This is a genomic window from Thiocapsa roseopersicina (genome assembly GCF_900106925.1).
Classification (GTDB): domain Bacteria; phylum Pseudomonadota; class Gammaproteobacteria; order Chromatiales; family Chromatiaceae; genus Thiocapsa; species Thiocapsa roseopersicina.
Window position 1 is genome coordinate 280,233 of sequence record NZ_FNNZ01000003.1, and the last position, 57,671, is coordinate 337,903.

Here is a 57,671-nt window from a genome sequence, read left to right on the forward strand (position 1 = left end):
CGAGTGCCGCCGTATTTGCCGAGCTTGCGGGTTGGATGACCGGTGCATTTGCCGCGGCCTTGGTCGCACAGTTGCTGTTCGGGCTCTTTATTGCTCGCTGGTGGCAGGCGCTGCTCTACAACCCCGGCGGATTCGGCGAGGAATTTCGGGAGCTGCGGTTGGGCCGAGCGTTCGGGGTCCTCGTTCTGCTGCTGTTGGCGCTTCTTCCCTTCAGCGACGGCGCGAGCCTGACGGCGAATCTGTTGTTGGTGCCGGGCGTCCTGCTCCTGTTTCAGGGGCTCGCGGTGGCCCATCAGGTGCGTGCGCTCAAGCAGGCACGTCAGGCGTGGTTGGTCGGGCTCTATGTCGCGGTGATCTTCTTCATGCCGCAGACCCTGCTCCTGATCGCCTGTATCGGTTTGGTGGATATCTGGGCCGACATCCGGTCCCGGGTTGCTCCGGGGGCATCGCCGCCGGGCCCCGGCCCGAGCGGGCCGGCGGTCTGATCCGCCCGGTTGGACCGAGACCCTTTAGCCGAAAAGACCTTTGTAAGGAATGGATCAGGTTCGGGCTCATGCGCCGCCCGCTCCGGGAGATTACCCGAGGATCAAGGGTACATGACCCTGATCTCGACGAACTTTTGAGAGGAATACACACGTGGAAGTCATCCTGCTGAAGAATGTCGGTCGCCTCGGTGCGCTCGGCGACAAGGTTAGTGTCCGTTCGGGCTACGGCCGGAATTATTTGATCCCGTCCGGGTTTGCGGTGTCGGCCACCGACGCCAACCTCGAAGCCTTCGAGGCTCGGCGTGCCGAGCTCGAGCAGGTCGCAGAGGAGCAGTTGGCCGAGGCCCGCGCCCGCCGCGATCGTCTCGAAGGGATGAGCGTTACGATCGCCCGCCGTGCCGGCGAGCAGGGACGGCTGTTCGGCTCGGTCGGCACCGGCGACATCGCCGATGCGGTAACCGCCGCCGGGTTCGCGCTGACCAAGCAGGAGATCAAGCTCTCGGGCGGCCCTTTCCGCGCCGCCGGCGAGTACGAGGTCACCCTGCACCTGCACCCCGAGGTCGATGCCGTCATCAAGGTCGACGTCGTTCCCGAGGACTGATACGCCCGTATCCTCATGAGTCCGGCGGCGCATGTCCGCCGGATTCACGGCTAGCCTCGCTCGGACCCACCGGGCACGTCACGCGACTCGACTCTAAGGTCTGGCGCGACACACGCCTCTGCGTGAGTCATTCGGGCCGGGGGTGATCTATGTTCGACTCGGATTCCCAAGGCCCTCCGGGCGCGGACTTCGACGAGCTCCGCATCCCGCCGCACAACATCCATGCCGAGCAATCCCTGCTCGGTGGTCTCATGCTGGACAACAGCACCTGGGACCGCATCGCCGACATGGTCACCGAGCGTGACCTCTATCGACGCGAGCACCGCCTCATCTTTCGCGCCATCGCCAAGCTGGCCGCGGAGGATCAACCCTTCGATCTGGTGACACTCGCCGAGACCCTGGAACGCACGGAGCAGCTTGAGGGCGCGGGCGGCCTTCCGTATCTCGGGACCATCGCCAACGAGACCCCGAGCGCGGCCAACATCAAGGCCTACGCCAAGATCGTCCGCCAGACCTCGGTGCTGCGCCAGATGATCGCCGCCGGCACCGACATCGCCGACAGCGGCTACAACCCCATGGGTCGCGATGCCTCCGAGCTGCTCGATGCGGCCGAGCGACGTGTCTTCGAGATCGCCGAGCAGGAGGCGCGCGGCGGTGGCGGCTTCCAGCCGATCAAGACCCTGCTCGGGCGCGCAGTCGAGCGCATCGACGCACTCTATCAGCGCGACGAGCCCATCACCGGTCTTGCGACCGGCTTCACCGACTTCGACATGATGACCTCGGGGCTGCAACCCGCGGATCTCATCATCGTGGCGGGGCGCCCGTCGATGGGAAAAACGAGCTTCGCCATGAACATGGCCGAGCATGTGGCCATCCAATCCAAGCGCCCGGTGGCGGTCTTCAGCATGGAGATGCCCGGCGACTCGCTGGCCATGCGGATGATGTCCTCGCTCGGACGCATCGACCAGCACCGCGTTCGCACCGGACGGCTGGAGGACGACGAGTGGCCTCGCCTGACCTCGGCGGTCAACATCCTCGCCGGCGCATCCATGTTCATCGACGACACGCCCGCCCTCTCGCCGACCGAGGTCCGGGCGCGTGCACGACGTCTCAAACGCGACCAGGACGACCTGGGTTTGATCGTGCTGGACTACATCCAGCTCATGCAGGCCCCGGGCGTCGGCGAGAATCGGGCGACCGAGATCTCCGCGATCTCCCGCTCGCTCAAGGCACTCGCAAAGGAGCTTAACGTCCCGGTCATCGCACTTTCGCAGCTCAATCGCAGTCTCGAGCAGCGGCCGAACAAGCGGCCCGTGATGTCGGATCTGCGCGAATCGGGCGCAATCGAGCAGGATGCAGACCTCATCGTCTTCATCTATCGCGACGAGGTGTATCACGAGGACACGAAGGACAAGGGTGTCGCGGAGATCATCATCGCCAAGCAGCGCAACGGGCCCATCGGGACGACCCGGCTGACCTTTCTCGGCAAATACACCAAGTTCGAGAACTATATCGGCAACTATTACGGCGAGGGCGGCGACTGAGCGCCGGCGCGGGAACCAAGAAGCGTGGTCGAATGCTCTACACGTTGTCGTTGTCGTAATCGGATTCCCGACGACCACGAACACGACAACGACAACGAAAATTCTGCGACGGTACTCAAGTCTTCGCCCCGCAGCCCTCACCCGATCAGGCCATCATCCCGAGCCATGCCCAGTACACCGCCAGGTTCAACAGCGTAAGCGGTGCCCCCACGGCAAAGAAGATCCAGAATCCCAGGTGTGCGCCGCGACGCTCGGCCGCTTGAACGATGATGATGTTGCTGGCGGCGCCGATCAGGGTGAGGTTGCCGGCGATGGTGGAGCCGGCGGCGAGTGCCATCAGCAGGTCCGGTCGCTCGGGCGGCAGCAGGGGCAGGGCGAGCGAGACGAGCGGGACGTTGGAGACCAGCTGACTGCCCAGCACCCCGGCGCCGAAGACTTCCCCGAGTCCGATTGGATCCGCCGGGATCCAGGATTGCAGAAGCCCGGTGTCCCAGACGCTGCGCATCAGGATGAACATGGCAGCGAAGAAGACGAGGGTATGCCAGTCGATCCCGCGCAGCAGGGCGACCCGGTGCGGGCTGAACAGAAGCAGCGGCGCGGCGGCGACCAGAGCGATCACGACCAGCGGAAAGGCGAGTTGCGGTGCGACGAAGGACAGGGCGATCCGCACCGCCACCATGAGCACCAGCAGTCCCAGCGAGAGGCTCGCCAGACGGGCCAGTTGCGGATTGTCGATGATCGCCGGCAGGTGCACCAGGGTCTCGCCGTGGATGTGGCGCCAAAAGGCCAGGCGCAAGACGGTGTAGGCGATCAGCAGGTTCAGCAGTGTCGGCGGCCCCAGGGCATGCATGAAGTCGACGAAGGGGTTTTGAATGCCCCCGTGAAGCGCGATCAGCAGGTTTTGCGGATTGCCGATCGGGCTCATGACCGAGCCGATGGTAACCCCGAAAGCGAGCGCAAGCAGCAGAAGAGCCGGCGGTAGGCGGTGATCGCGCGCCAAGGCGAGCGCGATCGGGGTGCCGATCACGGCTAGCGTATCGTTCATCAGGAAGGCCGAGCCGATCGCAGCGGCGAAGATCACGGCGATCAACAAGGTGTCGGCACCAGTGATGCGGCCGAGCAGACGCGCGCTCATCGCCCCCAGCCAACCGCTCTCCACCAGGGCGTGGCCCAGCACGAAGACCCCGAAGAGAAAGCCGATGACCTCCCAGTCGATCGCTTGCCAGGCGGTCTGCGGCGCAATAGCGCCGGTGAGGAGGACGAGCAGCGCCCCGAGCCCCATGATCTGCCAGATTGCGAGCGGGATACGCGCGAGGTTGCGCGCGGCGATCAGTGCAAGCACGCCGCCGAGTGTCCAGAGTGGCAGATGATCCAAGGCGCGCCCTTCTTAAACCGCGCCAAGCGCGGTATGCGGTTTTTTTGGATGGGATTGACCCGGCCGACTTGACGGCCGCTGGAGCTGGTGCGGTTTAAGATATTAAAAAATATATAATTTTAAACCGCGTCGCCGCTAAGGGCCGTGGATGCGCCAAACGTCGAGCTCACTCGAAAGTGAGCATCTCGCTCTGGACGCGGTTTAACGGCAAAGCCGCAGCCTCATCGCCCGCGCATGACATTGTCCAAGGCCACTCGGGCGCGGTTGCTCGGCACCGCAAATCCGATCCCGACATTTCCCCCGCTCGGGCCGATCAGTGCGGTGTTGATGCCGACGACCTCGCCGGCGAGGTTGATCAAAGGTCCGCCCGAGTTGCCCGGATTGATCGAGGCGTCGGTCTGAATCAGCTCGCCGAGCCGGTTGCCGGCGATCCCGCTGCGCCCGACCGCGCTCACGATGCCGGAGGTGACGGTCTGGCCCAAGCCGAACGGATTGCCGATGGCGATGACGAAGTCGCCGACCTCCAGTCGGTTGGAGTCGCCGAGCTTGAGCGGCCGCACGTCCACCGGCGGAATCTCGAGGATGGCGACGTCCGATGCGGCATCCGAATCCAGCCGCCGCGCGCGAAAGGTGCGCCTGTCCTTGAGCGTGACCCGGATCTCGGTCGCGTTGCGCAGCAGATGGTCGTTCGTCATCACATAGCCGCGCGCGGCATCGACGATGATCCCGGAGCCGACGCTCGAGCGTTGCTCGATCTCCGCCTCCTCGGGCGCGGGCAGACCGAAGCGATCGAGGAAGGCGCGGAATTCCGGGTCGCGCAGGAAGGGATGATCCTCCATCGGCACCTCGGACTTGACCGAGATGTTCACCACCGCAGGCGTCACTCGGCGCATCAGGGGGGCGAGCGACGGAAAACCGGACGCGGTGCCGAGGGCCGGGGCGCCTGCGATCGCGGCCGGCAGTTCCGCCTCGTGGTCTGCATCAGGCGAGACCGCGCAACCCGTCGCGAGCAGCGCGATGAAAGCCGAGGCCACGATCGAACCCGTTCGGCGCCGTGGCGCAGTCGCAGCTGTCGAACAATCCACGGTGTGCTCCCGAGGGTCGAAGGGATGGCGTGGGCAGGGCGAAGGCTCAGCGCGCCAAGCTGCTGGCTACGCGCTGTCTGATGGCGCCGTCGACCGGCTCGTTGACCATCAGGGCGAAGGGTTTCCAGCTCCCCCCGCGGCGGACATAGCCGGCGTAGGTGCTGACGCCGCGCAAGGTGCCGGTTTTGGCACGTACGGCGGGGTTCCCGTCCTGTTGGGGCATCAGATCCCGATAGGGCTCGAAGGCGTCGAGCAGCTCCACGAGCTGGCGGGCGCTGAGCCGGTTGGCGCGCGAGAGACCGGCGCCGTCGTCGATCGTGAAATCGCGCCACGCGAAGCGCTCGCGCGCGAAGTCGGTCATGGCGCGCTTCGCGCCGGTCATGGTGACCTGCCCGGTGCCTTTCGGATCGGCCAGCCGCAGGAAGAGCGCGTTGGCGATAAAGTTGTTGGAGTACTCGAGCATCGGCGAGACCATCTCGGCGAGGGTGCGGCTGTTGGCGTGGCGGTAGATACGCTTGGCGGCGCGCGGCATCGGTCCGATGCGTTGCTGCTCGCCGACCTGGACGCCGGCGCCTTCGAGCTTGGCGGCGAGCAGCTCGCCGAAATAGCGCAGTGCCTTGTCGCGCTCGCGCAGATTCACGCGCTGCTTGCCGGCGGCCCCGGCCATGCCGAAGCGCTGCGCCGAGTCGGTCAGCGGGGTCTGCGGCTCGGCACTCTTGATGCTGTCGCCGGTGCGCACCAGACTGACCGTGTTGAAGTTGGCCGCCAAGGCAGTGACGGGCGCGTCGTAGGGGTTGTCGGTCGAGGAGCGTCCGGCGATCTCGACATCCGGGCTGAAGAAGCTGTCGTCCAGACCGATGCCCGTGATCCGGCGTGGGCCTTTGGCCGCGAGCGCGCTCACGACCTTGTCGAGCTCCTCGGAGACCAGATAGGGATCGGCATAGCCTTTGACCCAGAGCCAGCCTGCGTCGTCGGTATAGAAGTCGGTCTCGAAGCGATGGTTGCGTCCCCAGGTCTCGAGCGCGGCGAATGCAGTCAGCACCTTCATGGTCGAGGCCGGGATGCGCGGCGTATCGGCGCGGGTCGCGATCAGGTCGCGGCCGTTCTCCTGGAGCAGCAGGCTCGCCTGCGGAAGGGCCTGGACCTGGGCCACCGGATCCGCACTCGCGGCCGGTGCGATCAGGGCGGCGGCGAGCGTGAGCACGAGCCCATGCGTGAGCAGGGCAACGGTCTTCGACGGGGGGCGAGCACGGCGCTGTGACGGTATCGAAAGGGCGATCATTCCGGATCCAGGATGTGTGAGCGGGACGAGAGACATCGAGGCGCAAGAATAGCCGACAATGTCCGTCTATGCGCGTCGCTTTCCGGTCCCCGCATCCGACCGAGCCTCTGTCCGAGTCTGCGTGGTGGCGAGCTTGGCGGCATGTCGCGGCTGCAGATCGATCAGCTCGGGATGAAGGTATCCGACCAGCTCGCTCGGGGTCGGCGCTTCGAGCCAGGGCAAGACGCCCAGGCAGGGCGCATCGATCAGGGCCGCGAGGGTGGCGAGGTTGGCGTCGCGAGACAGCATCGTCGGGTCGACCTGATTGGCGATCCAGCCAGCCAGGACGCCGCCCGTGCCCTGGATGCTCTCGACCGTCAGCAGTGCGTGGTTGATGCAACCAAGCTTCAGGCCGACCACCAGGATGACAGGCAGCCCGAGCGCCTTGGGGATGTCGCTGACGAAGAGGTTCGGCCCCAAGGGCACGCGCCAGCCGCCGACGCCTTCGACGATGACTTGATCCGCCTCCCCGGCGAGCGTTCGATAAGCCTGCTCGATGGTCGGAAGGCGGATCTCGACGCCGGCCTCGCCGGCGGCGATGTGCGGTGCGATCGGGGGTGCGAAGGCGTACGGATTGACCAGACCGTAAGGCGCCTTGGAGCTGCCCTGCGCGCGCAATCGCAAGGCATCGTCGTTGCGCAACCCGTCGGGGCCACGCGCGCAACCCGAGGCCACTGGCTTCATCCCGAGCACGCTCGGCCCGGTCGCCTGCACCGCAGCCATCAGCCCGAGACTGATCTCGGTCTTGCCGCAGCCGGTATCCGTTCCTGTCACGAAGAGTCCGTGCATAGCGATGCGATCCTCCCGTAAACCGCGCCCGGCGCGGTATGCGATATTTCTGGATGGGATCGGCCTCGGCAGACGTGACGACCGCCGGAACCGGCGCTGTTTAAGCGATTAAAAAATATCTTATTTTAAACCGCGTCTACGTTAAGGGCCGTGGATGCACCAAACGTCGAGCTCACTCGAAAGTCAGCATCTCGCTCTGGACGCGGTTTAGGTGGGGTCAGCCCCCGGCCTCGACGGCGCGATCCGGGGCAAGGTCACACGATTGCGGCGTCCGATGGCGCTCACGGGGACGGCGATGCCGCCCTGCGCGGGTTTCTGCTCCGGCACCCAGGCGTGGCCGTAGACGACCTCGTAGCTGGCCGGTAGCCGGCCGTCGCTGCGGTGGATCTCGTAGGCCGCATCCAAGGCCGCGAGCCGGGCACGACCGGTGAGACCACGCGGGCGATCGGCGGTTGCGTTCCCCGCACCCAGGATCTTGAGATCCTGCATCAGCTCGCGCACGGCGGGGTAGGTCAGGGTCATCCGCTCGGTGTCCATCACCGGATCGACAAAGCGGGCGCGCACCAGGGCGTCGCCGATGTCGTGCATGTCGAGGAAGGGGCTCACATGCGAGGCGCCGTCGACCCGTGCCCAGGCTTGGCGCAGCTCCTTCAGGGTATCGGGCCCGAAGGTGGTGAACATCAGGAGTCCGCCCGGACGCAGGACACGCAAACACTCGGCGAAGGCCCGGTCCAGGTCGTTGCACCACTGAAAGGCGGCGTTCGAGACGATGAGGTCGACCGCGCCGTCGACAAGCGGGAGCGATTCGGCATCCGCGCAGATGCAGAGCGGGCGCCTGAGCCAGCGACCGCGTCGGCGCGCCTGCAACAGCATGCCGTGTGCGAAGTCCAGTGCGATCACCCGCGCCTTGCGGTAACGGCGGTGCAGCGCATCGACGGCATAGCCTGTACCGGCCCCGAGATCGAGCACCCGCTCCGGCTCCAGGCGCACGTAATCGAGGCGTTCCAGCAGACGGTCGGCGATCTCGCGCTGGAGCACGGCCACGCTGTCATAGCGCTCGGCGGCCTGCTCGAAATTGCGCCGGGCGCGGCCTTTGTCGATCCCCTGGTCGATCCCCTTATCGATCGGGGTCATGGTGCGGGCCGACCCTTGTTCGGTTCTGCTGCCGGACCCTCGATCCCGGTCAGGAAGGCTCGAACGATCTCGCGGGTACGATCGGGGTGCGAAAGATGCGGCGCGTGTGCGGCACCCTGGACGATGGCCGTAACCGCACCCGGCATCAGGATCTCGACGCGCTCGGCCACGGCCGGCGGCACCAAGGCGTCGTGGGTGCCGAAGATCCACAGCGTCGGACAGCGGATGTCCGGGAGCCGGCCGCGCATGTCTTCGGCGCGCAGGATGTCCAGGCCGATCGAGAGCGCATCCGAGTCCGGCTGCGGCCGCTCGGCGATGCGCCGACGCAGGTCCCGCAGGGTCTCGCGCGCGTCGTCGCTGCCGCGTACCTGGAGCGCGAGGAAGCGCGAAAGTGTCTCGGCGGGATCCGCAAGCAGGCCGGCATGGAACTGGTCGAGCGTCTCGGGCAGCATTGCCGGCATCCAGTCCGCCGCGCGCACGAAACGCGGCGTGCCGGTCATGAGGATCAAGCCTTCGACCCGCTTGGGCGCGCGTACCGCGGCCGCCACGGCGACCAGTGCGCCGAGCGACCAGCCGAGCCAGATCGCGCGCTCCGGTGCGGCCTCCAGGCAGGCGTCGGCCCAGGCCCATAGATCATCGAGATGCGGCGAGAAGGGGCGGTCGCCGTGACCGGGCAGATCGATGGGGCAGGGGACGACGCCGGGCGGGAGATCACCGGCGAGACCGTCCCAGACGGCACTGTTCATCCCCCAGCCGTGGAGCAGAACCAGGTGGCGGTCGATGTCTTTTGCGTCGGGCATTCTGTGTCGGGTCTTCAGTGGTTGACGCGCGGGTTGGATTGGGCCCGCGTGGTGCGGCCTTTGATCTTAACCCAATGCGTCGACGGGGGCTGCAGCCCGATGCCGGCGGGCCAACGAGAGCCTGAACGTCGGATGACGCTGCGCTGATCCGACCTACGGCTTCCGGTCTCCGGTTTCATCGCTCGGCGCTGCGGGTTGCAGGGCGGCGAGTGCGTCGAGCAGGTAATCGACCATGCTCTCGGTATGAGCGGCCGACAGGCAGACCCGCAGCCGTGCACTGCCCTCCGGGACGGTGGGCGGGCGGATGGCACCGACGAGGATCCCGCGGGCTTCCAGCTCCGCTGCCCAAGCCAACGCTTGATGACTGCTCCCGGCGATCAGCGGCTGGATGGGTGTCGGCGATTCGGACAACGGCAGACCGAGCTGGTTCGCACCCGTCCGGAACCGGGCGATCAGGGCTTGCAGGTGCTCGCGTCGCCAGTCCTCGCGACGGGCGAGTGCGAGGCTCGTGCGCGTCGCCTCGGCCAGGGCCGGGGGTGTCGCCGTGGTGTAGATGTAGCTGCGCGCACGCTGGATCAGGGTCTCGATCAGGGCATCCGAGCCGGCCACGAAGGCCCCGAAGGTGCCGAATGCCTTGCCGAGGGTACCCATCAGGATCGGCACCTGATCGGCGTCGAGCCCGAAATGATCGAGCGTCCCGCGCCCCTCGCGGCCGAGCACCCCGAGCCCGTGGGCATCGTCGACCAGGAGCCAGGCGTCCGCGCGGCGCGCGATCAGGACGAGCGCGGGCAAGGGGGCGAGGTCGCCGTCCATGCTGAAGACGCCGTCGCTGGCGATCATCCGCGTGTCTCGGTCGCCGATCAGGCGGTCGAGCTCGGCCGTATCGGCATGCGGATAACGGCGCAGGGCCGCGCGCGCGAGGAGGGCGCCGTCGAGCAGCGAGGCGTGGTTGAGCCGGTCCTGCCAGACGGTGTCGCCCCGGCCGCTCAGGGCCGAGATGATCCCTAGGTTCGCCATGTAGCCGGTCGAGAAGAGGAGCGCACGGGGTCGCCCGGTGAAGTCGGCCAGCTCCTCTTCCAAGGCATGATGGGCGGCGCTGTGTCCGTTGACCAGATGGGCGGCACCGCTGCCGACGCCCCAACGCTCCGCCCCTCGCTGCAACGCGGCGATGACCTCGGGGTGATTGGCGAGCCCCAGGTAGTCGTTGCTGCAGAAGCTCAGCATCGGGCGGCCGTCCACGATGGCCTCCGGTTGCTGCGGGCGGTCCTGCACGCGACGGCGTCGATAGAGCCCCGCCGCCCGCTGCTGTTCGAGCGCTTCGTCGAGCACCTGGTCGAGGTCGGTGGTCATGGCTTACGCATCGGCTGCGTTCCAGCTGGGGCGATCAACCCGGGTCTTGCGCCTGAAGCGCCGCGCCGTTGGTTCCCCGTCCGTCCGGCCCGAGCAGGCGGACGTAGACGCCGGCAATGGTCTCGGGCAAGGGGTTGTTCAGCGCGTTCTCGCCTGGATAAAGACGGGCGCGCAAGGCGGTCCGGACCACGCCGGGGTCGATGCTGTTGACCCGAATCTTCCCGTTCTCGCGCATCTCCGCGGAAAGGACTTGCATGAGCCCTTCGATGCCGAACTTGGCCGCGGCGTATGCGCCCCAGTAGGCCAGCCCCTGACGACCGACGCGGTCCGAGGTAAAGAGCACGGAGGCGTCTTCGGAGGCCCGCAGCAGCGGCATGCAGACCTGGGTGAGAAGAAACGGCGTGGTGAGATTGATGCGAATCACGCGATCCCATTCGCTCGCGTCGTAGTCGTCGATGCGGCTCAGGAAGGGCGCGTAGGAGGCGCAATGGGCGAGTCCATCGAGACGACCGAAGGCATCCCCGAGGACATTGGCGGCGGCGAGGAAATCGTCCTCCGTCGCGGTCTCCGGGTTCAGCGGCAGGATCGCTGGCTCCGGCCCGCCGTCGGCCTCGATTTGGTCGTAGACGTCGGTGAGGTCAGACTCGTTGGATTGCGACAGGACGACGCTCGCCCCGGCGGCCGCGCAGGCGAGCGCGACGGCGCGTCCGATCCCCTCGGCGGCGCCGGTCACCAGAATCACACGCCCGTCCAGTCGATCGGCGTCGGATTGTCCTTGGTCCATTGCTTGAAATGCCTCTTGCTCGGTTGTCATGATTCGAAATTATCGCCGCGATCGCGCGCAGCGGCATTGAGGATTAAACCGCGCCCGGCGCGGTATGCGACGTTTTTGGATGGGATCGGCCCCGGCAGACTTGATCGCCGCTGGATTCGGCGCGGTTTAAGATATTGAAATACATATTATTCTAAACTGCATTCCCGCTGGTGGCCGTTGACAAACCAAACGTCGAGCTCACTCGAAAGTGAGCATCTCGCTCTGGACGCGGTTTAAACCAGTCATTCGCGTCGACTTTCGCGCCAGGCGTTCCAGAGCTTGCGGATCGGGGTCAGGGCGATCCGCTGATCGGCGACATCAAAACCGCTGGCCGCGATTTCGGCGAGAAGGCGATCCGCGAGGCGGACGCGGATGCGGATCACGGCGGGCAAGCGGGGAAGATCATGGCTCATCCCGTCGCGATGGCGCTCCAGATCTCCGGCAAGATCGGCCAGCAGCGGCGCCAGATGCTTGCGGATCTCGGTCGGCGTCTGGGCGGTGTGACTCATCCCGTGTCGACTCAGTCGATCCTCGGGCAGGAAGCCGCACCGTTCATGACGCAGCAGGCGACCGCTGTCCCGCACGAGCTCGACCAGGCCGCAATAGCTCCCGGCGGATCGGACAGCGGCCAGTCCGGCTGGCGTGGTCTCGCCGTGGGCACGGGCGATCAGTTCGCAGAGCGCGCCGAGATCCAGGTCGGCCAGGGCCGCAAGGGCGGCGACGTCCCGCACACGCCGATCCGCCAGGATCGCTTCCGTCCCCAGGACGATGTCGACGAAGGGTTGTCGCGGCAGCTTGGCCCGCGCGATCAGCGGACCGAGCGACAGCCCGATCGGATGCCGACCCGTGCCCGCAAAGATGCGCTCGAACTCGTCGTTCCACCATGCGAGCTTGCGTGCGGCCACCCCGCGGTCCGAAACCTCATCGACGACCGATCGCACCAGATGACGCCAGCCGAGCAGTGCGGCCAGATCATCGCGCAACCCGAGCGGTGCAAAGCGCACGCTGTAATACGCGGACGAGCCGGGCGGGGTTGCGGGATTCGGGAAGGCCCACTCTGTCGCTGCGGGCGCGCCCTGCATCAATCGGAATCGCGCACGCAGGTCACGAGATAGTTGACGTCGAGATCATCCGGATCGAGGTGATAGGTCCGGGTCAGCGGGTTGTAGGTCATGCCCGTCATGTCGGTCGTGCGCAGATTGGTCGGTCGGATCCAGGAGTGCAGCTCCGAGGGGCGGATGAAGCGCGCGTAGTCGTGGGTGCCCTTGGGCAGGAGACCCATCAGATACTCGGCGCCCAGAATGGCGAAGAGATAGGACTTGGGATTGCGGTTCAGGGTCGAGAAGACCACCGTCCCGCCCGGACGCACCAGACGCGCGCAGGCATCGACGATCGAGGCGGGGCTCGGCACGTGCTCGAGCATCTCCATGCAGGTGACCAGATCGAAGCTGTTCGGCTGCTCCGCTGCGAGCACCTCGACCGGCACGAGCCGATAGCTGACCTCCACACCACTCTCGAGGGTGTGGAGCTCGGCGACACGCAGCGGCATGGCTCCCATATCGATCCCGGTCACCTGCGCACCGCGCAGCGCCATCGATTCGGACAGGATGCCGCCGCCGCAGCCCACATCCAGAACGCGCTTGCCGGCCAACCCGCCAGCCGCGCGCTCGATGTAGTCCAGGCGCAGCGGATTGATCTCGTGCAGTGCCTTGAACTCGCTGTGCGGATCCCACCAGCGAGAGGCCAGCTCCTCGAACTTGCTGATCTCGGCGTGATCGACGTTGTGGATGGTTTCGGTCATCGTCTGCGGCCCCGGCGGTGTGCTGTCGACATGTCAATGATGGCCATGTCGGTCTGATCGGGCCGCAATTCTACACCGCGAAGCCCCCGCGACGGATCAGCGTCGGCCGCTCTCGGGCAAAAAGCCGGGTGCGAGGATCTGCTCGAGCGCGTAAGGACAGGTGCCGGGAAAGGCTGTTTCGGGCAGACCCGATTCACGCGCGGCATCCCGGACAGCTTTGGGATAGATCATCGCCAGCGCCGTGTCCAATGACGGACGTATGCCGGGCATGGTTCGGTCCAGCGGAAGCGGCGGCCGTGATCCCTGCCGGGGCCGGTCGGATTTGCCGCCGCCGCTTGCCGAATCTATAGTCATGCCATCTCGGCCGGTACAGGTTTCACCTTGTTCTCGATCGGCAACGCCGACACCCCCGGGAGAGTCGACTGCAAGTCGACTCTCCCGGGGCGATTTCTGCTCCGAGCGAGACCGATTCCGTTCAAACCCGTCCCTCCGCGGGATTGCCAATCCTCACGACATCCCTGACCTCCTCGGATCTGCGCGACCCAGATAGCGACGCGGGACCGAAAAATCGATATACTGTGCGGCTTTGCGCCGCCGGGGGAATGAACGATGTTCGAGAAAAGCATGCAGATCAGCGACTATGATCCTGAGCTCTGGGGTGCCATCCAGAACGAGGAGCGCCGTCAGGAGGAGCACGTCGAGCTCATCGCCTCCGAGAACTACGCGAGCCCGCGTGTCTTGGCGGCTCAGGGCAGCGTGCTGACCAACAAGTATGCCGAGGGTTATCCGGGCAAGCGCTACTACGGCGGCTGCGAGTATGTCGACGTGGCCGAGCAGTTGGCGATCGATCGCGCCAAGCAGCTGTTCGGCGCCGACTATGCCAACGTCCAGCCGCATTCCGGCTCGCAGGCCAACGCGGCGGTCTTCATGGCGCTGTGTGAGCCCGGCGACACGGTACTCGGTATGAGCCTGGCGCACGGCGGTCACCTCACCCACGGCGCTAAGCCGAACTTCTCGGGCAAGATCTACAACGCGGTTCAGTACGGACTGGATCCGGCGACCGGCGAGATCGACTACGCCGAGGTCGAGCGCTTGGCCAACGCGCATCGTCCGAAGATGATCATCGCCGGCTTCTCGGCCTACTCGCGGATTGTCGACTGGGCGCGCTTCCGGACCATCGCCGATGCCGTCGGCGCTTATTTGATGGTCGATATGGCGCATGTCGCCGGTCTGGTTGCGGGCGGCGTCTACCCGAGCCCGGTGCAGATCGCCGACGTCACCACGACGACCACCCACAAGACACTGCGCGGTCCGCGCGGCGGCTTGATCCTGGCCAAGGCCAACCCCGAGCTTGAAAAGAAGTTCAACTCGCTGGTCTTCCCGGGCACCCAGGGCGGTCCCCTGATGCATGTGATCGCCGCCAAGGCGGTGGCCTTCAAAGAGGCGTTGGAGCCGAGCTTCAAGGCCTACCAGCAGCAGGTCGTTCTGAACGCGCAGACGATGGCCGAGGTCTTTCTCTCGCGCGGTTTCGATGTGGTCTCGGGCGGGACGAACGATCATCTCTTCTTGGTCAGCTTTATCGAGCAGGGTTTGACCGGCAAGGAGGTCGACGCCTGGTTGGGCGCGGCCAACATCACCGTCAACAAGAATGCGGTGCCCAACGATCCGCAGTCGCCTTTCGTTACCAGCGGAATCCGTGTCGGCACGCCCGCGATCACCACGCGTGGTTTCGGGACCGACGAGGCGCGCGATCTGGCCGGCTGGATGTGCGATCTGATCGATGCGCGCGGCGATCAGGCGACCATCGATGCGGTCAAGACCAAGGTGCTGGCCCTCTGCAAACGCTTTCCCGTTTACGAGCGTTGAATGCGCTGCCCCTTCTGCGGCGCCCAGGATACCAAGGTGGTGGACTCGCGTCTTTCCGGTGAGGGCGACCAGGTGCGCAGGCGGCGCAAGTGCGTCGTCTGTCACGAACGCTTCACGACCTTCGAGACGGCGGAGCTGAATCTGCCGCGTGTCGTGAAGCGCGACGGCAGCCGTGCGCCCTTCGACGGACGCAAGCTGCGCTCCGGGATGATGCGGGCGCTGGAGAAGCGGCCGGTGAGCACCGACGAGATCGACAGCGCCATGTGGCGGATCCAGCGCAAGCTGATGTCGAGCGGCGAGAGCGAGGTCCCGGCCCTGCGCATCGGCGAGCTGGTGATGGAGGAGCTGCGTCAGCTCGATCAGGTCGCCTACGTGCGCTTCGCCTCCGTCTATCGCAAGTTCGAGGACGTTGCCGCCTTCCGCGAAGAGATCGAGCGGCTCGAGCAGCAGCCGACGCCCGAGGTCAAGCGTCAGCAGTTGGATCTGCTCCAGGAGCTGGAGCCCAAGCCTTGACGACCGGGTCGGATGACGCGCCGAGGAGCGGGCCGGCTCCGGGTGCCGACCATGCGTTCATGGCGCGTGCCGTTCAGCTCGCCGAGCTGGGTCGCTTTACGACCGACCCCAATCCGCGCGTCGGCTGCCTGATCGTCCGTGACGGTGTTGTCGTCGGCGAGGGTTGGCACCGGCGCGCCGGGGAGCCGCATGCCGAGCGCCACGCCCTGATCGAGGCGGGCGAGCGTGCCCGCGGCGCCACCGCCTATGTGACGCTGGAGCCCTGCTGTCACCAAGGCCGCACGCCGCCCTGCACCGACGGTCTGCTGGAGGCCGATGTCGCACGGGTGGTCTGCGCCATGGTGGACCCGAATCCGCTGGTCGCCGGGCGGGGATTGCGACTGCTCGCCGAGGCCGGTGTTGCCGTCGAGACCGGCCTGCTCGAGGCCGAGGCGCGAGCGCTCAATCCGGGCTTCATCAAACGGATGGAGCAGGGTCGTCCTTATGTGCGCTGCAAGCTTGCGGCGAGCCTGGACGGGCGCACCGCGATGGCGAGCGGCGAGAGTCAATGGATCACCGGCGAGGCGGCACGCCGCGACGTGCAGCGCCTGCGCGCCGGCAGCTCGGCGATCCTCACCGGGATCGGGACCCTGCTGGCGGATGATCCGAGCCTGAATGTTCGGCTCGGTGCGGAGGAACTGCCTGGGATGCGACCGGGCGAGGGGATTCGCCAGCCGCTGCGGGTTGTCCTCGACAGCCGCTGGCGCACGCCGCCGACCGCCCGCATCCTGACGTTGCCGGGGACGACCCTGATCGTCGGTGCGGTCGACGACCCCCGGCGGATGGCCGAGCTGAAGGGCGCAGGTGCCGAGGTCTATCTCTGCCCCGGTGACTCGGGGCGGGTCGACCTCGGTGCTCTCATGAGCGAGCTGGCCCGGCGCGAGATCAACGAGGTGCTCCTGGAGACCGGGCCGACCCTCGCCGGGGCGGCCATCTCCGAAGGGCTGGTCGACGAGATCCTGATCTACCTGGCGCCGCATCTGATGGGCGACGCGGGACGCGGCCTGTTCAGCCTGCCCGGAATCGATCGGATGCGCGATCGTATCCCGCTCGCGATCGTCGATGTTCGCGCCGTCGGCCGAGATCTGCGCGTCACAGCTCGCCCGGAGCCGACCGGTACTGCTCGTGGGTCCTAGGTCGGATTAGGCGCGCTGGTACGGCGTTCGATGGCGCGATCGACGTCGATGCGCGCCGTGATCCGACAGCAACGCGGGCGGATCGCTGCGATGGAGTCCGTCGGGTTACGCTGCGCTAACCCGACCTACACTTGGCCATTGAAACCATGTTCACCGGAATCATCCAATCCATCGGCCGGATCGAGCGGCTCGAGCCGCGCGGCGGCGACGTGCGCCTCTCGATCGATGCCGGGAAGCTTGATCTTGCGCGCGCGGCGCTCGGCGACAGCATCGCGGTCAACGGAATCTGTCTGACCGCTGTCGAGTTGACGGGGCGCGGTTTTGCCGCGGATGTCTCGCGCGAGACCCTCTCGCTCACGACGCTCGGAACACTTGCGCCCGGCAGCCCGGTCAATCTGGAGCCGGCACTCACCTTGGCGACCCCGCTCGGCGGACACCTGGTCAGCGGTCATGTCGACGGCGTCGGGCAGATTATCGAGCAGCGCGAGGATGCGCGGTCTTGGCGACTGCGCATCCAGGCCCCGGCCGAGCTGGCACGTTATATCGCGCCGAAGGGCTCCATCTGTGTCGACGGCACCAGCCTGACGGTCAACCAGGTGGACGGCGCGATCTTCGAGTTGAACATCGTGCCCCATACCCTTGAGGAGACCATCATCGGTGGCTATCGCAGCGGCACGCGGGTCAATCTCGAGGTGGACCTGATCGCTCGGTACCTCGAGCGTCTGCTGTTGGGCGATGCCGCGGCCGAGAACGGACCGGGGAAGTCGGGATTGACCATGGCGTTTCTCGCGCAGCATGGCTTCGCGAAATCCGCCGATTGACCATCGCCGTAGGATGGGTAGAGCCAAGCGAAACCCACCCTTCAAACCTCGGCATCTCGGGTCAGCTACGCGATAGCGCCGGAGTTGGAGTTACGGGTTTCGACGCCTTTTGTTCGTGGTGTTGGAGCGGGGGATGGGTTTCGCTGCACTCTACCCATCCTACGTTTAAGGTTAAACTAACCGGCTTTTCGCTCGGACGACATTTTAGTCATGGGTAATTCAGGCCTCCACAGTACCGAAGAGATCATCGAGGAGCTCCGTCAGGGACGGATGGTCGTGATCATGGACGACGAGGATCGCGAGAACGAGGGCGATCTGCTCATGGCCGCCGATCGCGTGACCCCGGAGGCCGTGAACTTCATGGCCAAGTATGGGCGCGGCCTCATTTGCCTGACCCTCAGCAAGGAGCACTGCGAGCGTCTGCGCCTGCCTATGATGGTCAGCGACAATCAGGCCGCCCATTCCACCGCCTTCACCGTTTCCATCGAGGCGGCCCGCGGCGTGACGACCGGCATCTCGGCAGCCGATCGGGCCACGACCATCCAGGCCGCGGTCGCGCCGGACGCGCAGCCGAAGGATCTGGTCCAGCCCGGCCATATCTTCCCGCTCATGGCGCAACCCGGCGGGGTTCTGGTGCGGGCCGGTCATACCGAGGCCGGATGCGACTTGGCGCGTCTCGCCGGTTATAGCCCTGCCGCCGTGATCGTCGAGATCCTGAACGAGGACGGCTCGATGGCGCGCCGGCCGGATCTCGAAGCTTTCGCCGAGACACACGGGCTGAAGATCGGCACCATCGCGGATCTCATCCACTATCGGGTTCGGCACGAGAAGGCGGTCCTGCGCGAGTGCGAGTGCGAGCTGCGTACGGATCACGGGACCTTCCGCCTGGTGGCCTACAGGGATAGTATCGATAACGAGATCCACCTGGCCTTGACCCTCGGCGAGATCAGCCCGGAACGCCCGACCCTGGTCCGGGTGCATCTGCAAAATACCCTGTGCGACCTCTTCGGCACGCGTCACAACGCCTGCGGCTGGCCGCTGCAGGACGTGATGCGGCAGGTCGCGGCCGAAGGCGAGGGCGTGATCGTGGTACTGCGCAACCGCGACAGCGCTGCCGACCTGCTGGCGCGTCTGAAGGACTTTCAGCTCCACGACGAGGACGACGTGGTCCCTGCCCGCCGCCAGGATCGCAATGCCCTGCGGACCTACGGGATCGGCGCCCAGATCCTCTCGGATATCGGCGTGCGCAAGATGCGCGTCATGAGTGCGCCCAAGGCGATGCACGCCATCTCGGGCTTCGATCTGGAGGTCGTCGAGTACACCGGCGGGAGGCCGGCGAGCGGTCCAGCGACCTGAGCCTTGGCGGACGCCGAGACGGAGAGGGCGAACCGCAAAGGCGCAAAGGACGCAAAGGATGACGAAGTGGCGATGCACGATTCGCCGACACCTCGTCGATAAGAATAGCTTCCGAGAATTCGGTTTGAACCCCTTCGCGCCCTTCGCGCCCATTGCGCCTTTGCGGTTTGAATCGAAACGAGCCAACCCATGAGTATCAAGACGATCGAGGGCGCCATGCGCGCCGACAATGCGCGCTTCTGCCTGGTGGTGTCGCGCTGGAACAGTTTCGTGGTCGAGGCGCTCGAGAAAGGCGCCATCGACACACTCAAGCGCCACGGTGCGACGGATGACGCGCTGACGATCGTGCGTGTGCCCGGCGCCTTCGAGATGCCGGTGGCCATCGAGCGGATCGCAGCCAAGGGCAGTTTCGACGCCATCCTGGCGCTGGGTGCCGTGATCCGCGGCGGCACGCCGCATTTTGAATACGTCGCCGGGGAGTGCGTCAAAGGCATGGCCCAGGTCAGCCTCAAGTACGCTATCCCGGTCGCCTTCGGCGTGCTGACCGTGGACACCATCGAGCAGGCGATTGAGCGTGCCGGCACCAAGGCCGGCAACAAGGGCGCAGAGGCGGCCATGTCCGCCATCGAGATGGTCGACCTCTTGCGGCAGCTCGATTGATGACGATCAGTCCCCGCAGTCAGTCACGCCGCTATGCCGCCTTGGCGCTCTATCAATGGCGGCTGACCGGCGAAGACCCGATGGAGATCAAACGCCATCTCCTCGATGACCCCGAGTGGCTCGATGCCGTCGCCGGCTCGCTGAATGGGTCCGAGGACGACGACGCCCCGCCCGATGCCAAGGAGCGGTTCAACTTCAACATGGAGCTGTTGGATCAACTGCTCACGGGTGTTCCGATCCATGTCGCGGAGATCGATTCCGAGCTTGACCGGGTCCTCGACCGACCCATCAGTCAGGTCGATCCGGTGGAGCTCGCGATCCTGCGTCTGGGCGCCTTCGAGATCCTCTTCTCGGACTCCATTCCGGATCGCGTCGCCATCAACGAGGCGGTCGAGCTGACCAAGCTGCTCGGCGCCCATGAGGGGCACAAGTACGTCAACGGCGTGCTCGACAAGGTCGCGCGCGCGCATGCGGCGGCGTCGGGACGGCCGGTCTAGGCTCGCGGCACTGCAGGATGGATGAAGGATCGCGATCCGAGTTCGATCTGATCGGCCGCTTCTTCGCCGATCTCGGTGCGCCGCGCGCCGACGTCCTGCTCGGCGTCGGCGACGATTGCGCCTTGCTCGAGGTCCCTGCCTGCCTGAGCCTGGCGGTCAGCATCGACACCCTGGTCGCCGGGATCCACTTCTTCCACGGTTGCGATGCCGAGGCCCTCGGACACAAGTCCCTGGCCGTCGGACTCAGCGATCTGGCCGCGATGGGCGCTGCGCCCGCCTGGGCGACGCTGGCCTTGACCCTACCCGAGCGCGACGACGACTGGCTCGCGGCATTCGCGCGTGGCTTCGGCGACCTGGCCCGAACCTACGGGGTGCGTTTGGTCGGCGGCGATACCACACGCGGCCCACTGAGCGTGACCGTGCAGGTCCATGGTCTGGTGCGCTCCGGTGCGGCGGTGCAGCGCGACGGCGCCCGCCCCGGCGACCTCGTCTGGGTGAGCGGGACGCTGGGCGATGCCGGGCTCGCGCTCCGGCTCATACGCGAGGGTGGTCCGGTCGATCCGGCATTGCGGGCGCGACTGGAACGCCCGGATCCGCGCGTCGCGCTCGGATCCGCGTTGCGCGGGATCGCCACCGCCATGATCGATCTCTCGGACGGTCTGGCCGGGGACCTTGGTCACATCCTCGCGGCGTCCGGTGTCGGGGCCGAGATCGACCTTACGGCCTTGCCATTGTCTCCCGCCGTGGTAAGCCGGATCGCATCCGAGGGCGATTGGTCGCTGCCGCTGTCGAGCGGAGACGATTACGAGCTGTGTTTCTGCGCGCCGCCCGAGCATGCAGCGCTGATTGCATCGATGGCGGCGGGTCTGGGCTGTGCGCTGAGCGCCGTCGGCTGTATCAGCGCGGAGCCCGGGTTGATCCTGACGGGGCCGGACGGCGCCCCGACAAGCCTTTCGAGTGCCGGTTATGACCACTTCTCGAACAACGCCTGACGGCATGCCCCAAAGCAGCTTCAAGTCCGGCTTCAATCCGCGACGCATCCATCACTGGATTGCCTTCGGTTTCGGCTCGGGATTGGCGCCGCGCGCGCCCGGAACAGTCGGCACGCTCGCGGCGATTCCGCTCTATCTGCTCTTGAGTCCTTTGGCCTGGCCGTCCTATGTCGGCCTGCTTGTCCTCTTCACGCTTGTCGGGATCTGGGCCTGCGACCGCACGGCACGTGATCTGGACTCCAAAGACCCCTCCGCGATCGTCTGGGACGAGTGGGTCGGCTTTCTCCTGACCATGATCGCCGCACCGGCCGGATGGCTCTGGATCCTCGCCGGTTTTGCCCTTTTCAGGCTCTTCGATATCTGGAAACCCTGGCCCGTGCGCGTGGCGGACCGGAAGGTGCCCGGCGGCCTCGGCATCATGCTCGACGACTTGGTCGCCGGGGCGATGGCCGCCATCCTCATGGCCCTAGCCGCCATGTGGATGCCGTTTTGAGACCTTTGGTTCGAATTCCTCGATTCCTAAACCGCGGCAACGCCGACGGCGCAGGTTTCAACCGATGGCCAGCTCAGCCGAGAAGCTCGCAAAGAACCTCGGCCGCGGTTTAGCCGGCCTCCTCGATCTTTACGCACAGCACGTCGCAGGTCGGGTTGCGCAGAACGGAGCGCGCCGTGGAGCCGAAAAGCCCCAAGAACCCGTGCCGTCCACGGCTTCCGATGACGACGAGGTCGACAGCCAGCTCGCCGGCAACCTCGTCGATCGTGCGACCGGTCGGACCGACACGCACCAAGCGATCGGCGATCGGCACATCCAAGCGTTCACCCAAGACATCGAGCTCGCGCCGAGCGATCGCCAGCAGCTCCTCTTCCAGATCCAGGTTCTCCGGGACGGCGACGTCGCCCGCATAACCGACCGGCATATATTCCATCGTCGGCGGGACGTGCTCGACGACATGCAGCAGAAATAGCCGCGCACCCAGCAATGATTTGAGTCGCTGTGCGCGTGCGACAACCGGCTCGCTTTCCTTCTCGAAATCCACCGCGAGCAACAGGCGTTGATAGTCGTGGTTGTCCATCGCAAACCTCGCTGGCTGTATCTGAACCTAAACCGCGTCGTGGAGTGACATGAATCGGCGCCGCTCTGTGGCCGGTTCGGCGCGCATAGGGGCGCGTCGGAGCCGACGCGGTTTAGGTGATTGAAGGTCCTCTTCAAGTGTAATCGGCTTTCGAGATGTCACCAGCCCGTCGCCGTTGAGTCTGGTTCTCGATCACGCGTGTCTGCGAGCGAGCGGCGTGCCTGGCATCGGTCCTGCCACCTGCGGATACGCACGCCAAACCACTGGATCAAGCAAAAACCTGAACCGCGTCAGCTCCAGCGCTGGTTTGTTTCCGCGACCTTGCTCACGCACGAGCCGTCTCGGATCGCACCGGACGCGGTTTAGCCGTCTTTCTTCAGGAGATCGGCCAACCCTTCGAAGGGGTTGTGTGTCGTCTGCTTTCCGGCGACGCCCGGCTTGGAGACACGGCCGCCGGCCAGAGAGGCTAAGTGCTCCTCGTACTTCTGGTGCTCGTTGTCGTGGCAGTAGACGCAGAGCAGCTCCCAGTTGCTGCCGTCGGGCGGGTTGTTGTCGTGGTTCATGTCCTTGTGATGGACGGTGAGCTCGCGCAGGTTCTCGCGGGTGAAGGTGCGCGCACACCGCCCGCAGACCCAGTCGTAGAGTTTCAGGGCCTGCTCGCGATAGCCGGCGGCGCGCTCGTCGCTGGCCTTGCGGGCGTCGGCGACCACGCGATCGAGCTTGGTGCTGTTGATGGGTTTGCCGGTCTTGGCGTGACGCGGACCGCTGCTCGAGGTCATCGAGGTGTCCTCTTGTGGATTGACGATGCCGGCAATCTTAGCCGGTCTTGCCGTCTCCAACACGATCCCGATCAGAAAACCGGCCGCGTGGGCGCTGTGCACCGGCGACCAGGCGGTGTCGCTGAAAACGGCCTCGCCCGTCAGACACTCCAGCAGGATCTTGGCTGCAACGGCGAGTGCGAAGAGGATCGCGAGCGGGTCGCGCGACTCGGCCCTCCAGGTCGCGGCCAATCCAGCCCCGACGATCAGATTGACGATGCCCGAGAGACCGCAATAGGCGGCGAGTCCGGGCTCCAGCAGCATGACCGCTCCGACGATGCTCGGCATGCCAAGCAACAGCAGCGCTGTCATCCGGCCTCGCAGCACCGGCTCGTAAAGCCAACCGACCAGCAGGAGTCCGGCGACATCCAAGAGGAGATGGGCCGGGTCGCTGTGTGCGAGATGGGCCGAGAAGGCGCGCCAGGACTCGGCCCGGAGCGGGATGGATCGGTCCAGGATGAGGGTTTCCGGGACCGGTCCGAGGATCAGATAGACGCCGACCGCCACGAGGGCGAATGCGAGTGTCCAGGGCATCTTGGACGTCATGACGGTGGCTCCGAGATGAGACTCCGTAGGTCGGGTTAGGCGAGCATCAGATGAGTTTTCAAACCCGCTCGGAGCCTTAAGCGCGCCGTAACCCGACGTTCCGCCTGGGAATGTCGGATTACGCTGCGCTAATCCGACCTACGCGCCGACGCGTCGGCCCGCCGACCGGTCCGAGCGCGGATCACGAGTATCGCGCCTAAGCCGAGGAGCATGAGCGCAACCTCCCACGGGGAGAGTGCGCCGGCACCGCCGCCCGATCCGTCCCCTGATCCGCCGCCTGCATGGGTCGCACGATTGCCCGTGAACATGGGCTCGGCTTGGTCGACGCGCGGGCTCGTCGGGGCCTGTTGAGTGCGTTGCTCGCGTGCGGCACGCTCGAGATCGCTGCGGGTTGCGTTCAGGCGCTCGATGCCGAGCTGCTCGAAGACCTCTTCGCGCAGAACGACCATGCTGGTGCGATCGGTGACCAGTCCGTAGGCGACGCCCAGGTCGCGGACGGCGTCTTCCATGTCGGCATCCGGGCCGAAGTTCTCGATCTCATGCTCCATCTCGCGGATGCGGTCGTAGGCCCAGAGGCGCTCCAGCTCCGGGTTGTCGCTCGACTGGGCCGGGAAGGCGAAGCGCCCGCGGTATTGGGTCTCGGCGCCGGAGAGGCGACCGCTCAGGGTCAGCGTGGCCTCGCCGTCGCCCCAGTAGTGGCCGAGGAACATCAGCTGCTGGCCGCGATAGAGCGATCCGGGCCGGGCCGGGGTGAGATCCGTCGTCCGCACCCCGTCGATCTCGAGCTGGATGCCGTGCAGGGCGGCATGGGTCAGCTTGCTCGATGCGGCGAGGATCTCGCCCACGATGTCGTCGGCGTTGGAAACCGAGCGGGCGAAGCCGTCGGACGCCTGCGTGAGTGCCTCCAGGAGCGGGCGGTTGGCGCTGTTGCCCATGATGAAGGTGAAGAGCCGCACATCCATCTTCTCGATCAGCCGGAGAAACTTGCGCTGCTCGGTCTCGCCGACGTTCGCGACACCGTCGGTCACCAGGATGATGCCGCTGGTGCGGTCCGCATCGACCCGATCCAGGCCGAGCTGGAGACCGGAGTAGAGGTCGGTACCGCCGTTCGGCTGCTCGGCGGCGACCCGGTCGGTCCATTCGAGCACGCTTGCGGCCGTTGCGGGGACATAGCCGCCGGTCAACTCGCGTGCGCTGTTGTTGAAGGTGACGATGCGAAAGCGGTCGTCCGGCCGGAGCTTGCCGAGCGCATGTCGGATTCCTTCGGCCAGCGTGCCGTACTTGCCCTGCATCGAGCCCGAGAGATCGAGCACGAAGACCCAGTCCGCGCCTTGGCTGATCGGCTGAAGGTCATCGCCGGGGGTGAGGGTCAGCAGGAAGGTGCCGCGACCGGCGGGGTCCGGTTTGTAGGTCACGAGATCGAGGCTGCCGGGCAGATCCTGTGCGAGGCGCCAGTAGACGACCAGATCCTTGTCCAGGCGATAGGGCTGCGTGGCGGCGCCGGGCGCACCGGGCTCGGTCGACGCGGTCGGCTCGCCGGGATCGCCGTCGGCGGCGACGGCATCCAGGACGCCGTTGCTCAGGTGCAGATCCCAGCGCTGCGCGTCGAGCTTGTCGATCCGTGCATCGCTCGCGTTCGGTATCCGCACCGCCTCGACCGGATAGCCCGAGCGCAGGCGCAGATCGAAGCGGAAGCGATCCTGCACCTCGGTGCTCGCCGTCCAAAAGGCGAGCTTCGCCTCGTCCACGCCGCCTTCTTCCAGCGGATAGACATAGCGCCCGATCCCGTGATCGATGCCGATCGGTTGCAGATAGACGAAGCGGACGCGCGTATCCTGCCCGGCCCGCACCGGTGCGACGCGGATGTCGAAGGTCCGATAGGCGTCCTTGACGGCAATCCCGGCGTCGCGTCCGGCGGCACGCTCGCTCTGGTAGACCTCTTCGGCGCGCTCCTTCGGAAGCACCTCTCCGGTCAAGGGCTTGCCGTCGATCCAGACCGTGACCTCGGCCACCGTACCTTGCTCGGGCACCGGGAAGGAGTAGGTCGCCTCGAGGTCTTGGGCGTGCGGGTTGTGGAAGACCTGCTCGACGGTTGTGACGGCATAGCCGTCCTGAACCAGGACATCGACCTGGTGATCGCGGATCGAGAGGGCGGGCAGTGAGCCGTCGCTCGGGGTCAAGAGTCCCGCGGCCTGACTGACCGACGTCGTGAGTAAGAGGACGGTGAGCGTCCGGCCGATGGCCCCAAACAGGCGAGATGCGTCGTACATGAGAGACCTCCAAAATATGAACGATGTTCAATTAAGACGCATCGAAAAGGCCGGGTCGGCCGGCCTATTTGAACGTCGTTTATTTATATAGTCGAAAAATAAGCGATGTTCAAATAATATTTTCGGGTGGTTCGGTTGCGGCTAGCTATCAGCCTCCGGCCTCCGCCTCTCCGCATCGGTGCCGGTCACCGCTTGAGAGAGGTAGAGATAGGGCTTGAGCGCCTTGTCCACCGTGCGGTTGGTGATCTTGGTCATGGCCTGACCTAACGGCTTGGAGTCGTTCGTCTTGGTCTGGTCTGCCCCGATGTTGCGGTCGACCAGGAGCAGGATGCGTTTCTTGGCACCGGATCGCCACAGCCGTCAGATGATCTGAAAGGCGGTGTAGGTCTTGCCGGTGCCGGTGGCCACGACCAGCAGGATGCGGTCCGCGGCTCTTTTCGACGCCTCAGGCGCTGCGCAGCCGGGTCACCTTCACCAGCGCCACGGCGGTAAGCGGGAGAATGAAGCCGATCGCCAGTGCGGCGATCATCAAATCGCCCAACTGGCTGTAATCCGCCGGCACGCTCACCATGCCGCTGATGGGATCCTTGACCTCGCGGGTCACGAGGAAGATCTCGTTGAGATACTTGGTCCCCAACTGACCGGCCGAGAGCGCCAGATTGCTGAAGGAGGCCATGACGGCGAAGAAGGTGGCCTTGAGGTTATCCGGGGCCGAGTTGGCGATCCAGGCGAGCATGGGCACCATGGCGACTTGGCCCAGCGGCGACTCCAGAGCCGTGTCCACGATGGCGATGAAGCGGGCATCGACGATGCCGCCGGTGACGGCGGCCGTCCAGTGGTGCAGCCCGAAATACATGCCGACGATGGGCAGGTAGAAGAGGCTGGTGAGCAGGGTCAGGAAGACCACGACATGTGCGATGGAGTGCTCGGCCATGAAGCGTCGGAAGATGAACAGCCCCGCCAGTGCGAGTGTGCTGCCGATGAGCGAGAGCACGGACAGGAACTGCTGGTCGAAGGCGAGCTCGTCGATCATCCACCAGGTCTGACCCGCGCCCGGTCCGGGCATGGCGCGAAAGACGAAGATGATGATGGCCGTACCCAAGAGATAGAGCCGCGCCTCGGCGTCCAGCACGCGCAACAGGCGCGACATGAGGAATAGGACGATCGCCATGGAGCCGACGAAGATGATCTCCTGGTTGTAGGGCACATCCGTGAGTCCCATCCCCAGCGTGAAGACCACGAAGGCCAGGCTGCCCCCGAGGATCCACCAATTCGGCTTGGTGATCTGGGCCGGTCGTTCCAGGCGCGCTCTGGCGTCGGTCTCCTCCAAGCCTTTGGCGACGAGCCGACGCAGGTCGCGGTGTTTAATGAAGCTCGCCAGGGCGACGCCGAGTACCGAGATCACCGGAATCGCCAAGGCCATCTCGTAGATCAGGATATAGGTCGCGACCTTCTCGGCCTCCGACATGGCCTCGACGCCCGCAAAGAGGTAGATGTTGGCCAGCGACACGAGCACCCCGCCGCCGATGATGGCGATCCGCCCCAGTGTTTGCATCGTGGTGTGCATCAGCTTGAGCCGCGCACGATCGATCGGCTGGCCGTCGGCGTCGACCCGCGGGACCGCCTCCACCGTCATGGCATCCGCCACCACGTCCTGAATCACGTAGCCCGTCGGTGCGAGCAGCGCGCCGAGGACATACCAAGCTTCCACCGGCATCACGGCGGCCATCGCCTCGCGTTCCGCCAGCAGGCCGAGCATGATGAGCAGGCTGCCGGTGAGCATGGACGCGCCGAGGTAGACCAGGCCCGCCTTATAGCGCCAGATCAGATCCACCAGATGCCCCAGGGGCATCTTGAGCACCCAGGGAATCCCCGCCCAGAATGCCAGTGCCGCCAAGAAGGAGGCGGGCAACCCGAGATAGTCCTTGACGAAGAAGGTGCCGACGATGGCGGTCAGGCCCTGGATGCCGTAGGCCACGTAGATCATCAAGGGGGGCAGATACGAGAGCCGCATCTCGCGCCCCATCTCGAGGATGTTGCGGTCGAGCCAATGACCCAGAGCGGCCATTGGTCCGGCGATAAAGCTGCTTTGGCCCTCTTGGGGCGTTGGGCCTCTGTGATTAGCGCTCAAGCTGGCATTCTCTTGGTCGGCACAGGCTCGCAGAGTACGCGATCGTGATTCCGTCTGCGAGCGGGAGCGAATCCAACGGGGTTGGCATGCCGCTGGTTTCTGTTCGCCTACCGACGCCGGCGCCGATGCAGGCTGTCCATACGGTGTATCCGCTTCGGCGGCGGGCGTCTCGGCAAACGCGCGAAATCTCCTATACTCGGAGCGCCGGCGCTCGTCGGTCATCTCGTGGTTCAGGTCGCCCCTGTGGCTCCCGTCTTCGCGTGCTGAGAGGAAAAGCCATGTCCCGAAAATCACGGGAGATACGCCTTGGACTCGTGCTGTACGGCGGGGTGTCGCTGGCGATCTATATCAATGGTGTCACGCGCGAATTCCATCGCGCGGTTCGGGGCGAGGGGATCTATCGCGTCATCAAGGCCCTGGTTGACTCGGATATCACGGTCGACGTCATCAGCGGAACATCCGCCGGCGGAATCAACGGTATTCTGCTCGCCCATTCTCTGGTCAACGCAGAGGATTTTGCATTGACCGCGTCACTTTGGCGCGAGCACGGCGATATCGGCGATCTCATCCACGATCCGAAGCGCTGCGCGCAGGCCAACTCGATCCTCGACGGAGAAGGCTATTTCCAGCCGAAGCTGCGCGACGCCTTCCGGCTACTCGGCTCGGGTCCGGGCGCCACGAGCGGGCCGCTCGACGATCCCTCGCCGACACCCGAGCTCGATCTCTTCATCACCGGCACCGACGTTCACGGAGACGTCTACACCTGGTTCGACGAGCTTGGACACTCCGTCGATGTGAAGGATCATCAGGTGGTGTTTCGACTCAAACACCGGGCGCCGCAAGCCGCCGTCGGCGGTACCCCGCGTTATACCGATTTCACCACCGACGCGGACACCGATCTGGCGCTGGCAAAGCTTGCGCGCGTCACCTCCTGCTTCCCCGCCGCGTTTCCGCCGGTGAAGGTCGCGAAGGCGCCGGTTCCGGACAGCACGCAAGCGGGGCAGGAAGAGCGCGCGGACGCCAAGCTGCGGACCTGGGGCCAACTTGCGGGAGACCGCGACTACTTTTTCTTGGACGGCGGTGTCCTCGACAACAAACCCTTCTCCTCCACGACCCGCCAAATCTTCTTCCGCCACGCCGACCGCCCGGTCCAACGCTGGCTCTTTTATGTCGAGCCGGACCCGGAGTCGTTCGTCCCGCCGTCCGAGCGCATGTTGACCGCCCCCGGCGTGGCCAGTGCTGCGATGGTGTCTTTGCTCGCGATTCCAAGCTACGAGAGCATCGGCGGCGACCTCAGGGAGATCGCCGAGCGGAACGCCGAGATCGAGCGTTTCGACATCCTGTGCAGCGGACTCGATGCGGCAGAGACGCCGACCCCCTTGGTCCAGGCCCTCGGCGCCCTCGAGGCGCGCGATCGGGAGAGCGCTTCGGCCGGGCAAGAGGCACGGCCCTCGAGTACCCGGGAGCGCACAGGTCGGCTCGACGGGAACCTCTACGTGCGCGCGCGCCTGCTGGCGCTCGCGCAACGTGCAATTCTCGGTGTCCTGCGACGCAACGGTCGCGACCGTTTGATCACCTCTGCCGCGGAACGCTCTGCTGCCGCGCATTTGGTGCGGGGATTCTTCGAGCACCGGGACGCCGATGCATTGGATACGCTGCACGACTTCGATGTTTATTTCCGCCTGCGCCGTTTGTTCAACCTGCTCTATCTGCCGATCTGGGACGATGCCTTGAAGGCGGCTCCCGCGTCGGACGGTCCCGACCCCGTCCGCGATCTGCACCACGCGGTGTCGAGTCAGGTCGATCTCCTTCAGGTCGTGCTCTCGGTGATGGAGCGCACGGTGGACGCCGCCGAGCTGCGATTTGCCCCGGACGGCGCGCGAGCACCCGAAGAGGTCTGGACCCTGCTGGAGGCGGTGCTCTTCTGTCTCCTCTACCCGGTGCTCGACACGCCCCTCGTGGGTGGAACTCAGGCCCCGCAGATTGCACCGACCCTGCCGTCGGTGCCTGATTCGGCGTTCCTCACGACGCTGCTGCAAACCCTGCGGGCACGTTCGGAGGTGTTGGTCCGGATTACCGGCGAGGTGCCCCGCAGTACCGACGGTGCAGCGCAGCGTCGCGAGCTGTTCCTGCGTGTCTTTACGGCCGCCCTGCCGCCCGAGCGGCGGCCGATGACCTTGCTGCGGGCGCAAGACCGCTCGGTGTGGGATCTGCTTTCGGAGGAGACTGCCGGTGCGGCTGGTCTGACGCGGACCCTGGCGGAGTCCTACACCCGCTTCGGGAGCCTCGACGAGGTGATGTTCCCGCTGCAGAAGGACCCTTTCGTCTTCGAGCGCGATGTGATCCGAGTCGTTCGCCTCAGTCCCAAGGACGCCGTGCTGGGTCTATCGCAGGTCAATGATTATCGCGATAAGGTCGCCGGAGACGTCCTCGGTCATTTCGGCGCCTTCTTCAAACGTTCCTGGCGCTCCAACGACATCCTTTGGGGCCGGCTCGACGGCCTGTCCCAGCTCGCGGAGACCTTGCTGGAGCCGGAGCGGGTACGTGCCGTCTTGGTCGCGCGTGGTGATCGACCGACGCTCTCCGAGCTGGTGGGCGTCGATCTCGCGGGGCTGTTCCCCGGCGCCGATGCGCAACGGCTCGCGCGTCTCGAGAGCGACTTCGCGGCCGTGGCGGGCGACGCACAGACCAATTCCAAGTCCGATTCACCGGCTCATCAAGCCCGGTTTGCTGCCAGCTGGACGCCCTTTCTGAAGGCCCTGATCGAGGCCGGCCAGAATGAGATCCTGGCCGATGATCTACCGACTGTAATCCGGGACGCAGCCCTCCAGGCCACAATTTGGAACAACTTTCCGGTCGATTCAAACGTGGATGCCAAAGCGGATCGCGTCGGCATTCAGGCCGAGCGTCTCGTCTTTCGGCAAGGCGATCGGCCGCTCGATCCCACGCTCGCGGGTTTGCTTGCCGAGTCGGCATGCGCGGCCAAGCTGCTCGGGCCAAGCTCTGAACAGTCGCTGGATCGGGTCGCCTTTTTCAAGGACCACTATCGCGTCGGAGCGGAGAGCGTTGGGGGCCATATTCCGGCGGAGGTGCTTGCCCGGACCGCCACCAAGGCGCTTGCGGTGGCTTATCGCGCGGTCCTCAACGGCCTCCCGGACGATGTCCGTCCTCGGTTCGAGCGTCTCGGTCCGGTCAAGGTCCTGGGGCGAACGATCACCTTGGGGCATGGTCTCTCCGGCCTCTTCGCGACAAGCCGTCAGAGCCGGCGTACGCTGTTCATCGCCGTCTGGGTCCTCGCGCTCATCGCGCTCGGTTTGATGCTCGGCGTGGCGACCGGGGCGCTGAAACCCGGCGAGGGAGTTCAGGGGCTGTTTTGGCTCATCGTTGCTGCGCCTGTCGTGACCCTCGCGCTCTGGGCGGAATTCAAAAGTCGGGGCATCGGCGCAGCCATTCGTTGGGTTTTGGGCCTTGGCGTACTCGCTTTGGCACTCTGGAAAGCGGTCGAGGTGCTGGCCGGCTGGTAGACTCGGCTGCCGCGATCGCGAACGTGCGAGCGAAGAGGCAGGCTGGTCTCCGTCCGCCGCGCCCTGCCGTTGTCGACGTCAGGGGCAAGGATCGATAGGCTCGAGACCGCTCGGTCATGCCGAGTCGCATCTGCCCAAGCTCACGATCGAGATGCGTTGCGGAGCGGCACTGATCGAGGCTCTTCTCGCGGCGGCGAACCTACCCCATCTTCCTGCTGTTGGCTGAGTCGTGCCCTTCGCGGGCGCGTGACCGGGGATAGACGCAGGGGGATGACGGGATGCTCATCGGGGTTCCACGCGAGATCAAGATCCACGAGTACCGCGTCGGTCTGTCGCCGGAGTCGGTGGCGGAGATGGTCGACCGCGGGCATCGCGTCCTGGTGGAGACGGCGGCCGGGGTCGGGATCGGCGCAAGCGACGAGGTCTATCGGGCCGCCGGCGCGCAGATCTGCACGACGGCCGAGGAGGTCTTTGCGCAGGCCGAGTTGTTGGTCAAGGTGAAAGAGCCGCAGCCGCAGGAACGGGTATGGCTGCGCCCGGGGCAGATCTTGTTCTCTTATCTGCACCTTGCTCCGGATCCCGAGCAGGCGCGGGATCTGATCGCCTCGGGTGCCGTCTGTATCGCCTACGAGACCGTCACCGATGTCTCCGGCGGACTGCCCCTCCTGCGGCCGATGAGTCAGGTCGCGGGGCGCCTGGCGGTGCAGGCCGGAGCCACGGCCTTGGAGGTCGCGCACGGCGGTCGCGGTGTGCTGCTCGGCGGCGTACCCGGCGTGACTCCGGGGCGGGTGCTGATCCTCGGCGGCGGGGTCGTCGGCTTCAACGCGGCGCAAATGGCGGTCGGTCTGCAGGCGGATGTCACCATCCTCGACCGCAGCCCGGTGGTGCTGGACCGATTGGCCGCGCATTTCGAGTCGCGCGCGCGGGTGGTCTATTCCAATCGGGCGACGCTGAGCAGTGCGCTCCGGGATGCCGATCTGGTGATCGGTGCGGTCCTGATTCCGGGTGCGATGGCGCCGCACATCGTTACGCGGGCGATGCTCGGCGACATGCGACGCGGGGCCGTCGTCGTCGATGTCTCGATCGATCAGGGCGGCTGCTTCGAGACCTCGCGCCCTACGACGCATGATCAACCGACCTATGTCGTGGACGGGATCCTTCACTACTGCGTCGCGAACATCCCCGGCGCGGTGCCGCACACCTCCACCTACGCCCTGAACAACGCGACGCTCCCCTACGTGCTGGCGTTGGCCGACAAGGGGTGGCGTACCGCCCTTCGGGATGATCCGCATCTTCGCGGCGGGCTCAACGTGTGCGAAGGGCAGGTGGTCCATCCGGCCGTTGCCGATGCGTTGGGCTATCGCGTCGTATCGGCCGCCGACGTGCTTTGATCCGGTTCCGCGACGCCTTCAGGCCCGCGGTCGCGAGGTTCGAGTGCAGGGTCTGGGTCCGCGATGACGCCTCCTCCGCAGGCGCTGGACAAGGCCCGGCGGGTGTCTTGCAGACCCTGCGTGTCGCGAGTATTGTCGGCCCGCGAAGCATGTCTTGACTCGGCGCGGTGTCCCACGGGAGCCCGGCGCCTGTCGGCCTGTTTCACTTGCGCGAGGCACTCAGGTATCGGCGTGCTCCGCTCGGCTCGAGATCGAGTGCGCGAGTCCATCCATCACGGCACCTCCGGTCGACGGATCCGAGGATGTCGATGTTTTATCGAATGTATAAGGAGATCATCGATGTTGCGTCACACCGTGCCCTCTCTAACGATTCGCCGCTCGACGGTCGCACTCTCGGTCCTGTTGCTGACGACCGGAGTCGGCTCATCGTTCGATGCGTTTGCCCGCTTCGGCGGCGGATTCGATCGAGGCGGCTATCATTTCGATGGCGGCGGCCTGGATGCGGGTTATCGCGGCTTTCACCCGATGTACGGGGAAAACGTGCGTCCGCATTGGGGCAGCACGGACGGGAGTTTTGACGGCAATCGCGTCGACCACGATACCTTCAATACCAACGTCAACGTCGATAAGAACTTCTACAACCGGCCCTACAACGGTTTCCATCCCAATTGGGCGAACGGGGGCTATTGGCACAGTCGTCCCTGGAATACGGGTTGGTATCACTGGGCGCCCGATACCTGGGGCTGGTGGGGCACAAGTGCGGCAGCTTGGGGTCTGGCGGGATTGGCCACGGGTGTGGCCATCACGGAGTTGGTGAACAACGCATCGGCCAACCAGACCACTGTCATTGTCGTGCCGCAGAGCGACTATCAGCTCAACTTCGGTTCGGTCGACGCAGTCGGGACACAAGGCGCGAGCTTCAACTACACGCTGTCCGGAGGCGCAACCCTGCATGGCGCTGCGAACTGTCGCCAAGGGTTGCTCAACGGTCAGCCCCCGCAGTCGGCTGCCGACGCGCAGCTCCTGAATGCGGTCTGCCAGGTGGCTTACGGCTCCGCGGGCTGATTGTCCTAGAGTGCAGCCCCGCAGATCGCGGGGCTTTCGTCGGTCGGGATCCGACCGGACGCGCGCATCGAGTGTGGCGCGATGATCATCCAGTGCGTCGGGCCCCCCGGTCGAGCAGGGAGGCCCGCTGATATCGGACAGAGGCCATCGGGTCGGTACGCCGCGTCATGCGTGCGACGCGAGCGTCCGCTCTATCGATCCCGTCACGCTCTTGCCGCACTCACGCGCTTGGACAGGATGGCGCCGCGCATCCCGATGAGGACCAGAGTGCTGGCCAGGAAGGCGGCCACGGCAGTGCCGATCATCATGGCCATCGGTTTGTCTTGCGCGTTGGCGATGCCGAAGGTTTCCCCGAGCGGGGCTAGGATGGCGACATTCTCCGGGGCGGCCAGGATGTAGGTGCAGAAGGCCAGGAAGGCGCCGAAGAAGACGAATTTCCAATCCATGTGCAGGCCGGCGAGCAGGGTCGCGAGGCCGAGCAGGTAGAGCAGCACCAGCAGGTATTTCTGATCGTCGAGCGCAGCGCGCACGCCGTGCGTGTGCAGCAGCCACAGCAGACCGATCACGATCCCCCAGTGCAGGACCTGCTTCAAGGTGTAGAAGAGGTAGGACTGATCCCGGACATAGGCCTGTCCGAAGCCCGAGAGCAAGGAGATGAAGGCGACCACCGGGACGAAGGTCTCCCAGTAGGGTATGGTTCCGGTCGCATCGTCGCGGGTGAGTGCGATCAGAACGATGGCCGCGGCATAGAGGATGACCGAGGGCAAGAGAGCCATCATCAGCGAGCCTTGGTCGGTACTTTTGGTTTTTTTCGCTGTCTCCGTCGAGACAGCGTCTTTGGATTTGAACATGGCGAACCCTCCTTTCGGGTCAGTGTGCGAGTGATCGACGCGACCTCCGGGGTCAGGGGTCCGTCGAATTTGTCAAGCAACCGGATATTAACCCTTACTTTCGATGAGTGTTAAGGGAATTTCAGCAGGATTTTTCGAGTACGTCCGACGGTCCTGGCTTTCTCCGAGCGCGGGCGTCGGACGGATCTGGCGCGTTGGGCAGGGTCGGAGCGGGGGGGCGAGCCGAGGCGAGAGCCGGCGCGCCGATGCCGCGCGACGACGCTCGAACCGCGCAAATTCTGGCGTCTCGGCGGTCGACAGTGTTACGGCTGCGGGCTCGACGTGCCTGCGTCGCGTCGGTGAATCGACGGCATCGCATCGCGGGCGACTCAACACCCTAACCATCCTTGGCCTTGCGGCCGCGCTCGCCGGCGGTTGCGCCTCCGCCCCTTCGCCGCCCTCCAAGCCGCTCGATGCCTGCGCCATCTTCAAAGAGCGCCCGAGCTGGTACAAGGCGACGAAGAAGGCCGAGCGCAAATGGGGGACGCCGGTTGCGGTCCAGTTGGCCATCATTCAGGCGGAATCCAGTTTCCGACACGACGCCCGGCCGCCGGGACGCGTGTCCAGCGCCTACGGCTATTCGCAGGCGATCGACGGGACCTGGGACTGGTACCGGGAGCAGACCGGTCATCGGCGTGCGAAGCGGACCAAGTTCGACCATGCCGTCGACTTCGTCGGCTGGTACACGGACGTCAGTCATCGCACGCTCGGCATCTCGAAATGGGACGGCTATAGCCAGTATCTCGCCTACCACGAGGGTCATCGCGGCTTCCAGCGCGGGACCTATCGGAAGAAGGACTGGCTGGTGCGTGTCGCGCGCCGCGTGGATCAGCAAGCAAAGACCTACGGGGCACAGCTGCGCTCCTGTCGTCGCTGAGCCATTCCCTTTACCTGCGGCGGAACGCGCACTAGAGTTGCCCGGACCCACCGGTGTCGGTGACCACGGGAGTGTCGTCATGCTCGGTTCCTTGCTTCGCTTGCCTGAAGGTCTATCGGCGGGTCTTTTGGCGGGTCTGTTGGCCGCGTCCTTCTCGACGGCTTGGCCGACCCCGAGCGAAGCGGCCGAAGGAGGCGAGCGCAGCATCCTCCTGACCCCGGGCATGGACTATTTCGGCGGAGACTACGAGACCCTCAAAGGGATCGATCTCGAATCCTGTCGCGACGCCTGTCTCGCGGACGCCCGCTGCCGCGCCTTCACCTTCAACAGCAAGGCGGGCTGGTGTTTCCTCAAGGAGTCCGCCTCGGACGCACGTCCCTTCCCGGATGCCGTTTCCGGTCGCGTTCGAATCGGTCAGGCGGCCGTGTCGCCCCCGGATCTTGCCGCCACCCGCAGTGCCGAGCTGCGCTTCCTCCCGCGCGCCGAGCTGGATGCGGCCCGTAAGCTGGCGGCGCGCATCGCCGAGGCCGCACCCCGAGATCAATCGCCCGCTTCCGTGGCCGCCGAGGCCGCGCGGGCTGCCGCGAACAACCCGGTGCGCGCTGCGGACCTCTACGCTGCGGCCCTTCGCCTTGCCCCCGACGAGCGCGCACTCTGGCTCGATCTCGCCCGCACGGCGATGGCCGCCGAGCCCTCCGATTGGCAGGTGCGGCAAAACTTCAAGCGGGACGCGACCGCCGCGGCCGTCAACGCCTATTGGCGCTCCGAGGGCACGTCGGACCGCGCCGATGCGCTGGTCGTGCTCGCTCGGACCCTCGGCGAGCGCGACGATTGGCGCCCCGCGATCCGCGCCCTGCGTGCCTCGCTCGCTCTCGTCGAGGACGCCTCCGTTCGCGACGAATACGACCGGTTGATCGGCGAGCACGGCTTCCGCGTCACCGGACACGAGGTCGACTCGGACGCCGCGAGCCCCCGCATCTGTCTCCAATTCAGCGATCCGCTGGCACGCGACCGAGGTCAGCTTGCCGACTTCGTGCGGGTGACCGACCGCACCGACCTGCCGATCGAGGTCGAGGCCCGCCAGATCTGTATCGACGGCGTCGAGCACGGCGCGCGCTACCGCATCCAGGTCCGCGCCGGCCTCCCGGCGGCGGACGGCGAGACGCTCGCCAAGGCGTCTGATCTCGACATCTTCGTGCGCGACCGCGCGCCCATGGCCCGCTTCCTCGGGCGAGCCTACGTGCTGCCCGCGGGCGGCGATCCGGCGATCCCGGTCGTCTCGGTGAACACGGATCGGATCGACGCGGCGGTCTATCGCATCGGCGACCGCGCCCTCGGCTCGGCGGTCGCGAGCGGCCGGTTCCGCCAGCAGCTCTCGACCTGGGACGCAAAGCAGATCGCCGATCGCTCCGGAGAGGCGATCTGGAACGGCCACATCGAGGTCAAACCCCCGGCCGACACCCGGCTCAATCGCGAGGTCACCACCTCGGTGCCGGTCGGGGAGTTGGTCGAGGATCTGCGGCCCGGCGTCTACGCCATGACCGCCGCCCCCCACAACGCCATGCAGGAGCCCGAGGCGCTCGCGACCCAGTGGTTCCTGGTCTCGGATCTCGGGCTTGCGAGCTTCTCGGGCAACGACGGCCTGCACGCCTTGGTGCGCTCGCTTTCGAGCGCCGATGCGGTCGCCGGCACGACGCTGCGCCTGGTCGCACTCAATGACGACATCCTCGGCGAGGCGACCACCGATGCCGATGGCCATGCCCGCTTCGAGCCCGGTCTGCTGCGCGGAACCGGCGGCAATGCCCCTTCCGTCCTGGTCGCCGAGGGTCCGGACGGCGACTACGGCTTTCTCGACCTCACCCAGACACCCTTCGATCTGAGCGATCGCGGCGTGACGGGGAGGCCCGCGCCGCAGCCGCTCGATGTCTATCTGGTCACCGAGCGCGGCGCCTATCGTCCCGGCGAGACCGTCCAGCTGACCGCCCTGGTGCGCGATGCCAAGGCCGACGCCGTCTCGGATCTGCCGATCACCTTCATCTTCAAGCGCCCCGACGGGGTCGAGCACGGCCGTCTCCTGGCGCAGGATCAGGGTCTCGGCGGCTATCGTGCGACGCTGGACCTCAGCCGCGTCGCCATGCGCGGCACCTGGCGCGCGGCGACCTACAGCGACCCCAAGGCCCCGCCCTTGGCCGAGGTCACCTTCCTGGTTGAGGACTTCGAGCCCGAACGCCTCGCCTTCGAGCTGGAGAGCCCGGTCAAGACGCTGGATCCCGAGGACCTGCCCGAGATCGCCCTTGACGCCCGCTTTCTCTTCGGCGCACCCGCCGCGGGTGTCGCCGTCGAGGGCGAGGTTCAGGTCAAGCCCGCGCAGGGCCTCGCCGCGTTTCCCGGTTTCAGATTCGGCCTGGCGAGCGAGCCGGTCGAGCCGGTCGGCCAGCCTCTGGCGACGACCCGGACCGACGACCAAGGCAAAGCCGAGATCGCCCTGCAACTGCCCGATCTTCCGCCGACCAGTCGACCGCTCGAAGCCGATCTGCGCGTGCGTCTCGTCGAGGGCAGCGGGCGCCCGGTCGAGCGCAGCCTGACCCTGCCGGTCGCGACCCGCCAACCCCGCATCGGTGTGAAACCTCTGTTCGGGGACGCGGTGGAGGAGGGCGGCAACGCCGGGTTCGAGATCATCCTGATCGATGCTGCCAACGATCCGAACGGCCAGCGGCAACCGGCCGAAGGGCTACGCTGGACGCTCTCCCGCCTGACCACCGATTTCCAATGGTACGAGTCCGACGGCAGCTGGAAGTACGAGCCGATCGTCTCGACCCAACGCATCGCCTCCGGCACCCTGGAGCCGGGCCAGATCGACGCCGCGACCGGTGTCGCGCGGATCGAGGCGCGTGTGGAGTGGGGCGGCTATCGTCTGCGTGTCGAAGGCCCGGATGCGACGGCCCTGCCCGCGGATCTCGACTTCGAGGCCGGCTGGTACGTCGCGCCGCGCGCCGTCGACACCCCGGATCTGCTCAAGGTCTCGCTCGATAAGGCCGAGTATCGGGTCGGCGAGACGCTCAAGGCGCGCATCGAGCCGCGCTTCCCGGGCGTGGCCTTGGTGATGGTCATCGACGACCGGCTGATCGAGATGCGCACCGTCGAGGTCCCGGAGGACGGCGCAACCGTCGAGTTGCCCGTCACCCGTGCCTGGGGGCCGGGCGCCTATGTGACGGCCGCCCTCTACCGGCCGATGGATCTGGAGGCCCGGCGTATGCCCGGACGCGCGATCGGGCTGACCTGGGCCGGGGTGGATCCGGCTGAGCGCCGGCTTGCTGTGACGCTCGGCCTTGATCCGGCCACAGGCGTGATCCGTCCGCGCCAACGGCTCGAAATCCCGATCCAGGTCGCCAACGCCCCGGCCGGCGAGCCGGTCTATGTCACCCTGGCCGCGGTCGATCTCGGGATCCTGAACCTCACGCGCTATCAATCGCCCGCGCCGGATCGCTGGTATTTCGGTCAGCGCCGTCTCGGGATGGAGGTCCGCGACCTCTACGGCCAGCTCATCGACCGCATGCAGGGCGTGCCCGGCACGGTGCGCTCCGGCGGCGACGGCGCCATGATCCGGCTCGAAGGCCCGCCGCCCACCGAGGATCTGGTCGCCTTCCAGTCCGAGATCATCCGTCTCGACGCCCAAGGCCGGGCGAGCGTCGCCTTCGATATCCCGGACTTCAACGGCACCTTGCGTGTGATGGCGATGGCCTGGTCCAAGCAAGGCGTCGGCCACGCGGTCGAGGACCTGCTGGTGCGCGATCCGGTCGTCATGATGGCCAGCCTGCCGCGCTTCCTCGCGCCCGAGGACCGTTCGCGCCTGCTGCTCGAGCTGACCCACGTCGACGGACCGGCGGGCGAGGTCAGCCTGACGGTGGCGACCGATGGCGGGCATGTCCGCATCCCCGCCAACCAAGCCGAGCGGACACTGACCCTGGCCCAAGGCGGACGTGCCGCCGTGCAGATCCCGATCGAAGCGGTTTCGGTCGGCGACGAGACCCTGAATCTGGTCCTTCGCACGCCCGACGGGCAGGCGTTGACGAAAACGTTGCGGATCCCGGTCCGCTCCAACGCCCCCTTGGTCTCGCGCAACTCGGTCGTGGATCTGGCCCCGGGCGGGGAGCTGCGTCTCGACGCCTCGGCCTGGTCAGAGGTGCTGCCCGGCACCGGAGCGCTCGCGGTCTCCATCTCGGGCGCCGGACCGCTCGACGTCGCCGGCCTGGTGACGGGGCTGGATCGCTACCCCTACGGCTGCACCGAGCAGCTCACCAGCCGCGCACTGCCCATGCTCTATCTCAACGAGGTCGCGACCGCCATCGGTCTCGGGACCGACACCGAGATTAAGGAACGCGTGCGCGAGGCGATCGGCGAGGTGCTGGCCAACCAGGCCTCGAACGGGAGCTTCGGCCTCTGGGGTGCGGGCGGCGACGACGGCTGGCTCGACGCCTATGTCGCGGACTTCCTCACCCGTGCCCGCGAGCAAGGCTACGAGGTGCCGGATCGCGCCTTCGACATGGCGCTGGACAACCTGCGCAACCGGCTCGCCTATGTGCCGGACTTCAGCAGCGGCGGCGAGGACATCGCCTATGCGCTCTATGTCCTCGCCCGCAACGGTCGCGCCGCCATCGGCGACCTGCGCTATTACGCCGAGACCAAGCTCGACGCCTTCTCCACACCCATGGCCAAGGCCCAGCTCGGCGCGGCGCTAGCCCTCATGGGCGACCGTCCGCGTGCCGATACGGTCTTCCATGCCGCGGTCGCGATGCTGGAGCAGGGCGACGACGACGGCGCTTGGCGCGCCGACTTCGGCTCCGGGTTGCGCGACGGCGCGGCCGTCCTGACCCTCGCCGCCGAGAGCGCGACCGGCGCGGTCGACCTACAGGCCCTCGCCCGACGTCTGGAACAGGGCTGGGTCAACGCGACCGACACCAGCACGCAGGACGACGCCTGGCTGCTGCTTGCCGCCCGAGCCCTCATGCAGGGCGCAGACAAACCGCAACTGACACTCGCGGGCGAGCCCTGGAGCGGCCCCTGGTTCAGCCGACTCGGCGCCGACACCGCCGCCGCGTTGCCCCTGATCGTCGCGAACGCGGGCCAACGCCCGCTGGAGGCGCTCGTCAGCGTCGGCGGCATCCCGCTGACACCCGAGCCCGCCGGCGGCGACGGCTACCGGATCGAGCGCGCCTACTACGACCTGGACGGCCGCCGCATCGACCCCTCCACCGTCACCCAAGGCGACCGCATGGTCGCCGTCATTACCGTCAGCGCAGACGCCCAGCGCCAAGCGCGACTCATCGTCGACGATCCGCTCCCGGCCGGCTTCGAGATCGACAACCCCAGTCTCATCAAGGCCGGCGACATCGCCGACATCGCCTGGCTGGGCCTGGAAGAAACCGCCGAGCATGTCGAGTTCCGCGCCGACCGCTTCGTCGCCGCCGTCGATCGAGGTCCGAAGGCACCGACCCGCTTCCAGCTCGCCTATCGCCTGCGCGCCGTCTCGCCGGGCGTCTTCGCCCACCCCGCCGCCACGGTCGAGGATATGTACCGCCCGCAACGGCGGGCGTGGACCGAAACGGGGAGGGTAGAGGTTGCGCTGCCGGCACGCTGACCGTTGCCGGGAGAACCAGCGATGAAATCGCACCGGGAACACAGAACAGCATTTTCAAACAAGCAGGCTGGAAGTGACATCATGCGCTATGCAATCGTCATCGAGAAAACAGCGAGTAACTTCTCTGCTTATTATGTCCCGGATCTTCCGGGCTGCATCGCCACCGGCGCCCCAGTAGAGGGGGTCGAAGCGGAAATCAAGGAGGCTATCGCTTTACACCTCGAGGGTATGAGAGCAGACGGGATCAAGCCTCCCATTCCTCAAAGTCGAGTCGAGTATGTGGAAGTCGCGGCATAACGAATACCGCGGCACAGCCAATTGCGGAACCGTCCGCCATGGCTGATTCATACCCGCAAGCCATGGAGTTTCTTACATGACCGATTACCAAGCATACGAAGACGCGTGCGAAAAGATCCGGGCCGAGAACGCAATTCTGTTGACGGAGTTCGTGGCTTGGCTCAAGGCGTCCGGCCTGTCCGAGAAGGTCGTCAAGAACCATCATGCAAATATCGATTTCTATATCAACGACTACTTGCTTTACGAGGACGCGCTCGAGGCCAAAGACGGCGTGGACGGTGTCAGCTGGTTTCTCGGCGACTGGTTTATCAGGAAGGCCATGTGGTCAAGCCAAGCCAGCATTAAGGAGAATGCAGCAAGCCTTAAAAAATTCTACGCCTTCATGCATGAAAAAGGCTTGGTCAGCAAGGACGATCTGGTCGAGTTGAAGCAGATCGTCAAGGAAGGGATGCCGGATTGGTTGGAAAGCATGAGGGACTACAACAACGCCGGGATCGACGATCCTTGGTGAGCGCGACGGAACGACAGTTTGCGGACCAAAACCACCCTGAAGCGCCTGGTGGAGTTGAGACGGGATCGCCGAGCATCTTGCGCTGGATGTATCGAGGGACGCGCCATTCGATCAGGGATGCGATTCGCGTCGTCCGATCCCCTCGGCGATGAAATCCAGCACGAGGGTATTGAGGCTGACTCCCTCTTGCTTGGCGCGCGCAGTCAACTTGCGGTGGAGCGACTTGGGCACGCGCTGCACGAACCGCCCTGATTCGCCGCCTTTGCCCGGCTCGGGCACCGGGTCGCCAAATTCGCGCGCGGTCAGAATCCAGCTCGTGACGGCATCGCGGGCACTCTCAAGCGCCTCCGGTATGGTGGCGCCGTCGGCCATGCAGCCTGGCAGATCAGGAATCGACGCGCTGCGTTTTCGCTCGCAGGCCGAGAAGCACGAGCTCTCCGCGCTCTATGAAGAAAAGATCAAGCGGATGGGGAATGCCGGGCGTAACGGCGGCGAGTATTACACCCCGCGTCCGCTCATCCGGGCGATGGTTCAAGTCGTCGCGCCCGAGGTCGGGGAACGTGTCTACGACGGCGCCTGCGGCTCGGCGGGCTTCCTGTGCGAGGCACTCGATTTCATGCAGTCCCGGCCGGGGCTCACCACCGCACAGCTCAAGACCCTGCAGGAGCGAACCTTCTACGGCAAGGAGAAGAAGTCGCTCGCCTATGTGATCGCGATCATGAACATGATCCTGCACGGTATCGACGCACCGAACATCATCCACACCAACACGCTCACCGAGAACCTCGCCGACATCCAGGAGAAGGACCGCTACGACGTCGTGCTCGCGAATCCGCCCTTCGGCGGCAAGGAACGCAAGGAGGTCCAGCAGAACTTCCCGATTCGCACCGGCGAGACCGCCTTCCTCTTTCTCCAGCACTTCATCAAGATCCTGCGCGCCGGCGGGCGAGCCGGTGTCGTCATCAAGAACACCTTCCTCTCGAACTCCGACAACGCGTCGGTCTCACTGCGAAAGCTCCTCCTCGAGTCAAGCAACCTGCATACCGTCCTCGACTGTCCGAGCGGGACCTTCCAAGGGGCGGGGGTGAAGACCGTGGTGCTCTTCTTCGAGAAGGGTGCGCCGACGCGCACCGTCTGGTACTACCAGCTCGACCCAGGTCGGACGATGGGAAAGACCACGCCCCTCAACGATGCCGACCTTGCCGAGTTCGTGGCCTTGCAGAAGGACTTTGCCGACTCGCCGAAGAGCTGGAGCCTGGATGTCGCGACGGTCGACACGGCGACCTATGACCTGTCGGTGAAGAATCCCAACGGCGGGGAGACCGTCGCCCACCGCAGCCCTCGGGACATCCTGGACGAAATCGCCGCGCTGGATGCCGAGAGTGCAGCAGTGCTGGCGGAGATCAGGGGGCTGCTATGAACCTTACCCAGTCATTCTTTGATGACATTCGTGGACTCATCACTTCCGCTCGCGCCATCGTGGCGCGTGGCGTCGATCTTGTTCAGGTACGCACCAACTATGAGATCGGGCGGCGCATTGTGGAACAAGAACAAAAGGGCGAAGAGCGCGCTGCTTATGGGCAGGAGATCCTTCGAGCGCTGGCGGACAGACTGACCGGGGAGTTCGGAAAGGGCTACTCGCTTTCCAATCTCAAATCGATGAGGCAGTTCTACCTGCTATACCAAAACCGGATTGGTCAGACGATGTCTGGCCAATCGAAAACAAAAAGCCAGACAGTGTCTGGCCAATTGCCAAGCGAGGGCGATCAAGAAAGCATCGGGGCATTCCAGATTGTCCATACAGCGCCTGGGCAATCGTCGCGCCCCTTCTCGTTGAGCTGGTCGCACTACGTCTTCCTGCTCGGCATCAAGAACGCCGACGAGCGCAGCTTTTATGAAATCGAAGCCACCGGGCAAAACTGGACGCTGCGCGAACTCAAGCGCCAGTTCGACAGCGGTCTCTACGAAAGGCTGGCCTTAAGCCGCGACAAGGAAGGCATCCGCCAACTCGCGCGCGCAGGCCAGATCGTCAGCCAGCCGCAAGACCTGCTCAAGGAACCGCTGGTGCTGGAATTCCTCGGTCTCGCCGAGAAAAGCCGCTATTCCGAATCCGATCTCGAAAGTGCCATTATCGACCGCCTCGGCCAGTTCCTTCTCGAACTCGGCAAGGGCTTCCTTTTCGAGTCCCGGCAAAAGCGCTTCAGTTTCGATGACGACCATTTCTTCGTCGACCTCGTCTTCTACAACCGCCTGCTGCGCTGCCATGTGCTGATCGACCTCAAGCTCGGTAAGCTCACGCATCAGGATCTCGGCCAGATGCAGATGTACGTCAATTACTTCGACCGCTACGTCAAACTGGAAGGCGAGAACCCCGCCATCGGCATCGTGCTGTGTAAGAAAAAGCACCAGGCGCTGGTCGAAATCACCCTGCCCAAGGACGCCAACATCCACGCCCGCGAATACCAGCTCTACCTGCCGAGCAAAGAGGAATTGCGGCAGAAGCTAGAGGAGTGGATAGCGGAGGTGGAGGGGTGAAGGAGGGGTGGGAGAAGAAGGCGGTCGGCGAAATTGCTGCCCATTCGCTCGGCAAGATGTTGGACAAGGCCAAAAACAAGGGGGAGCCAAAGCCGTATCTTCGCAATCTGAACGTCCGCTGGTTCGACTTCGATTTATCTGATGTCCTTGAAATGCGGTTCCTTCCCGAGGAAGCCACCAAATACACCGCGATTAAAGGTGACGTACTTATTTGCGAGGGTGGTTACCCTGGACGGGCCGCCATTTGGCAGCGAGACGAACCAATTTATTTCCAGAAAGCGCTCCATCGCGTGCGGTTCAATGAACCCGAGCGCAACAAGTGGTTTCTCTATTACCTGCTCTCAAAAGATCTCGATGGAACGCTGAGGAATCACTTCAATGGCGCGGGAATCCAGCACTTCACAGGCGAAGCGTTAGCGCAGTTTGAAGTTCCATTACCGCTTCTCCCCGAACAACACCGCATCGTCGGCATCCTCGACGAGGCTTTTGAGGGAATTGCGACGGCGAAGGCGAATGCCGAGAAGAATCTTGAGAACGCGCGGGCGGTTTTTGAGAGCGAGATGAACGCGTTCTTTGCGAAGAAAGGGAATGGGTGGAAGGAAACGCATATTGGAGAACAGCTAACCCTCCAGCGTGGCTTCGATATCACAAAAAGTGAGCAAGTTGATGGCGTAGTCCCTGTGGTCTCAAGCGGTGGCATTAAGAGCTACCACAGCAACGCAATAGTCTCTGCTCCAGGTGTTGTAATTGGAAGAAAGGGGACTTTAGGGAAAGTGTTTTACTTAGAGAAAGACTTCTGGCCACATGACACGACGCTTTGGGTGAAGGACTTCAAGGGCAATAACCCGAAGTTAATTTACTATTTTTTTCTTGGGCTTGATGTCAAAAAGTTCGATTCCGGCGCAGCGAATCCCGCATTGAATCGCAACAATATTCATCCCCTTTTAGTTAATTGGCCGCCTATTTCACAACAAGCGAGTATTGTGAGCACGTTAGACTCTTTAAGTGCGGAAACCGAGCGCCTCGAATCCATCTACAAACGCAAACTCTCCGCCCTCGACGCCCTGAAGAAATCACTCCTCCACGACGCCTTTACCGGTAAGCTCTAGATCGCGCTCAGAACGCTATGCACTGTTCCCGGATTGTATCGGTTTCGGTAGACTCAGCGATTGTCGGCGCTGGCGCGGGTTAGAAAGAGTAAAGAATAAACTATTAAACCGCGTCGACTCTGACGCCACAGATAAGAGCCAAACTGGTTGATGACTCAAAACGACGCATACCGTGATGGACGCGGTTTAAGATGAACGAAGCCGAAACCAGAGCCGAGCACATCGATCCCGCGCTCAAAGCGGCGAGTTGGGATGTCGCCGAAGGAAGTCGTAGGGTGGACAAGCGCAGCGCAGTCCACCAACACCGGTGCGGGTTCTGGTGGACTTCGCTCTCGCTCGTCCACCCTACGGCCGGGATGATGAGCAACGCCTTGCGCGCGACGAATCAGCTCAATTTCTTGAGAATGTGATTTGCCAGATACTCGTTGATCTCGACGTGCCGCGGGACGGGCTGAGATTCTCGGGTCTTCGGATTCTGATACCAATCGTGCCGATCGCCGTGACGGATCAGGACACAGCCCATTTGCTGGAGCCTGGCGATCAATTCACGCCGTTTCATGCGACCGCGAGCTCTCCGACACGGCGCACGGACGGAATGGCGCCACTCGTCAGTTCCTGATAAATGTCTCTCAGGTTATCCTGCAGCTCTTCCAGCGTTTCGCCTTGTGTCGTGTAATCCGGGTACTCTTCGAGGTACCCGAGCCACATGCCGTCATCTTGCCAATAGGTATATTTGAGCACTGTCATGGCACGCCTTCACCGGTTCGCAATTGTTGATCAGGAAAGGGCTTTAACCGCTTTGCGACCCCTTTTCTCCGCTGTCGACGCCCTGAAGATATCACCGGTCACCTCCGGCGAACACCCATGAACGAAGCCGAAACCAGAGCCGAGCACATCGATCCCGCGCTCAAAGCGGCGGGATGGGGTGTCGTGGAAGGGAGCCGGATCCTGCGTGAGTACCCGATCACGCTCGGGCGTATCGAGGGGAACGGCAAGCGCGGGAAGTCGCTCACGGCGGACTATGTGCTGGTGTATCGGAACCATAAGCTCGCGACCTTGGAAGCGAAGGCATGGGACAAGGCCCTGACCGAGGGCGTGGGGCAGTCGAAGAACTACGCGTGCAAGCTCACGATCCGCTTTGCCTTTTCGAGCAACGGGCAGGGCATCTACGAAGTCGACATGGAGACGGGCGCCGAGGGCGAAGTCGCCCGGTTCCCGACACCCGAGGAGCTGTGGAACCGCACCTTCGCCATCGAGAACGTCTGGCGCGACCGCTTCGCCCTGGTGCCGTTCGAGGACAAGGGCGGGTTCTTCCAAGGGCGCTACTACCAGGACATCGCCGTCGAGCGGATCCTCGCGGCGATCGCCGAGGGTCGCGACCGGATCCTGCTCACCCTGGCGACCGGGACCGGCAAGACCTTCATCGCCTTTCAGACGACCTGGAAGCTGTTCCAAAGTCGCTGGAACCTCTCGGACTGGAAAACGGACGGAGCGCCGACGCGGCGACCGCGGATCCTCTTCCTCGCCGATCGCAATATCCTCGCCGATCAGGGCTACAACGCCTTTTCCGCCTTTCCGGAGGATGCCCTGGTGCGGATCGCCCCCGCGGATATCCGCAAGAAAGGCAAGGTGCCGAAGAACGGCAACATCTTCTTCACCATCTTCCAGACCTTCATGAGCGGGCAGACCGATGACGGGAAGCCGGCGCCCTATTTCGGCGAGTACCCGCCGGACTTCTTCGACTTCATCGTGATCGACGAGTGTCATCGCGGGGGTGCGAACGACGAGAGCACCTGGCGGGCCATCCTGGAATACTTCGCGCCTGCGGTTCAGCTCGGGCTCACCGCAACACCCAAGCGCAAGGACAACGCGGACACCTACCGCTACTTCGGCGAGCCGGTCTTCATTTACTCGCTCAAGGAGGGCATCAACGACGGATTTCTCACCCCGTTTCGCGTGAAGCAGATCGCAACGACGCTCGACGAATACATCTACACGCCCGACGACGCCGTGGTCGAGGGCCAGATCGAAGCGGGTAAGCTCTACGAGGAGAAGGACTTCAACCGCATCATCGAGATCAAGGAGCGCGAGAAGAAGCGCGTCGAGATCTTTATGGCCGCGATCGATCAGCGCGACAAGACCCTGGTGTTCTGCGCCAACCAGACGCACGCGCTGGCGGTGCGCGACCTCGTCAACCAGGCCACGACCAGCAAAGACCCGAACTACTGCCATCGCGTCACCGCCGACGACGGCGCCTTGGGCGAGCAGTATCTGCGCGACTTTCAGGACAACGAAAAGACCATTCCGACCATCCTGACCACGTCTCAGAAGCTCTCGACCGGCGTGGACGCGCGCAACGTGCGCAACATCGTCCTGATGCGTCCGGTGAACTCCATGGTGGAATTCAAGCAGATCATCGGCCGCGGCACGCGACTCTACGACGGCAAGGACTACTTCACCATCTACGACTTCGTGAAGGCGCACCACCACTTCAGCGATCCGGAGTGGGACGGGGAGCCGATCGCCCCCGAGACCTGCGAGCGGTGCGGCGAGTCCCCGTGCGCGTGCGAGACGCCGGACCCCGACCCCTGCGAGCGCTGCGGAATGGTGCCCTGCGTCTGCATCAAGGAGCCACCACCACCCTGTCATGTCTGCGGCGAGAGCCCCTGCGTCTGTGCGAAGCGGCGGAAGGCGCGCGTGAAGCTCGCCGACGGGAAAGAGCGGGCCATCCAGCACATGACGGTGACCTCCTTCTGGCACCCCGACGGCACGCCCATGTCCGCCCAGCAGTTCATGGAGGCGCTGTTCGGACGGTTGCCCGAGTTCTTCAAGGACGAGGACGAGCTGCGCCGGCTCTGGAGCCTGCCGGACACCCGCGCGAGGCTGCTCGCGGGGCTCGCGGAGCAGGGGTTCGGAAAGGCACAGCTTGCCGAGATGCAGAAAATCATCGACGCGGAGAAAAGCGACCTCTTCGATGTGCTCGCCTATGTCGGGTACGCGGTCGCGCCGCTCTCGCGCGAGGATCGCGCGGCACGGGCGAAGGTCATCATCGATGCGCGCTTCTCCGGCACCCAACAGGCCTTCCTAGACTTCGTGCTGCTGCATTACGTGCAGGTCGGCGTCGAGGAGCTGGAGACCGAAAAACTGACACCCCTGCTTAAACTTAGGTACCGGAACTCGTTGAGCGATGCGGTCGTCGATCTCGGGGGTGCCGTCGAGGTCAAGGGTCTCTTTGTCGACTTTCAGAAGTGGCTTTACGCCGAGGCGGCCGCGTAGGGCGGGTTCGGCGATCAGGCCAAGGGCTACGCGATCATCCCGATGATGTGACCACCGATCAGCCGGGTACCCGACGCCCGGGGTTGTCCACGCAGACGCGATTTCGGCCCGCGGCCTTGGCGGTATAGAGTGCCCGGTCGGCCCGCGAGATCAACGACTCGATGGGCCTCAGGCCCGCGGCGGCGCCGTCGACGGGCGGATCGGTCGCGCTGAATTGGACAGCCGGTGGAAACGGAACCTCCCCGGCGATGCCGATACTCACCGTCACGATGGGCGCCGCGTCGGATTCGTCGTGAGGAATGGCCAGAGCGCGCACCGCGGCGCAGACCTTCTCGCCCAGCGCGACGGCGCTCTCGAGTGAATCGCCGGACACCAGCACCACGAATTCCTCGCCCCCGTAGCGGGCCACAAGGTCGCCGGATCGGTTGGCCGTCTCGGCCACTGCCCGGGCCACGCGACGCAGGCAGTCGTCGCCCTGGATGTGGCCATAGCGGTCGTTGTAGCGCTTGAAATGATCGACATCGATCATGAGCAGGCCGAGCGGTTGTCGACATCGCGCCGCCCTCCGCCACTCCAGGGCCAGACGTTCATCCAGTGCACGGCGATTGGCGATGCCCGTCAGCGGGTCGCGGTTACTCAGGCTGTGCAGCTCGACGTTCAACGCGGCCAGCTTGATGTGGACACCGACCCTGGCCCGCACGATGGGCGGCTTGATGGGTTTATGGATAAAGTCGACCGCTCCGGCCTCGAGTGCCCGGATCTCGTGCCCCTCGTCGCCGAAGGCGGTGACGAAGATCACCGGGACCTCGGGATACGTCTGCCCTAGAATCCGACAGGTCGCAAACCCGTCGAGGTCCGGCATGTCGGCATCGAGCAGGATGAGGTCGGCCGGGTCATTCGCCATGACGGCCAGGGCGTCCGTGCCGCTGACGGCAAAGTACAGCTCACCCTGACCCTCGAGGGCTTGGGCCAAGACCTCGATGGCCGAGGGATCATCGTCGACGATCAGTATTCTGGCGATGGCGGTCACGCGCTTGCCTTGTCGGTGATACTGCATGTTCAGGCGGCCTCGACAGCATCCAGGATCCCGAGCGCTTCCTCGTAGCGCAGATCTCGGATGGCGCGCTCGAGTGCCTCGATTGCGGACTCGCCCAGCTCACGTGCAAGCGCCGGACGCAGCTCTTCGAAGCGGTGCCGGGCCCGCAGGTTGCGACGACGCAAGTCTGCGCGCAGTGCCTCGAGACGATTCGCATCCAGGGTAACAGGTGTTGCCGGTGCCCGTGTGCCGGGCGTCACGGCAGCATCCCGCCAAGGCGCGCTCGCCACCAACAGCTCCGCGACCTTGTGGTCCAGGGCGGCGAGCCGATCGTCCAGCCCCGTTTCGCCTCGGTCGATGGCCATTTCCAGTTCTCCGGCCAAGGCCATCAGGTGCTGTGCGCCGAGCTGGCCCGCCCCGCCCCTTAAGGTATGCATCCGCCGTGCGGCGGTTTCCCGGTCTCCCAGGGTCAGATCCCGGATCGTGTGCTCGGCAGCGTCGACGTATTTCTCGGCGAACCGCTGCAGCAGCCAGAGGAACATCTCCCGATTATCCATCAGGATCTCGGCAGCCCGGACGCGGTCGATGCCGGCAATGTCGGGGAAGCCCTCGGTCGTGTCGTCGGCGAACGACTCAGTGGGCGTCGCCGACCGATCAGACGACACCGCCCGATCAGACGACACCGCGGCGGCGGCTCCGAGCACCGGCGCACCTGGTTTGATCCAGTTCGACAAGAGCATCGTCATCTGTTCCAGATCCAGTGGTTTGGGCAGGACGGCACTGACGCCGGCCGCGCGCGCCGCCTCCTGCTCCGCGGGCAAGACGCCCGCGGTGAGTGCGATGACCGGCAGGTCCTTGAGACCCAGCTCCTCGCGGATGAGCCGGGTCGCGGTCAGGCCGTCCATCACCGGCATGCGCACGTCCATCAGCACGGCATCGAAGGCCGCGGCGCCTGCCTTGAGCTGGTCAACGGCCTGTCGGCCGTCGGCAACCAGGGTGGCGGTCGCGCCTTCGAGCGCCAGGACTCGCTCGGCCAGGTCGCGGTTCATGGCGCTGTCGTCCACCACCAGGACGTGCGTGCCGGCCAAGCGCGGCCCGGCAGGCCGGGACAACTCGGCAGCGCCCTGGGCGCCGAACGACAAGGCCGCTTCATCGGCGCAGGCCCGTGCCAAAGACAACTCGAACCAGAAGGTGCTGCCCTGGCCCACTTGACTCTCGACACCGATCTCGCCGCCCATCAGGGTCAACAGGCGTTTGCTGATGGTCAAGCCGAGCCCGGTGCCGCCGAAGCGCCGCGTGATGCCTTCCTCGGCCTGGGTGAAGGGGGTGAACAGCCGCTCCAGGGCCTCCGGCGCGATGCCGATGCCGGTATCCTCGACAGCGAAGCGCAGGCGTATGGCGGACGCGTCGCTGCGCAGCGTCCGTACCGAGAGGGTCACTTGGCCCTCTTCGGTGAACTTGATGGCGTTGCCGAGCAGGTTGATCGCCACTTGCTCCAGGCGCAAGGCATCGCCCAGGAGCGGTCCCGGGGATGGTCCCGTCAACTCGACCCGAAAGGCGAGTCCTTTGGCCCGGGCGCCCGGCGCCATCAGGGCGTCGAGCCGCTCGAGCAGGCTCTCCAGCGTGAAGGTGCGCGGCTCCAGGCGTAACCGGTCGGCCTCGATCTTGGAGAGATCGAGGATGTCGTTGATGATGGCAAGCAGCGACTGTCCCGCGATGCGGATGCGCTCGACCATATCGCGCTGATCGGCCGTGAGCGGCTCTCGGTTGAGCACTTGGGCCAGGCCAAGCACGACATTCATCGGGGTGCGGATCTCATGACTCATCTGGGCCAGGAATTCGCTCTTGGCCCGGCTGGCGGTCTCGGCAACCGCGCGGGCCTCCTGCAGCTTCAGCTCGTAACGCTTGCGCTCGCTGATGTCGCGCGAGACCACGAGGCAGCCGCTGTATCGCTCTGCCGCGTCCACCAGCGGGGTGATCGTGACATCGGTCCAGACGGTCGTGCCGTCTTTACGGAACTGCTCCAAATCGTCGCGAAACTCGGGCAGCAGGGCACCGGTCTCGGCCGCGGCGCGGCGCTCGGCAAGATGGGCGCCGACAGATGCGGCGAACTGCGGGCGCAGTCCCTCCGCGAACCTCTGTTGCATCACCTCGTCCACGGAATAGCCGCGCAGCTTCTCCACCGAGGGGCTGACGTAGGTGTAACGGTCCTCCGGATCGACAACAGCGATGAAATCGCTTGAATTTTCGGCCAGCAGGCGGTATCGCGCCTCGCTGGCGCGCAGACTTTCCTCGGCCTGTTTGAGCTCGGTGATATCGATGCCGATGCCGACCAGGTAACGGTCGGCGTCCGTCATCAGCCGCTGGGCACTGAGCAAAAACCATTGGTATTCCGGTCCCCCGCGCACCAGCACCCGGCCTTGCAACGTCTGGTTTCGTCCGGTTTCGAAGAGGTCGTCGATGTGTCGGGCGATCCGGTCGCGGTCGTCGGGATGGAACATCTCCAGGGCATTGATTCGGTCGATGTCCCCGTCGTTCAGATGGCCCAGGACCTGACGGCGTGCCCGGTCGTTCCAGCGCAAGAAACGCCCCGTCCGGTCGAGAAGAGAGAAGATGCCGGGAATACCGTCGATGAGGGCTTGGCTGAACGCCTGCTCGCGGAGCAGCGCCGCCTCGGCCTGCTTGCGCGCGGTGATGTCCTGAACCTGGGAGATGAAATATCTGGGTTGGCTGCGGACATCGCGGACCAGTGTCGAGGCGATCTGTCCATGGATGATTCGGCCATCGCGATGGCGATACCGTTTTTCAAAGGTTGCGCTGTCGCTGCCGCCGTGTAGGGCGCGACCGATATACTCCGCGCTCAGCGCCGCGTCTTCCGGAACCGCCAGGTCGTTGACCGTCATCCCCTCCAGCTCCCGACGGCTATAGCCGAAGACGGCGCTCATCTTGTCGTTGACCTGCAGGAGTCGGCCTTGGATGTCGACCAGGCACATCCCGGTATTGGCGTTGTCGAAGGCGAGGCGGAATTTTTCCTCGCTTTCCCGTAATGCCTCCTCGGTCCGGCGGCGCTCGGTCACATCTTGGATCATCGCGATGAAATACCGGCATTCAGCATCCGGCCCACGAACGCAGGCCACGCTGAGATCCGTGGGGACCACCCGGCCATCGGCGCGAATATAGCGCTTTTCGAGCGAATAGCCGTCGATCTCGCCGCGCATCACCCGTTCGTACTCGGCGACATCCGCCGACAGATCATCGGGATGGGTCAGGTCTGCCCAGGTCTTGTTCGCGAGCTCCTCGCGCGAATAGCCCAGGATGGCGCACATCCGGTCATTGATCTCGAGCCAGCCTTTGTCCAGCGATGTGACGGCAATGCCGATCAGCGGCTGTTCGAAATAACTGCGCAGATGTGCCTCGCTCTGCCTCAGTGCCGCAGTGCGCTCCGCGACCCGCTGTTCCAGATGCCGGGTGTGGGCTGCCAGCTCACCTTCCGCGACGCGCAGGTTTTGATTGAGCTGTTGCAGCTCTGCGAACGCATCGCGCAACCGCCGAGTCATGCGGTCGAACGACTCGCCGAGCTCCCGCAACTCTCTGATGGACGAGGGCGGGAGTGGCTGATCAAACTCGCCCTCGGCCAATCGTCGGGTCGCCGCACTCAGCTCTCTCAAGGGGCGGCTGATCGCCCCGGCGGCCACCAAGCCCAGCAAGACGGCGATGAATAGCGCCAACGCGGCGAACAGGAGCGTTCGGGAGATCTGCTCTGCGATCAGGGCCGTGAAATCCCGTTGCGGCGCCACGATCAGGGTGAGCCAATCCGGGTGGCTGATACCCGAGTCGGTCAAGGTGATCTTAGCCAGGTAGCGTTGCCCGTCGAGATCGAAGTCGAAGCTCAGCGGGGCCGTCAATTGTTTGAGCTCCGGCTGCAGCATCAGCAGTCGCCGAGCCGCCTGACGTGTCACCGAATCGGTGCTGGCGATCGCCGCGAGGCGCCGGGGCTCGACCGCGACGTTCTGCGCGTGGTCGTGAAATGCCCCGCTGTCGAACGGCGTTTCGCCGGTGGAAGTGGCGACCAACAGACCTTCGCGGTCGACCACAAAGGCCTGCCCGTGGTGGCTGATCCGCAGACCCTGAAGGAGCTCGCCGATGTCCGTCAGGGTCATGCCGGCGACCAATACGCCCTGTGGTGTGCCCTGTCCATCGTCGAACGGAAGGGCGTAAAAGCTGACCAAGGCGGGGTTTTTCTGCCCCTTTGCCAGGCTCACCGACAGGCGCCAACTGCCTTGTCCGTCCTCACGCACGGACGGATACCAGGGTTTCCCCGGCGGGTCGTCGTGCGGATCGTAGTTCTCGCGCGACTCGATCAGCTCGCGCGGGTGGCCCTGCGAATCGGCCCGATAGTGATGCAGGCGGTAACCCGTCGCGGCGTCGAATCGGCGCAGGATCAGGGCGTCGCTCCCCTGTCGTGCCAGCATCCGCAATTCTCGCCGCTCGGTGACCAAACCGATGCTGTCCGCGCCGGGATAGAGTCCAAGCTGGGCTGCAAAATGCCGCTCCAACCCGTCGACATCGTCGGGATCGAGCCGGCCTTGTTGAATCAGCACCGCGTTGGTGTGGACGATATTGCGCAGCCCGGTCCGATACTCGGCCATGCGTTGGTCGGCGCGGTCGCCGATCTCCGCCAGCAACTGCTCGGCGAGAGTGGTCACGGCATTCTGGCCGGCGTGATAAGACAACAGGCCAACCGTGCCCACGGCGCCGATCACCAGTGCGGTGAATCCGGTGACCAGGAGGGTCCGCAGCGACGTGTTGGCGATGAACCGTTTGACCTGATGCAGCACCTGTTCAGACCCTCTCCCTTCGGCCCCCTCCCGCGAGGGGAGGGGAAGTCGCGAAGACCTTGTTCGGACGCAGGTTCTTTCCTCTTGCGGGCGAGGGCCGGGGATTGGGGCGCGGACCTTCGGCCGGGATCAGGCGGACCGACAGGTCGGCGTCGTTTCACCTGTATTGCGATGCGATGCCCTCCAGGCGCTGGACGATCGGGTCGACATGCTTCGCGGCCAAGTGTTCATCGATCGGAGAGCCGGCGAGGGCCGCCTTCACCAAGTCTGTCACATAGGGTACCGTTCCGGTCACCTTCTCGCTCAAGTCACCGAGCAGATCCATCATTTGATCGGACATCGCTTGGGATTCAACCTTGTTCAAGACGAACCAGGCGTTGTCGGTCCCCATCTCCGTAGTAAATCCGTGGATCCGCCGGGCGATCGAGACGGACTCGCGGGTGCAGTCGAGAACGCCGAGGATGATATCCATGCGATCGGGGATTCGGCGGCCGAAATGCTCGACCCCGGCCTTCTCGTCGATCAGGCTGACGACCTCGTCGTCGAGCATGAAGTCTCTCACAACCTTCTCGATAGGTCCGTCGCAGCCTTGGCCGTAGGTCTCGATCTTCCCCGCCTGCAGCAGGCGCAGATTGCCTCTTTCAAGTGAATACTCGGGGCCGATCTCCGTCGACAGATTGATCGGCTTTGCCGGCACCGGGTTCGACTCGCCGATCCGCGTCAGCGGCGAGGGATCGTCCACCGGGCAGGTCACGCGCTCGGTACCGCCGAAGAACTCGATCAACGGTTTGGGCTCGTTCTGAACGCCCACGCCGAATAAGAGACGAACGAGACCCTCGGGATTCGAGGCATCGCCGTCGAGCACCATCACCCGATAGTCTCTTCGCTGCAGAACGGCAGCGATCAAGGCGACCAGGGTGCTCTTGCCGCTTCCCCCTTTGCCGCAGACCAGGATGCGTTTGCGCGCGAGCGCTCTCGTTGGCTGGTCGATTCGACGCGTCTGCTCTCCGGCCATTGTTCAATACCTCTGCTTAGCGAGCCTGGATCTTTCTGCCGACCCTGATCCGGTCGGCATTCTCATGCCGACAAGGACGCCCGTCGGCTACCCGGGCGACGTCGCCCGTCCGACAAGGCCGATTTCCCGGCCAACGCCGCCATCGATGCAGCGCGCGCCGAACGCATGACGGAACGCGTCCCTTGCGGCATCTCCCGTGCAGTGGGTCGGCACCACGTAGGCGACCTCCAGATCCTGCAGCGCGCGAATCGCCCGGTCGATCCCCGCGGCGTCCGAGTACATGAGGTGAAAACCGCCGATGGCCCAATCGATCTTTTTCCGCAGAAGGCGCGAGGCGTGCTCGACGATCCGCTCCATTCCGGGATGTGCGCAGCCGCTGATGACTGCCGTGACGCCGTCGGCCTCGATCACCATCGCGTGCTCGGGAGGGTCGCTGTCGAGCATGCCGGTTGAAAAAACGCCCGGGGCGAGCGCTACAGGGTCGGTCCCGACGACAACCAACTCGCCGCACAGACCATGAAGATCATTGATCAGATGCTTCGAGAAACCCTCGTGCACGACGAGGGTCGCCTGCGGATTCATCTCCAACACGGAGTCCAATCCACCCATGTGGTCCCAATGCGGATGTGAGAGAAAGAGCAGATCGACCGATTCCGGGGCGATGTCGAGCGCGGCCATGTTCTTCAGCAGGACGCGGCCGTTGCTGCCCGTATCGAACAGGATCGTCCGGTCTGCGACCCGAATCAGGGCCGCGAAACCCCAAAGGCTCGTCAGGCCCGGGACGCCGGGATAATTGTCGAACAGGATGGTCATGCGGGAAGGGTCGGTCATCGGTCGCTTCCTCGGGCCTCCCGAGACCTGGCTCGGGTCGCCCGTGCCGGTGCGGGTCGGGGTTGCGGGAAAGCCGGCTGGTCAGGGCCCGCAGAGCGGGGCGAGACCGTCACTCGGCATCGAGGGTGCTGATGTCCACTTCGCTGAACTTTAGTGCCCGACTCAGCCGCTGCACATTGATGATTGACCATCTCCGCCAAATAATCAGCCTGCACCGACCGAGGGTGTGCGCATCGTGCGAGCCACCGAGCTCGCGGATCGTCCGGCGGCGTGTTTGGATTCACGGACGGGACAGCTCATGGTCGTTCCGAGTCGACATCTTCGAGCGCGCCGCGTCGGCGCCTGCATTCTGAATTCCCGACAGCGAGAACCAAGCACATGAGATCGATACGACCGGAGCGCATCTTGATGACCTGGGGAGTGCTGGCCCTGCTCTCGGCATCGCCCCTGCGAGCCGATACCGATCTCGCAACCGCCGCCAAGGTCGAGACCATCATCGCGCTCAACCAACACCTCAGCGGCTATTCGATCCAGGTCCTCTTGCGGGACGGGCGCCTGCGCATCGAGGGGTCGGTACCGAGCGTCATCGAGCGAACCCTGGCCGAGGATCTGGCCAAGCTGGTTGCGAACGGGATGCCGGTGGACAACGCGCTCGACTTGGACGCACCCTTCGCACGGAGCCCGGGGCCGCTCACTGCCCGGGTCGAAGACCTGGATGTGGCGACCAGGATTCGGGAGCGCCTGGAGTGGCAGAGCAGCACGAGCGGGCTGGAGGTTGCCGTCGAGATCGACGGGGGCATCGCTCGCCTCAAGGGTCGAGTCGGCTCGGCCGGAGCGTCCGATCGCGTGGCGACTCTCGTCGGAACCACCGAAGGGGTTCGCGAGGTCTTCAATTACATCAACGTCGACCCGGATGTCTTGACCGCGGAGCGCGAGCGGCAGGCTGCCCTCGCCGAGGTCAAGCGCTCCGATACCTGGATCGCCGATCGCCTCGAGGCCGTCCTGCGCTACGACACCACCG

The 57,671-nt window shown here is 65.1% G+C and carries 46 protein-coding genes and 3 pseudogenes (2 of these 49 cut by a window edge); 24 read left to right on the plus strand and 25 right to left on the minus strand.

All coding sequences use genetic code 11. The features are described 5' to 3' along the window. The 3 genes from BLV04_RS05515 to dnaB all read left to right on the plus strand — a co-directional run. A protein-coding gene (locus BLV04_RS05515; protein WP_093028872.1) for a DUF2232 domain-containing protein crosses the window boundary here: on the plus strand, positions 1 to 485 show its 3' portion. The gene continues 451 nt to the left of window position 1, outside the view; 485 of the gene's 936 nt are visible here — the last part of the coding sequence; its start codon lies beyond the left edge, outside the window; the stop codon is at positions 483 to 485. Between the two features lie 151 nt (positions 486 to 636). After that, positions 637 to 1,086, plus strand: coding sequence for a 50S ribosomal protein L9 (gene rplI, locus BLV04_RS05520; RefSeq protein WP_093028873.1), 450 nt, complete (start codon positions 637 to 639; stop codon positions 1,084 to 1,086). Positions 1,087 to 1,235: 149 nt separating this feature from the next. Then, the gene (gene dnaB / locus BLV04_RS05525; RefSeq protein ID WP_093028874.1) at positions 1,236 to 2,630 is read left to right on the plus strand and encodes a replicative DNA helicase; all 1,395 of its coding nucleotides are present in this window, start codon (positions 1,236 to 1,238) and stop codon (positions 2,628 to 2,630) included. 145 nt (positions 2,631 to 2,775) lie between these two features. Here dnaB and BLV04_RS05530 read toward each other — a convergent pair whose 3' ends face one another. The 11 genes from BLV04_RS05530 to BLV04_RS05580 form a co-directional block, all read right to left on the minus strand. Next, entirely contained in the window at positions 2,776 to 4,005 is a 1,230-nt protein-coding gene (locus BLV04_RS05530; protein WP_217633658.1) for an SLC13 family permease, read from the minus strand. Positions 4,006 to 4,226: 221 nt separating this feature from the next. After that, the gene (locus BLV04_RS05535) at positions 4,227 to 5,039 is read right to left on the minus strand and encodes a trypsin-like peptidase domain-containing protein (RefSeq protein WP_371828631.1); all 813 of its coding nucleotides are present in this window, start codon (positions 5,037 to 5,039) and stop codon (positions 4,227 to 4,229) included. 97 nt (positions 5,040 to 5,136) lie between these two features. Continuing rightward, entirely contained in the window at positions 5,137 to 6,372 is a 1,236-nt protein-coding gene (locus BLV04_RS05540) for a D-alanyl-D-alanine carboxypeptidase/D-alanyl-D-alanine-endopeptidase (RefSeq protein ID WP_093028876.1), read from the minus strand. A 66-nt stretch (positions 6,373 to 6,438) separates the two neighbouring features. Continuing rightward, a complete protein-coding gene (bioD, locus tag BLV04_RS05545) occupies positions 6,439 to 7,200 on the minus strand; it encodes a dethiobiotin synthase (RefSeq protein ID WP_093028877.1) in 762 nt (253 codons plus the stop codon). A 207-nt stretch (positions 7,201 to 7,407) separates the two neighbouring features. Beyond that, a complete protein-coding gene (bioC, locus tag BLV04_RS05550) occupies positions 7,408 to 8,334 on the minus strand; it encodes a malonyl-ACP O-methyltransferase BioC (protein ID WP_093028878.1) in 927 nt (308 codons plus the stop codon). Then, entirely contained in the window at positions 8,331 to 9,134 is an 804-nt protein-coding gene (gene bioH / locus BLV04_RS05555) for a pimeloyl-ACP methyl ester esterase BioH (protein ID WP_093028879.1), read from the minus strand. The genes bioC and bioH overlap by 4 nt, the downstream gene beginning before the upstream one ends. A gap of 153 nt (positions 9,135 to 9,287) precedes the next feature. Beyond that, the gene (gene bioF, locus BLV04_RS05560) at positions 9,288 to 10,484 is read right to left on the minus strand and encodes an 8-amino-7-oxononanoate synthase (RefSeq protein ID WP_093028880.1); all 1,197 of its coding nucleotides are present in this window, start codon (positions 10,482 to 10,484) and stop codon (positions 9,288 to 9,290) included. A 34-nt stretch (positions 10,485 to 10,518) separates the two neighbouring features. Next, entirely contained in the window at positions 10,519 to 11,268 is a 750-nt protein-coding gene (locus BLV04_RS05565) for an SDR family NAD(P)-dependent oxidoreductase (protein WP_093029033.1), read from the minus strand. A 272-nt stretch (positions 11,269 to 11,540) separates the two neighbouring features. Next, complete coding sequence (locus BLV04_RS05570; protein ID WP_093028881.1) at positions 11,541 to 12,380, minus strand: squalene/phytoene synthase family protein; 840 nt, start codon at positions 12,378 to 12,380, stop codon at positions 11,541 to 11,543. After that, positions 12,380 to 13,099, minus strand: coding sequence for a bifunctional 2-polyprenyl-6-hydroxyphenol methylase/3-demethylubiquinol 3-O-methyltransferase UbiG (gene ubiG, locus BLV04_RS05575; protein WP_093028882.1), 720 nt, complete (start codon positions 13,097 to 13,099; stop codon positions 12,380 to 12,382). Before ubiG ends, BLV04_RS05570 begins: the two co-directional genes overlap by 1 nt. A gap of 96 nt (positions 13,100 to 13,195) precedes the next feature. Further along, the gene (locus BLV04_RS05580) at positions 13,196 to 13,369 is read right to left on the minus strand and encodes a DUF29 family protein (protein WP_245731738.1); all 174 of its coding nucleotides are present in this window, start codon (positions 13,367 to 13,369) and stop codon (positions 13,196 to 13,198) included. Between the two features lie 339 nt (positions 13,370 to 13,708). Here BLV04_RS05580 and glyA point away from each other — a divergent pair, with 339 nt between their 5' ends. From glyA to BLV04_RS05625, 9 genes are all read left to right on the plus strand, one after another. Next, positions 13,709 to 14,965, plus strand: a complete 1,257-nt coding sequence (gene glyA, locus BLV04_RS05585) for a serine hydroxymethyltransferase (protein ID WP_093028884.1) — start codon at positions 13,709 to 13,711, stop codon at positions 14,963 to 14,965. Then, complete coding sequence (gene nrdR / locus BLV04_RS05590) at positions 14,966 to 15,478, plus strand: transcriptional regulator NrdR (protein WP_093028885.1); 513 nt, start codon at positions 14,966 to 14,968, stop codon at positions 15,476 to 15,478. A 59-nt stretch (positions 15,479 to 15,537) separates the two neighbouring features. After that, complete coding sequence (gene ribD / locus BLV04_RS05595) at positions 15,538 to 16,653, plus strand: bifunctional diaminohydroxyphosphoribosylaminopyrimidine deaminase/5-amino-6-(5-phosphoribosylamino)uracil reductase RibD (protein ID WP_093028886.1); 1,116 nt, start codon at positions 15,538 to 15,540, stop codon at positions 16,651 to 16,653. Between the two features lie 146 nt (positions 16,654 to 16,799). Beyond that, the gene (locus BLV04_RS05600; protein WP_093028887.1) at positions 16,800 to 17,474 is read left to right on the plus strand and encodes a riboflavin synthase; all 675 of its coding nucleotides are present in this window, start codon (positions 16,800 to 16,802) and stop codon (positions 17,472 to 17,474) included. Positions 17,475 to 17,684: 210 nt separating this feature from the next. Beyond that, entirely contained in the window at positions 17,685 to 18,830 is a 1,146-nt protein-coding gene (ribBA, locus tag BLV04_RS05605) for a bifunctional 3,4-dihydroxy-2-butanone-4-phosphate synthase/GTP cyclohydrolase II (protein ID WP_093028888.1), read from the plus strand. Positions 18,831 to 19,019: 189 nt separating this feature from the next. Continuing rightward, the gene (ribH, locus tag BLV04_RS05610) at positions 19,020 to 19,490 is read left to right on the plus strand and encodes a 6,7-dimethyl-8-ribityllumazine synthase (protein ID WP_093028889.1); all 471 of its coding nucleotides are present in this window, start codon (positions 19,020 to 19,022) and stop codon (positions 19,488 to 19,490) included. Further along, the gene (gene nusB / locus BLV04_RS05615; protein ID WP_093028890.1) at positions 19,490 to 19,987 is read left to right on the plus strand and encodes a transcription antitermination factor NusB; all 498 of its coding nucleotides are present in this window, start codon (positions 19,490 to 19,492) and stop codon (positions 19,985 to 19,987) included. The genes ribH and nusB overlap by 1 nt, the downstream gene beginning before the upstream one ends. 17 nt (positions 19,988 to 20,004) lie before the next feature. Continuing rightward, entirely contained in the window at positions 20,005 to 20,979 is a 975-nt protein-coding gene (gene thiL, locus BLV04_RS05620; protein WP_093028891.1) for a thiamine-phosphate kinase, read from the plus strand. Between the two features lie 4 nt (positions 20,980 to 20,983). Next, positions 20,984 to 21,472, plus strand: coding sequence for a phosphatidylglycerophosphatase A family protein (locus tag BLV04_RS05625; RefSeq protein WP_093028892.1), 489 nt, complete (start codon positions 20,984 to 20,986; stop codon positions 21,470 to 21,472). A 109-nt stretch (positions 21,473 to 21,581) separates the two neighbouring features. On the opposite strand, the gene BLV04_RS05630 is transcribed toward BLV04_RS05625, so the two are convergent. The 6 genes and pseudogenes from BLV04_RS05630 to BLV04_RS05650 form a co-directional block, all read right to left on the minus strand. Further along, entirely contained in the window at positions 21,582 to 22,052 is a 471-nt protein-coding gene (locus BLV04_RS05630; RefSeq protein ID WP_093028893.1) for a universal stress protein, read from the minus strand. A 362-nt stretch (positions 22,053 to 22,414) separates the two neighbouring features. After that, the gene (locus tag BLV04_RS25510; RefSeq protein ID WP_245731752.1) at positions 22,415 to 22,831 is read right to left on the minus strand and encodes a YajD family HNH nuclease; all 417 of its coding nucleotides are present in this window, start codon (positions 22,829 to 22,831) and stop codon (positions 22,415 to 22,417) included. A gap of 69 nt (positions 22,832 to 22,900) precedes the next feature. Further along, positions 22,901 to 23,416: pseudogene (gene rrtA / locus BLV04_RS25515) on the minus strand (rhombosortase); the annotation flags it as partial. 128 nt (positions 23,417 to 23,544) lie between these two features. Beyond that, entirely contained in the window at positions 23,545 to 25,686 is a 2,142-nt protein-coding gene (locus BLV04_RS05640) for a VIT and vWA domain-containing protein (protein WP_093028897.1), read from the minus strand. Positions 25,687 to 25,851: 165 nt separating this feature from the next. Next, a pseudogene (locus tag BLV04_RS05645) lies at positions 25,852 to 26,133 on the minus strand (DEAD/DEAH box helicase family protein); the annotation flags it as partial. Then, positions 26,132 to 27,817, minus strand: a complete 1,686-nt coding sequence (locus BLV04_RS05650) for an MFS transporter (protein ID WP_245731740.1) — start codon at positions 27,815 to 27,817, stop codon at positions 26,132 to 26,134. The gene BLV04_RS05650 and the pseudogene BLV04_RS05645, both read right to left, overlap by 2 nt. Before the next feature lie 278 nt (positions 27,818 to 28,095). Between BLV04_RS05650 and BLV04_RS05655 the strand changes: the two genes are divergently transcribed. The 3 genes from BLV04_RS05655 (at position 28,096) to BLV04_RS05665 (ending at position 33,797) form a co-directional block, all read left to right on the plus strand. Then, on the plus strand, positions 28,096 to 31,341 hold the full coding sequence (locus tag BLV04_RS05655) for a patatin-like protein (protein WP_175534509.1): 3,246 nt from the start codon (positions 28,096 to 28,098) through the stop codon (positions 31,339 to 31,341). A gap of 278 nt (positions 31,342 to 31,619) precedes the next feature. Continuing rightward, positions 31,620 to 32,732, plus strand: coding sequence for an alanine dehydrogenase (gene ald, locus BLV04_RS05660; protein ID WP_093028903.1), 1,113 nt, complete (start codon positions 31,620 to 31,622; stop codon positions 32,730 to 32,732). 339 nt (positions 32,733 to 33,071) lie between these two features. Continuing rightward, the gene (locus tag BLV04_RS05665; RefSeq protein WP_093028905.1) at positions 33,072 to 33,797 is read left to right on the plus strand and encodes a hypothetical protein; all 726 of its coding nucleotides are present in this window, start codon (positions 33,072 to 33,074) and stop codon (positions 33,795 to 33,797) included. Between the two features lie 203 nt (positions 33,798 to 34,000). On the opposite strand, the gene BLV04_RS05670 is transcribed toward BLV04_RS05665, so the two are convergent. Continuing rightward, positions 34,001 to 34,648 (minus strand): hypothetical protein, encoded by a 648-nt coding sequence (locus BLV04_RS05670; protein ID WP_093028906.1) that lies wholly within the window; start codon positions 34,646 to 34,648, stop codon positions 34,001 to 34,003. Positions 34,649 to 34,751: 103 nt separating this feature from the next. Between BLV04_RS05670 and BLV04_RS05675 the strand changes: the two genes are divergently transcribed. The 4 genes from BLV04_RS05675 to BLV04_RS05690 all read left to right on the plus strand — a co-directional run bounded on the left by BLV04_RS05675 (position 34,752) and on the right by BLV04_RS05690 (position 42,010). Continuing rightward, on the plus strand, positions 34,752 to 35,564 hold the full coding sequence (locus tag BLV04_RS05675; protein ID WP_245731742.1) for a transglycosylase SLT domain-containing protein: 813 nt from the start codon (positions 34,752 to 34,754) through the stop codon (positions 35,562 to 35,564). A 79-nt stretch (positions 35,565 to 35,643) separates the two neighbouring features. Then, positions 35,644 to 41,202 (plus strand): alpha-2-macroglobulin family protein, encoded by a 5,559-nt coding sequence (locus BLV04_RS05680; RefSeq protein ID WP_093028908.1) that lies wholly within the window; start codon positions 35,644 to 35,646, stop codon positions 41,200 to 41,202. A gap of 21 nt (positions 41,203 to 41,223) precedes the next feature. After that, positions 41,224 to 41,499, plus strand: coding sequence for a type II toxin-antitoxin system HicB family antitoxin (locus tag BLV04_RS05685; protein ID WP_342721890.1), 276 nt, complete (start codon positions 41,224 to 41,226; stop codon positions 41,497 to 41,499). A 76-nt stretch (positions 41,500 to 41,575) separates the two neighbouring features. Then, positions 41,576 to 42,010: a recombinase gene (locus tag BLV04_RS05690; protein ID WP_093028911.1), complete on the plus strand. Its 435-nt coding sequence runs from the start codon at positions 41,576 to 41,578 to the stop codon at positions 42,008 to 42,010. 111 nt (positions 42,011 to 42,121) lie between these two features. On the opposite strand, the gene BLV04_RS25520 is transcribed toward BLV04_RS05690, so the two are convergent. Next, the gene (locus BLV04_RS25520; protein WP_093028913.1) at positions 42,122 to 42,382 is read right to left on the minus strand and encodes a toxin-antitoxin system HicB family antitoxin; all 261 of its coding nucleotides are present in this window, start codon (positions 42,380 to 42,382) and stop codon (positions 42,122 to 42,124) included. A gap of 19 nt (positions 42,383 to 42,401) precedes the next feature. Here BLV04_RS25520 and BLV04_RS05700 point away from each other — a divergent pair. The 3 genes and pseudogenes from BLV04_RS05700 to BLV04_RS25235 all read left to right on the plus strand — a co-directional run. After that, positions 42,402 to 43,430 (plus strand): annotated as a pseudogene (locus BLV04_RS05700) (HsdM family class I SAM-dependent methyltransferase); the annotation flags it as partial. Beyond that, positions 43,427 to 44,545: a PDDEXK nuclease domain-containing protein gene (locus BLV04_RS05705; RefSeq protein WP_093028915.1), complete on the plus strand. Its 1,119-nt coding sequence runs from the start codon at positions 43,427 to 43,429 to the stop codon at positions 44,543 to 44,545. The pseudogene BLV04_RS05700 and the gene BLV04_RS05705, both read left to right, overlap by 4 nt. Beyond that, positions 44,542 to 45,654 (plus strand): restriction endonuclease subunit S, encoded by a 1,113-nt coding sequence (locus BLV04_RS25235; protein WP_217633659.1) that lies wholly within the window; start codon positions 44,542 to 44,544, stop codon positions 45,652 to 45,654. Before BLV04_RS05705 ends, BLV04_RS25235 begins: the two co-directional genes overlap by 4 nt. A gap of 385 nt (positions 45,655 to 46,039) precedes the next feature. Here the strand turns inward: BLV04_RS25235 and BLV04_RS05720 are convergent, their stop codons facing one another. Continuing rightward, positions 46,040 to 46,213, minus strand: a complete 174-nt coding sequence (locus BLV04_RS05720) for a type II toxin-antitoxin system HicA family toxin (protein ID WP_093028917.1) — start codon at positions 46,211 to 46,213, stop codon at positions 46,040 to 46,042. Continuing rightward, positions 46,210 to 46,401 carry a type II toxin-antitoxin system HicB family antitoxin gene (locus BLV04_RS05725; protein WP_093028919.1) on the minus strand — a complete coding sequence of 64 codons (192 nt, stop codon included), beginning with the start codon at positions 46,399 to 46,401 and terminating at the stop codon, positions 46,210 to 46,212. Before BLV04_RS05725 ends, BLV04_RS05720 begins: the two co-directional genes overlap by 4 nt. 117 nt (positions 46,402 to 46,518) lie before the next feature. Between BLV04_RS05725 and hsdR the strand changes: the two genes are divergently transcribed. After that, positions 46,519 to 48,930 (plus strand): EcoAI/FtnUII family type I restriction enzme subunit R, encoded by a 2,412-nt coding sequence (gene hsdR, locus BLV04_RS05730; RefSeq protein WP_093028921.1) that lies wholly within the window; start codon positions 46,519 to 46,521, stop codon positions 48,928 to 48,930. A gap of 58 nt (positions 48,931 to 48,988) precedes the next feature. On the opposite strand, the gene BLV04_RS05735 is transcribed toward hsdR, so the two are convergent. From BLV04_RS05735 to BLV04_RS05750, 4 genes are all read right to left on the minus strand, one after another. Next, positions 48,989 to 49,987 (minus strand): diguanylate cyclase, encoded by a 999-nt coding sequence (locus BLV04_RS05735; protein ID WP_093028923.1) that lies wholly within the window; start codon positions 49,985 to 49,987, stop codon positions 48,989 to 48,991. A 2-nt stretch (positions 49,988 to 49,989) separates the two neighbouring features. After that, entirely contained in the window at positions 49,990 to 54,804 is a 4,815-nt protein-coding gene (locus tag BLV04_RS05740) for a PAS domain S-box protein (RefSeq protein ID WP_093028925.1), read from the minus strand. 157 nt (positions 54,805 to 54,961) lie between these two features. Continuing rightward, complete coding sequence (locus BLV04_RS05745; protein WP_093028927.1) at positions 54,962 to 55,819, minus strand: nucleotide-binding protein; 858 nt, start codon at positions 55,817 to 55,819, stop codon at positions 54,962 to 54,964. 87 nt (positions 55,820 to 55,906) lie between these two features. Next, positions 55,907 to 56,650: an MBL fold metallo-hydrolase gene (locus BLV04_RS05750; RefSeq protein ID WP_093028929.1), complete on the minus strand. Its 744-nt coding sequence runs from the start codon at positions 56,648 to 56,650 to the stop codon at positions 55,907 to 55,909. A 378-nt stretch (positions 56,651 to 57,028) separates the two neighbouring features. On the opposite strand from BLV04_RS05750, the gene BLV04_RS05755 reads away from it, so the two are divergent. Continuing rightward, on the plus strand, positions 57,029 to 57,671 hold the 5' portion of the coding sequence (locus tag BLV04_RS05755) for a BON domain-containing protein (RefSeq protein WP_093028931.1). The gene runs 161 nt beyond the window's last position; the window shows 643 of its 804 coding nt (coding positions 1–643); it begins with the start codon at positions 57,029 to 57,031; the stop codon falls past the right edge of the window.

What these genes read in the sequence shown, in the direction of transcription:
- BLV04_RS05640 (WP_093028897.1), bottom strand. Translation starts at nt 25,686, where the DNA reads ATGTACGACGCATCTCGCCTGTTTGGGGCCATCGGCCGGACGCTCACC.
- BLV04_RS05565 (WP_093029033.1), bottom strand. Translation starts at nt 11,268, where the DNA reads ATGGACCAAGGACAATCCGACGCCGATCGACTGGACGGGCGTGTGATT.
- BLV04_RS25510 (WP_245731752.1), bottom strand. Translation starts at nt 22,831, where the DNA reads ATGACCTCGAGCAGCGGTCCGCGTCACGCCAAGACCGGCAAACCCATC.
- BLV04_RS05675 (WP_245731742.1), top strand. Translation starts at nt 34,752, where the DNA reads ATGAGTGTTAAGGGAATTTCAGCAGGATTTTTCGAGTACGTCCGACGG.
- hsdR (WP_093028921.1), top strand. Translation starts at nt 46,519, where the DNA reads ATGAACGAAGCCGAAACCAGAGCCGAGCACATCGATCCCGCGCTCAAA.
- BLV04_RS05680 (WP_093028908.1), top strand. Translation starts at nt 35,644, where the DNA reads ATGCTCGGTTCCTTGCTTCGCTTGCCTGAAGGTCTATCGGCGGGTCTT.
- BLV04_RS05725 (WP_093028919.1), bottom strand. Translation starts at nt 46,401, where the DNA reads ATGACAGTGCTCAAATATACCTATTGGCAAGATGACGGCATGTGGCTC.
- bioF (WP_093028880.1), bottom strand. Translation starts at nt 10,484, where the DNA reads ATGACCACCGACCTCGACCAGGTGCTCGACGAAGCGCTCGAACAGCAG.
- BLV04_RS05735 (WP_093028923.1), bottom strand. Translation starts at nt 49,987, where the DNA reads ATGCAGTATCACCGACAAGGCAAGCGCGTGACCGCCATCGCCAGAATA.
- BLV04_RS05570 (WP_093028881.1), bottom strand. Translation starts at nt 12,380, where the DNA reads ATGCAGGGCGCGCCCGCAGCGACAGAGTGGGCCTTCCCGAATCCCGCA.
- BLV04_RS05705 (WP_093028915.1), top strand. Translation starts at nt 43,427, where the DNA reads ATGAACCTTACCCAGTCATTCTTTGATGACATTCGTGGACTCATCACT.
- BLV04_RS05665 (WP_093028905.1), top strand. Translation starts at nt 33,072, where the DNA reads ATGTTGCGTCACACCGTGCCCTCTCTAACGATTCGCCGCTCGACGGTC.
- BLV04_RS05655 (WP_175534509.1), top strand. Translation starts at nt 28,096, where the DNA reads ATGTCCCGAAAATCACGGGAGATACGCCTTGGACTCGTGCTGTACGGC.
- glyA (WP_093028884.1), top strand. Translation starts at nt 13,709, where the DNA reads ATGTTCGAGAAAAGCATGCAGATCAGCGACTATGATCCTGAGCTCTGG.
- BLV04_RS05670 (WP_093028906.1), bottom strand. Translation starts at nt 34,648, where the DNA reads ATGTTCAAATCCAAAGACGCTGTCTCGACGGAGACAGCGAAAAAAACC.
- BLV04_RS05580 (WP_245731738.1), bottom strand. Translation starts at nt 13,369, where the DNA reads ATGCCCGGCATACGTCCGTCATTGGACACGGCGCTGGCGATGATCTAT.
- bioC (WP_093028878.1), bottom strand. Translation starts at nt 8,334, where the DNA reads ATGACCCCGATCGATAAGGGGATCGACCAGGGGATCGACAAAGGCCGC.
- BLV04_RS05745 (WP_093028927.1), bottom strand. Translation starts at nt 55,819, where the DNA reads ATGGCCGGAGAGCAGACGCGTCGAATCGACCAGCCAACGAGAGCGCTC.
- BLV04_RS05685 (WP_342721890.1), top strand. Translation starts at nt 41,224, where the DNA reads ATGAAATCGCACCGGGAACACAGAACAGCATTTTCAAACAAGCAGGCT.
- bioD (WP_093028877.1), bottom strand. Translation starts at nt 7,200, where the DNA reads ATGCACGGACTCTTCGTGACAGGAACGGATACCGGCTGCGGCAAGACC.
- BLV04_RS25520 (WP_093028913.1), bottom strand. Translation starts at nt 42,382, where the DNA reads ATGGCCGACGGCGCCACCATACCGGAGGCGCTTGAGAGTGCCCGCGAT.
- thiL (WP_093028891.1), top strand. Translation starts at nt 20,005, where the DNA reads ATGGATGAAGGATCGCGATCCGAGTTCGATCTGATCGGCCGCTTCTTC.
- BLV04_RS05540 (WP_093028876.1), bottom strand. Translation starts at nt 6,372, where the DNA reads ATGATCGCCCTTTCGATACCGTCACAGCGCCGTGCTCGCCCCCCGTCG.
- ribD (WP_093028886.1), top strand. Translation starts at nt 15,538, where the DNA reads ATGGCGCGTGCCGTTCAGCTCGCCGAGCTGGGTCGCTTTACGACCGAC.
- dnaB (WP_093028874.1), top strand. Translation starts at nt 1,236, where the DNA reads ATGTTCGACTCGGATTCCCAAGGCCCTCCGGGCGCGGACTTCGACGAG.
- ubiG (WP_093028882.1), bottom strand. Translation starts at nt 13,099, where the DNA reads ATGACCGAAACCATCCACAACGTCGATCACGCCGAGATCAGCAAGTTC.
- BLV04_RS05625 (WP_093028892.1), top strand. Translation starts at nt 20,984, where the DNA reads ATGCCCCAAAGCAGCTTCAAGTCCGGCTTCAATCCGCGACGCATCCAT.
- nusB (WP_093028890.1), top strand. Translation starts at nt 19,490, where the DNA reads ATGACGATCAGTCCCCGCAGTCAGTCACGCCGCTATGCCGCCTTGGCG.
- BLV04_RS05720 (WP_093028917.1), bottom strand. Translation starts at nt 46,213, where the DNA reads ATGAAACGGCGTGAATTGATCGCCAGGCTCCAGCAAATGGGCTGTGTC.
- bioH (WP_093028879.1), bottom strand. Translation starts at nt 9,134, where the DNA reads ATGCCCGACGCAAAAGACATCGACCGCCACCTGGTTCTGCTCCACGGC.
- BLV04_RS05630 (WP_093028893.1), bottom strand. Translation starts at nt 22,052, where the DNA reads ATGGACAACCACGACTATCAACGCCTGTTGCTCGCGGTGGATTTCGAG.
- BLV04_RS05600 (WP_093028887.1), top strand. Translation starts at nt 16,800, where the DNA reads ATGTTCACCGGAATCATCCAATCCATCGGCCGGATCGAGCGGCTCGAG.
- ribH (WP_093028889.1), top strand. Translation starts at nt 19,020, where the DNA reads ATGAGTATCAAGACGATCGAGGGCGCCATGCGCGCCGACAATGCGCGC.
- ald (WP_093028903.1), top strand. Translation starts at nt 31,620, where the DNA reads ATGCTCATCGGGGTTCCACGCGAGATCAAGATCCACGAGTACCGCGTC.
- BLV04_RS05690 (WP_093028911.1), top strand. Translation starts at nt 41,576, where the DNA reads ATGACCGATTACCAAGCATACGAAGACGCGTGCGAAAAGATCCGGGCC.
- ribBA (WP_093028888.1), top strand. Translation starts at nt 17,685, where the DNA reads ATGGGTAATTCAGGCCTCCACAGTACCGAAGAGATCATCGAGGAGCTC.
- nrdR (WP_093028885.1), top strand. Translation starts at nt 14,966, where the DNA reads ATGCGCTGCCCCTTCTGCGGCGCCCAGGATACCAAGGTGGTGGACTCG.
- BLV04_RS05750 (WP_093028929.1), bottom strand. Translation starts at nt 56,650, where the DNA reads ATGACCGACCCTTCCCGCATGACCATCCTGTTCGACAATTATCCCGGC.